At 64.2% G+C, this 48,117-nt stretch carries 44 protein-coding genes; 23 read left to right on the forward strand and 21 right to left on the reverse strand.

What is annotated here, in order from left to right:
• The first annotated feature begins 107 nt into the window (after positions 1–107).
• Together SAS01S_RS10685 and SAS01S_RS10690 are read left to right on the forward strand one after the other, a co-directional pair.
• Positions 108–1,043, forward strand: coding sequence for an alpha-E domain-containing protein (locus tag SAS01S_RS10685; RefSeq protein WP_066807686.1), 936 nt, complete (start codon positions 108–110; stop codon positions 1,041–1,043).
• Positions 1,043–1,741, forward strand: a complete 699-nt coding sequence (locus tag SAS01S_RS10690; protein ID WP_066807688.1) for a transglutaminase domain-containing protein — start codon at positions 1,043–1,045, stop codon at positions 1,739–1,741. Before SAS01S_RS10685 ends, SAS01S_RS10690 begins: the two co-directional genes overlap by 1 nt.
• Positions 1,742–1,763: 22 nt before the next feature.
• Here the strand turns inward: SAS01S_RS10690 and SAS01S_RS10695 are convergent, their stop codons facing one another.
• Positions 1,764–2,567 (reverse strand): arginyltransferase, encoded by an 804-nt coding sequence (locus SAS01S_RS10695; protein ID WP_066807690.1) that lies wholly within the window; start codon positions 2,565–2,567, stop codon positions 1,764–1,766.
• A 385-nt stretch (positions 2,568–2,952) separates the two neighbouring features.
• On the opposite strand from SAS01S_RS10695, the gene SAS01S_RS10700 reads away from it, so the two are divergent.
• From SAS01S_RS10700 to SAS01S_RS10725, 6 genes are all read left to right on the forward strand, one after another.
• On the forward strand, positions 2,953–3,438 hold the full coding sequence (locus SAS01S_RS10700; protein ID WP_066807694.1) for a hypothetical protein: 486 nt from the start codon (positions 2,953–2,955) through the stop codon (positions 3,436–3,438).
• A 90-nt stretch (positions 3,439–3,528) separates the two neighbouring features.
• Complete coding sequence (locus SAS01S_RS10705) at positions 3,529–4,257, forward strand: hypothetical protein (protein WP_066807695.1); 729 nt, start codon at positions 3,529–3,531, stop codon at positions 4,255–4,257.
• A 249-nt stretch (positions 4,258–4,506) separates the two neighbouring features.
• On the forward strand, positions 4,507–4,647 hold the full coding sequence (locus tag SAS01S_RS23145) for a hypothetical protein (protein WP_245656836.1): 141 nt from the start codon (positions 4,507–4,509) through the stop codon (positions 4,645–4,647).
• Positions 4,648–4,698: 51 nt separating this feature from the next.
• Positions 4,699–5,310, forward strand: coding sequence for a DNA repair protein RecO (gene recO, locus SAS01S_RS10715; protein WP_066807697.1), 612 nt, complete (start codon positions 4,699–4,701; stop codon positions 5,308–5,310).
• A 48-nt stretch (positions 5,311–5,358) separates the two neighbouring features.
• Entirely contained in the window at positions 5,359–6,408 is a 1,050-nt protein-coding gene (gene leuB / locus SAS01S_RS10720; protein ID WP_245656838.1) for a 3-isopropylmalate dehydrogenase, read from the forward strand.
• Complete coding sequence (locus tag SAS01S_RS10725) at positions 6,405–7,505, forward strand: glycosyltransferase family 2 protein (RefSeq protein WP_066807701.1); 1,101 nt, start codon at positions 6,405–6,407, stop codon at positions 7,503–7,505. The genes leuB and SAS01S_RS10725 overlap by 4 nt, the downstream gene beginning before the upstream one ends.
• 110 nt (positions 7,506–7,615) lie before the next feature.
• Here the strand turns inward: SAS01S_RS10725 and SAS01S_RS10730 are convergent, their stop codons facing one another.
• From SAS01S_RS10730 to SAS01S_RS10740, 3 genes are read right to left on the reverse strand one after another with little or no spacing between them, the layout of a single operon-like run.
• Positions 7,616–9,019, reverse strand: a complete 1,404-nt coding sequence (locus SAS01S_RS10730; protein WP_066807704.1) for an efflux transporter outer membrane subunit — start codon at positions 9,017–9,019, stop codon at positions 7,616–7,618.
• Positions 9,009–10,148 carry an efflux RND transporter periplasmic adaptor subunit gene (locus SAS01S_RS10735; protein ID WP_066807706.1) on the reverse strand — a complete coding sequence of 380 codons (1,140 nt, stop codon included), beginning with the start codon at positions 10,146–10,148 and terminating at the stop codon, positions 9,009–9,011. Before SAS01S_RS10735 ends, SAS01S_RS10730 begins: the two co-directional genes overlap by 11 nt.
• Positions 10,141–13,326 carry an efflux RND transporter permease subunit gene (locus SAS01S_RS10740; RefSeq protein ID WP_066807708.1) on the reverse strand — a complete coding sequence of 1,062 codons (3,186 nt, stop codon included), beginning with the start codon at positions 13,324–13,326 and terminating at the stop codon, positions 10,141–10,143. Before SAS01S_RS10740 ends, SAS01S_RS10735 begins: the two co-directional genes overlap by 8 nt.
• Before the next feature lie 164 nt (positions 13,327–13,490).
• Here SAS01S_RS10740 and SAS01S_RS10745 point away from each other — a divergent pair, with 164 nt between their 5' ends.
• Both SAS01S_RS10745 and SAS01S_RS10750 read left to right on the forward strand, forming a co-directional pair.
• Positions 13,491–14,387 (forward strand): LysR substrate-binding domain-containing protein, encoded by an 897-nt coding sequence (locus tag SAS01S_RS10745; protein WP_066807771.1) that lies wholly within the window; start codon positions 13,491–13,493, stop codon positions 14,385–14,387.
• A gap of 88 nt (positions 14,388–14,475) precedes the next feature.
• A complete protein-coding gene (locus SAS01S_RS10750; RefSeq protein ID WP_066807710.1) occupies positions 14,476–14,928 on the forward strand; it encodes a nuclear transport factor 2 family protein in 453 nt (150 codons plus the stop codon).
• 99 nt (positions 14,929–15,027) lie between these two features.
• On the opposite strand, the gene SAS01S_RS10755 is transcribed toward SAS01S_RS10750, so the two are convergent.
• The 10 genes from SAS01S_RS10755 to SAS01S_RS10805 all read right to left on the reverse strand — a co-directional run bounded on the left by SAS01S_RS10755 (position 15,028) and on the right by SAS01S_RS10805 (position 21,499).
• Entirely contained in the window at positions 15,028–16,311 is a 1,284-nt protein-coding gene (locus tag SAS01S_RS10755) for a phospholipid carrier-dependent glycosyltransferase (protein WP_066807711.1), read from the reverse strand.
• Positions 16,312–16,368: 57 nt separating this feature from the next.
• Entirely contained in the window at positions 16,369–16,650 is a 282-nt protein-coding gene (locus SAS01S_RS10760) for a DUF1905 domain-containing protein (protein WP_066807712.1), read from the reverse strand.
• A complete protein-coding gene (locus SAS01S_RS10765) occupies positions 16,650–17,312 on the reverse strand; it encodes a dihydrofolate reductase family protein (RefSeq protein WP_066807713.1) in 663 nt (220 codons plus the stop codon). Before SAS01S_RS10765 ends, SAS01S_RS10760 begins: the two co-directional genes overlap by 1 nt.
• Positions 17,305–17,775, reverse strand: a complete 471-nt coding sequence (locus SAS01S_RS10770) for an SRPBCC family protein (RefSeq protein ID WP_066807714.1) — start codon at positions 17,773–17,775, stop codon at positions 17,305–17,307. Before SAS01S_RS10770 ends, SAS01S_RS10765 begins: the two co-directional genes overlap by 8 nt.
• On the reverse strand, positions 17,772–18,263 hold the full coding sequence (locus SAS01S_RS10775) for a VOC family protein (RefSeq protein WP_066807720.1): 492 nt from the start codon (positions 18,261–18,263) through the stop codon (positions 17,772–17,774). The genes SAS01S_RS10770 and SAS01S_RS10775 overlap by 4 nt, the downstream gene beginning before the upstream one ends.
• Positions 18,260–19,042 carry a VOC family protein gene (locus tag SAS01S_RS10780; protein ID WP_084238819.1) on the reverse strand — a complete coding sequence of 261 codons (783 nt, stop codon included), beginning with the start codon at positions 19,040–19,042 and terminating at the stop codon, positions 18,260–18,262. Before SAS01S_RS10780 ends, SAS01S_RS10775 begins: the two co-directional genes overlap by 4 nt.
• Positions 19,043–19,065: 23 nt before the next feature.
• On the reverse strand, positions 19,066–19,782 hold the full coding sequence (locus tag SAS01S_RS23400) for a DUF1428 domain-containing protein (RefSeq protein ID WP_084238821.1): 717 nt from the start codon (positions 19,780–19,782) through the stop codon (positions 19,066–19,068).
• 26 nt (positions 19,783–19,808) lie between these two features.
• Positions 19,809–20,234: a DoxX family protein gene (locus SAS01S_RS10795; RefSeq protein ID WP_066807724.1), complete on the reverse strand. Its 426-nt coding sequence runs from the start codon at positions 20,232–20,234 to the stop codon at positions 19,809–19,811.
• Between the two features lie 25 nt (positions 20,235–20,259).
• A complete protein-coding gene (locus tag SAS01S_RS10800; RefSeq protein WP_066807726.1) occupies positions 20,260–20,910 on the reverse strand; it encodes a glutathione S-transferase family protein in 651 nt (216 codons plus the stop codon).
• Between the two features lie 151 nt (positions 20,911–21,061).
• Positions 21,062–21,499, reverse strand: coding sequence for a VOC family protein (locus SAS01S_RS10805; RefSeq protein WP_066807728.1), 438 nt, complete (start codon positions 21,497–21,499; stop codon positions 21,062–21,064).
• Positions 21,500–21,602: 103 nt separating this feature from the next.
• Here SAS01S_RS10805 and SAS01S_RS10810 point away from each other — a divergent pair, with 103 nt between their 5' ends.
• The 9 genes from SAS01S_RS10810 (at position 21,603) to SAS01S_RS10845 (ending at position 31,198) form a co-directional block, all read left to right on the forward strand.
• Positions 21,603–22,286, forward strand: coding sequence for a winged helix-turn-helix transcriptional regulator (locus tag SAS01S_RS10810; RefSeq protein ID WP_245656840.1), 684 nt, complete (start codon positions 21,603–21,605; stop codon positions 22,284–22,286).
• Between the two features lie 2 nt (positions 22,287–22,288).
• The gene (locus tag SAS01S_RS10815) at positions 22,289–22,750 is read left to right on the forward strand and encodes an SRPBCC family protein (RefSeq protein WP_245656842.1); all 462 of its coding nucleotides are present in this window, start codon (positions 22,289–22,291) and stop codon (positions 22,748–22,750) included.
• Positions 22,751–22,861: 111 nt separating this feature from the next.
• Positions 22,862–23,866: a cobaltochelatase subunit CobS gene (gene cobS, locus SAS01S_RS10820; RefSeq protein ID WP_066807734.1), complete on the forward strand. Its 1,005-nt coding sequence runs from the start codon at positions 22,862–22,864 to the stop codon at positions 23,864–23,866.
• A 10-nt stretch (positions 23,867–23,876) separates the two neighbouring features.
• A complete protein-coding gene (cobT, locus tag SAS01S_RS10825; RefSeq protein ID WP_066807736.1) occupies positions 23,877–25,703 on the forward strand; it encodes a cobaltochelatase subunit CobT in 1,827 nt (608 codons plus the stop codon).
• A gap of 109 nt (positions 25,704–25,812) precedes the next feature.
• Entirely contained in the window at positions 25,813–26,079 is a 267-nt protein-coding gene (locus tag SAS01S_RS22190; RefSeq protein WP_084238823.1) for a ribbon-helix-helix domain-containing protein, read from the forward strand.
• 70 nt (positions 26,080–26,149) lie between these two features.
• A complete protein-coding gene (locus tag SAS01S_RS10830; protein ID WP_245656844.1) occupies positions 26,150–28,672 on the forward strand; it encodes a TonB-dependent receptor in 2,523 nt (840 codons plus the stop codon).
• Entirely contained in the window at positions 28,669–29,403 is a 735-nt protein-coding gene (locus SAS01S_RS10835) for a tetratricopeptide repeat protein (RefSeq protein ID WP_066807774.1), read from the forward strand. The genes SAS01S_RS10830 and SAS01S_RS10835 overlap by 4 nt, the downstream gene beginning before the upstream one ends.
• Complete coding sequence (locus SAS01S_RS10840; RefSeq protein ID WP_066807740.1) at positions 29,397–30,080, forward strand: Fe2+-dependent dioxygenase; 684 nt, start codon at positions 29,397–29,399, stop codon at positions 30,078–30,080. Before SAS01S_RS10835 ends, SAS01S_RS10840 begins: the two co-directional genes overlap by 7 nt.
• 8 nt (positions 30,081–30,088) lie before the next feature.
• A complete protein-coding gene (locus SAS01S_RS10845; RefSeq protein WP_066807742.1) occupies positions 30,089–31,198 on the forward strand; it encodes a PepSY-associated TM helix domain-containing protein in 1,110 nt (369 codons plus the stop codon).
• A gap of 175 nt (positions 31,199–31,373) precedes the next feature.
• Here SAS01S_RS10845 and SAS01S_RS10850 read toward each other — a convergent pair whose 3' ends face one another.
• Together SAS01S_RS10850 and SAS01S_RS10855 are read right to left on the reverse strand one after the other, a co-directional pair.
• Positions 31,374–35,981 (reverse strand): NAD-glutamate dehydrogenase, encoded by a 4,608-nt coding sequence (locus SAS01S_RS10850; RefSeq protein ID WP_066807745.1) that lies wholly within the window; start codon positions 35,979–35,981, stop codon positions 31,374–31,376.
• A 430-nt stretch (positions 35,982–36,411) separates the two neighbouring features.
• The gene (locus SAS01S_RS10855) at positions 36,412–37,653 is read right to left on the reverse strand and encodes a PAS domain-containing protein (RefSeq protein WP_066807747.1); all 1,242 of its coding nucleotides are present in this window, start codon (positions 37,651–37,653) and stop codon (positions 36,412–36,414) included.
• Between the two features lie 179 nt (positions 37,654–37,832).
• On the opposite strand from SAS01S_RS10855, the gene SAS01S_RS10860 reads away from it, so the two are divergent.
• Both SAS01S_RS10860 and SAS01S_RS10865 read left to right on the forward strand, forming a co-directional pair.
• The gene (locus tag SAS01S_RS10860; RefSeq protein ID WP_066807749.1) at positions 37,833–38,201 is read left to right on the forward strand and encodes a type II toxin-antitoxin system RelE/ParE family toxin; all 369 of its coding nucleotides are present in this window, start codon (positions 37,833–37,835) and stop codon (positions 38,199–38,201) included.
• Entirely contained in the window at positions 38,198–38,542 is a 345-nt protein-coding gene (locus SAS01S_RS10865) for a helix-turn-helix domain-containing protein (protein WP_066807751.1), read from the forward strand. The genes SAS01S_RS10860 and SAS01S_RS10865 overlap by 4 nt, the downstream gene beginning before the upstream one ends.
• Positions 38,543–38,803: 261 nt before the next feature.
• Here SAS01S_RS10865 and SAS01S_RS10870 read toward each other — a convergent pair whose 3' ends face one another.
• Genes SAS01S_RS10870 through SAS01S_RS10885 form a run of 4 tightly spaced genes read right to left on the reverse strand, consistent with a single transcriptional unit; the run spans position 38,804 to position 45,918 of the window.
• The gene (locus SAS01S_RS10870; RefSeq protein WP_066807753.1) at positions 38,804–41,947 is read right to left on the reverse strand and encodes a type I restriction endonuclease subunit R; all 3,144 of its coding nucleotides are present in this window, start codon (positions 41,945–41,947) and stop codon (positions 38,804–38,806) included.
• Positions 41,947–42,966 carry an SIR2 family protein gene (locus tag SAS01S_RS10875; protein ID WP_066807755.1) on the reverse strand — a complete coding sequence of 340 codons (1,020 nt, stop codon included), beginning with the start codon at positions 42,964–42,966 and terminating at the stop codon, positions 41,947–41,949. Before SAS01S_RS10875 ends, SAS01S_RS10870 begins: the two co-directional genes overlap by 1 nt.
• Positions 42,966–44,306, reverse strand: coding sequence for a restriction endonuclease subunit S (locus tag SAS01S_RS10880; protein WP_066807757.1), 1,341 nt, complete (start codon positions 44,304–44,306; stop codon positions 42,966–42,968). Before SAS01S_RS10880 ends, SAS01S_RS10875 begins: the two co-directional genes overlap by 1 nt.
• Positions 44,299–45,918 (reverse strand): type I restriction-modification system subunit M, encoded by a 1,620-nt coding sequence (locus SAS01S_RS10885; RefSeq protein WP_066807759.1) that lies wholly within the window; start codon positions 45,916–45,918, stop codon positions 44,299–44,301. The genes SAS01S_RS10880 and SAS01S_RS10885 overlap by 8 nt, the downstream gene beginning before the upstream one ends.
• A gap of 289 nt (positions 45,919–46,207) precedes the next feature.
• On the opposite strand from SAS01S_RS10885, the gene SAS01S_RS10890 reads away from it, so the two are divergent.
• Positions 46,208–46,399, forward strand: a complete 192-nt coding sequence (locus SAS01S_RS10890; RefSeq protein WP_066807760.1) for a hypothetical protein — start codon at positions 46,208–46,210, stop codon at positions 46,397–46,399.
• A gap of 179 nt (positions 46,400–46,578) precedes the next feature.
• Here the strand turns inward: SAS01S_RS10890 and SAS01S_RS10895 are convergent, their stop codons facing one another.
• Positions 46,579–47,220 (reverse strand): YkgJ family cysteine cluster protein, encoded by a 642-nt coding sequence (locus SAS01S_RS10895; RefSeq protein WP_066807762.1) that lies wholly within the window; start codon positions 47,218–47,220, stop codon positions 46,579–46,581.
• A 91-nt stretch (positions 47,221–47,311) separates the two neighbouring features.
• Here SAS01S_RS10895 and SAS01S_RS10900 point away from each other — a divergent pair, with 91 nt between their 5' ends.
• Positions 47,312–48,091 (forward strand): transglutaminase-like domain-containing protein, encoded by a 780-nt coding sequence (locus SAS01S_RS10900; RefSeq protein ID WP_066807765.1) that lies wholly within the window; start codon positions 47,312–47,314, stop codon positions 48,089–48,091.
• Positions 48,092–48,117 lie beyond the last annotated feature (26 nt).

Consider the following 48,117-nt stretch of genomic DNA (forward strand, 5'->3'; position numbering starts at 1 on the left):
CCCATCCTTCGGCCGCCTCCTGGCTTGTTGCTTGTTGGTCGCGGGCCCCCTCCACCACGCGGCTGCGCCGCGCGGTCCCCCTCCCCGTGCCGGGGAGGAATTTTTAAGTGCTCTCCCGCACTGCATCCTCGCTCTACTGGCTCGGCCGCTACGTCGAGCGCGCCGATTTCATCGCCCGCCTGGTCGAAGCCACAGTCCGTCTCGACGTCCTCTCCCCGCGTCCCGCGGGCGAAGTCGCCTGGGCCAGCGCGCTGGCGGTGATTGACGCGCAGGAAGCGTTCGAATCCTCGGGCGCGACAATCGGGCAGCAGGCGGTGGCGCGCTTCCTGACGCTCGATGCCAGCCATCCCGGATCGATCGTGCGCTGCCTCGACAAGGCGCGGACTAATGCCCGCGCGGTGCGCACCGCGCTGACCCGCGACGCCTGGACCGGGATCAATCGCGCCTGGTTGTTGTTCGACAGCCGCTCGTCGCCCGGCGGCGCCACCGCGACCTTGAACCTGGCCGAGGCAGTCAAGGCGGAGACGCGCGGGTTCGAAGGCGCGATCCATCGCATGCTGCGCAATCAGACGACCTGGTTCATCCGGCTCGGCCAGGCGATCGAGCGCGCCGACAACACCGCGCGCCTGCTCGACGTCAAATACCATATCTTGCTGCCCGAGGACGAAACGGTCGGCGGCGTGGTCGATCGCGACCAATGGACCACCATCCTGCAAACGGTGTCGGCGGTGACTGCCTATCGCTGGCTCTATTCGGACGGGCTATCGCCGGCCAATGTCATCGACTTGCTCATCGCACGTCACGAATTGCCGCGCAGCCTGGCCGCCTCGGTCGAGGAATCGGTCGAATTGCTGTCGCTGCTTGCCAAGCGCACCGGTCACCATGGCGAGGCCGACCGTATGGCGCGCGGCCGCCATGCCAGGATGATGAAGACGCGGTCGGCCGATGTGATCGTCGGAGGGCTGCACCAGTATCTAGAGACCTTCCTCGCCGAGAATGCCGATCTGCATTTCGCGATCGGCCGGCAGTTCAAGTTCGCCTGATGCGGATCGCGGTCGATCACACGATCGTCGTCGACTTCCCCGTTTCGTTACCTCGCGTGACCCTGGCGCTGCGCGTCACGCCGGAGGACAATCACGACCAGACGGTCGCCGGCTGGCGGATCGGTCCAGATCGCGACGCCCGACTCAATATCGGGCGCGACGGTTACGGCAATGTGCTGACGATGCTCTACGCCGACGGTCCGCTCGACCGGATCGAGATCCATGTCGGCGGGGAAGTGTTCACGGGTCCGTCGAGCGGTATCCTCAGCGCGGCGCACCCCGAACCCTTGCCACCGTCGCTGTTTCTGCGCCAATCGTCCGGCAATGCGGAGGCGCCTGATCTTGCCGCGCTCGTGATCGACGCGGTCGAGGAAGCGGAGGGCGATATCGATCGCCTGCATCTCCTCAACGTGGCGCTCCACCAGCGCGCGGAGGATTCCAATGCCGACATGCTGGCCGCGATGTTCGTCTCGGCCGCGCGGCGCTTGAACTATCCGGCGCGATGCGTGTCGGGCTATTTCGCCCGCGATGGCGGCGCGACACCGCATTTCTGGGCCGAGGCCTATGTCGCCGATGTCGGTTGGGTGGGCTTCGACCCCGCCATCGGCCTGTCCGCAGGCGAGGATCATGCGCGGGTCGCCAGCGCGATCGATTTGAGCGGCGTGGCAACGGTGATTGGGGGCCGGATTAGGCTTTAGCACTTCCCGCAGGGCAGGGCTTTCAGACGAACTCGCCGCTAATCGCCAGCGCCTGTTCGGCCGGATGCGTCGGCGGAGCGTAATTCGCGTCTTCGTCCTCGAGCAGCGACCAACCCGACGGGCCGAGTACTTCGATCGGCCGATAGCGCGTCTTATACGCCATGCGCGCGGATCCCTTCACCCAATAACCGAGATAGACATAGGGCAGGCCCGCAGCGCGCGCGCGCAGGATATGGTCCATGATGATGAAATTGCCCAAGCCCGGCCGGCTTTCCTCGTCGGCCAGGAAGAAGCTGTAGATCATCGACAGGCCGTCGGCCTGCTGGTCGGTCAGACACGCACCGACTAGCCGGCCGCGCTCGCCGTGCAAGCTCGGTTCGCGATATTCGACGACCACCGAATTGACCGGCGATTGCTCGACCATGTCGGCATAATCGCTGTCGTCCATCATCGTCATTCCGCCGCCGGGATGGCGCGCGCCCAGATAACGGCGGAGCAACTGGAACTGCTCGTCGGTTGCCCAGGGATTGCAGGCGGTGATCTCGACATCGGCATGGCGGCGCAGCAATTTGCGCTGGCTCGCATTGGGTTTGAATTCGGGCGCGACGACGCGGACCGAGACGCAGGCTGAACATCCCGCGCAGCTCGGGCGATAGGCCACCGACTGGCTGCGGCGGAAACCGATCCGGCCAAGCGCGTCATTGAGTTCGCTGGCGTGCGGGCCGTTGAGTTCGGTGAAGACCTTCCGCTCTTGCCGGCCCGGTAAATAGGGACACGGCGACGGCGACGTCACGAAAAAGCGCGGAAAACGAAATGGCGCGGTCACCGACGAATATGTCCCCTCGGACGCCGGTCCATCCGGCCTCTGGGAACGCACTATGAATCGAGCGGGGCGTGATGAAAAGCGGCTTTACCAAGAAAGGTGGTTAATGATTCACCAGAATGCGACGAACCGCCTTGCAACGACAGAATACGACCTCGCGACTCGCGGTTGCAAGGCGGCTCGTCGCTGCTCCGATTCGTTTTGTCGCAAGCTTCGGTTCAGGGAGTCGCGGTTAATCGCGGCGACTCTGTTTCAGCAGAGCTGAAACGGTTGCGGCACCGGCCCGCTCCCCCACCCGGCCACCCAACAGGGTATTCTATGGGTGGCGGGTGGGGGAGCGGGCCGGCACCGCCTCAGCGTAGCTGCAAGGGACTCGAAGGAGATAGTGATGCGTCGCTTGTTGATTGCCGCCCTGATCGTCCCATTTGCCATCCCCGCGACGGCGCAGCGCGTGCAACCCGTTCTTCCGTTCGCACCGCGCGGGATCGATTATGTCGAAAGCGTCTGCACCGGCGGGTTCGATGGGCGCTATGAACAGACGCGGATCCTAGCCAATGGTCAGGTGATGAAAGTGACCCGTCGGTCGGATGGCGTGTTGCGTGCGCGGGCGACCAAGGCGGAGGTCACCAAGATCTGGCGCGAACTCGATTTCGCGCGCTTCGAGCAACGCACGGTGCCGCCGGAAAAGCCTTATGTGATGGACGGCATCGACTGCGCGCTGGCCCGCCGCGTCAACGGCCGCGTCCATACCGTGACCTTGATGCAGCAGAGCCGCGACAAGCCGCGCTATCGCGACCTTGTCCAGGCGCTCGACGATGTGAACGAGATCGGCCGGCGGGCGACGGGACCGGTGCTGCGGCCGGCGGTGGAATAACGGGCGACCGAACGGGCCGCAGGCAGAACGCGCTTCGCGCTTTCCCGGCGGTGCCGCTATGGCGGCATCCCAACGCTTGGAAGGCTTGCCATGATCGGCGCGATGATCGCCATTCTGCTCGGCGCGGCGGCAACGACCGCTGCCTATGCGGGGTTCGAACCGCTGAAGGGGGCTGGAAAGGCTGGCACGCTGTGTACGGCCGATGCCGCTATCTGCATCCATGTCTCCGACCCAGGGGTTCTGACCGTCACGCGCGACGGCAAGGATATCGCTAGCTGGTCTCCCGATACCGACAGCGGTGACCTGTCGCTCGCGCCGATGCCCGCCGTGTTCCGCCTGCGCGACGCTCGCTTGCTGGTCGGGGTGCTGGCGACGCGCCAATCCTCCTATTCGGGCGGTGGCGGCAGCGCGACCGAGCACATGCTGGCGCTGGTCGACCCCGGCAAGGAGCCGAAGCTCGTGCTGAGGGTACCCGAGGGCGGCAGCCTGATGATCCGCGCCTGTTTCGATGAAAAGGACGTCAAGCACCGCGCCGGCGCCTGTCACGACGAATATCGCTTCGTCGGCGCGCTCGCCGTCGCGACATCGGCCATGGATGGGCTGCCGACGCTCCGCTTCAGCATGGCCGCCTCGCATTACCCGCGCGGCGTGTCGCGCGAGGGGGATTCGACGACATTGCCGCCGCTGCGCAAGGCCGACTTGATCTGGCAGGACGATCCGCGCTGCACCTACAAGCGCGTCTTTCGCTTCGACGCGGCGAGTGCCCAATATGTGCCGGACGCTGCGCTGCCCGACTGCAGCGATTATACCGTGCCTTGATCGCCGTGGGGAACGTCGTCGCCAGCCTGAACATTGGCTTTCCGACTATTCAGCGGATCGGTAAGTCCGGTTGCCACGCTCCTGCCGACGGGAAGATTGATGCCGCACGCTAGCAATACTGTCGCTTGCCTGGGACCGGACAGCCCGCACGCGTTCGACAACGTTCCGCTCCTGCCACGCAACGGTAGCCTCGACGCGATATGCCCGGTTTGCCAGGGCCATGGGCAGTGGAATGCGGAGATCGATCTTGTGAGCTTTCGTTGCATCCGGACGATCTGCGAGCGATGTCTGGGCGCCGGGTGGATCGAGACCGGCAGCGACCCGATCGAGGTGAACGACATCGAGATGACGCCCGATGGCCATCCGCAATGGACGACACGGCGGCTTTAGCGAGTGCTCACCGGGCTGGCGTGATCCGCTGGCTCGCTCTACCCCGCCGTCATGCATCTCCGCGCGCAAGCCTTGGTCCTGTCGGTCCGCCAGCATGGCGAGCATAATGCAGTGGTGCGCTGCCTGACGCGCGAGGCGGGGATGATCGCGGGCTATGTGCGCGGCGGGCGGTCGCGGGCGCTGCGGCCGGTGTTGCAGCCGGCCAATCTCGTTGTGGGGGAGTGGCGGGCGCGGACCGAAGATCAGCTTGCCGGGCTGACGGTCGAATTGATCCACAGCCGCGCCCCGCTTTATTCCGAACCGCTGGCGAGCGCCGCGCTCGAATGGGTGACCGCGTTGACCGCAATCGCGCTGCCTGAAAGCCAGCCTTATCCGCGGCTCTACGGCGCGCTCGATGGCATGATCGGCGCGATCGAGGCAGCGCCCGCCGCGCGCGGCTGGGCGGTGGCATTGGTGCGGTATGAGGATCTGCTGCTGGCAGAGCTTGGCTATGGCGTCGGCCAGTCGCCGGCGGTGAGCGGCGAATCCGGCTGGCCCGAGATCATCGCCGCGCTGGCGCTGACGGGCCGCGAGATCGAGACGCATCTGTTGACCGATCGCCGCGCCGAGGCATTGGCCGCGCGTGCGCGCTTGATCGAAAGGCTCAAGCGCGCGGTTGCGTGACGGCGCTCGTCCCGGCAAAGGCGGGCGCGTCGAATGAAAGGAAGTCGCGTGCCGTTGATCGCCTTGTTGCCTGGGGATGGAATCGGACCCGAAGTCATCGCAGAAGCGCGCCGCGTACTCGACGCGCTGGCGCTCGACCTGACGTTCGAGGAGGCGCCGGTCGGCGGCCAGGCCTATCTGCAGGCGGGCAATCCGCTGCCCGCGACGACGCTCGACCTCGCCAAACGCGCCGACGCGATCCTGTTCGGCGCGGTCGGCGATCCGCAATTCGACGCGCTCGAACGCCGGTTGCGACCCGAAGCCGCGATCCTCGGCCTGCGCCGCGAACTCGGCCTGTTCGCCAATCTGCGTCCGGCCAAGCTGACCCCGGGGTTGGAGGACGCCTCGCCGCTCAAGCCTGAGATCGCCGGCGCGATCGACATGGTGATCGTGCGCGAACTGACCGGCGACGTCTATTTCGGCGAGAAGGGCCGGCGCGTCGGGCTCGGTGGCGTGCGCGAAGGACACGACATGATGCGCTATGACGAGACCGAGGTCGAACGCATCGCCCGCGTCGGGTTCGAGACCGCGCGCCGCCGCCGCGGCAAATTGTGCTCGGTCGACAAAGCCAATGTCCTCGAAACGTCGCAGCTGTGGCGCGACATCGTCAACGAAGTCTCCGAGGACTATGACGATATCGAGTTGACTCACATGTATGTCGACAATGCCGCGATGCAGTTGGTGCGCAATCCTGGGCAGTTCGACGTCATCGTCACCGGCAATCTGTTCGGCGACATCCTGTCGGACCAGGCGAGCATGTGCGCAGGATCGATCGGCATGCTGCCTTCGGCTTCGCTGTCGAGCTGGCGGTCGAGCCTGGGGATGTACGAGCCGATCCACGGCTCGGCTCCCGACATTGCCGGGCAGGGCAAGGCCAATCCGTGCGCGACGATCCTGTCGGCGGCAATGATGCTGCGGCATTCGCTTGACATGGCGGCAGCGGCGGACCGGATCGAGGCCGCGGTGGGCAAGGCGATTGCGGGCGGCGCGCGCACCGCGGATTTGGGCGGCACGCTGTCGACGACGGCGATGGGCGACGCGATCCTCGTCCGCCTGTGAGCGATCTGCTCGACCTCGCGGTCGTCATTCCGACCTTCAACGAACGCCGCAACGTGCCGCGGCTGATCGCGAAGCTCCATCAGGCGTTGAAGGACATCGCCTGGGAAGCGATCTTCGTCGACGACGATAGTCCCGACGGCACCGCGGACGCGGCGCGCGAATTGGGCCGGGTCGATCGCCGCGTACGAGTGATCCAGCGGATCGGGCGGCGAGGGCTGTCCTCGGCCTGTATCGAAGGGATGCTGGCGACAGCCGCGCCCTTGGTCGCGGTGATCGATGGCGATCTGCAGCATGACGAGACGATCCTGCCGGCGATGGCCAAGGCGCTGCACGAGGATCCAACGCTGGACGTGGTGATCGGCTCGCGTTTCATCGATGGCGGCGGGACGGGCGAGTGGGACAAGGACCGCGTCGCCAAATCGGCATTGGCGACCAGGCTCGCGCGGCATGTGCTCGAGGCCGATCTCAGCGACCCGATGAGCGGCTTCTTCATGATCCGCACCGAGATCGTACGCAATCTCGCGCCGCGCCTCGCTGCGATCGGCTTCAAGATCCTGCTCGACATCATGACCGGGTCGCCGCGCCCGCTCCATTTCCGCGAGCTGCCTTATACGTTCCGCGTCCGCACCGAGGGCGAGAGCAAGCTCGATCACGTCGTCGCGATGGAATATCTGATCGCGCTCTACGACCGCATGTTCGGGCGCGTCATCCCGGTGCGTTTTGCGATGTTCTCGGCGATCGGCGCGATCGGCGTCGGCGTGCACATGGCGGTGCTGACTTTCGCGATGTTCGTGCTGAACGTGCATTTCCTGACCAGCCAGATCATCGCCGCCATCGCTGCGATGACGGGCAATTTCTTCCTCAACAACGCGCTGACCTATCGCGATCGCCGGCTGAAGGGCGTGCGCCAGCTGATCGACGGCTGGATTTCGTTCTGCGCGGTGTGCGCGGTGGGGTTGGTCGCCAATATCGGCGTGGCCGGGTTCCTGCACGATTTCCGCGACAGCGGCTGGGCGGCGTCGGCGATGGTCGGCGTGCTGATCGGCGCGGTGTGGAACTACGCGCTGTCGAGCAAGTTTGTGTGGGGGAGGTATTAGGCTCGGCGCATTGGAATAGCCCCGCTATTTCGCGCCCGGCGCCGAGCCCGGCCGGCGGCGCAAAGCGCCGACCGACGGCGCGAATTCACTTCGCGCCGCGCGCCCGAGGATCAACGCGACGCGCTAGCCCCCAATCCCCCACCCAACGCCCGGAACGTATCGCTCGCCACCTGCAATTGCCGCGCGCGCAACTGCAACAGGCCACGCTCGGCATCCAAAGCCGCCGTTTGTGCGAGCACGACCTCGAGATAGTCCGACGCCCCGTCGTGATACCGGGTCAAGGCGAGATCGCGCGTCCGCTCCGCCGCGCGCGTCGCCTCCGCCTGGTCCGCTTCTCCCGCGATGAGCAAGCGCTGCGCCGCCAGATCGTCTTCGACTTCGCGGAATGCGGTGAGCACGGTCTGGCGGTAATTGGCGGCCGCCTCGTCATATTGCGCGCGCGCAATCTTGACCCCGGCGCGGCGCTTGCCGCCGTCGAAGATCGACAGGACCGCCTGCAATGGCCCGAGTGCCCAGAACGTGCTCGGCGCGCTCAGCCAGCTGCCGCCGGCTGCTTCATAGCCCACCGCGCCACCCAAGCTGATATTGGGGAACAAGGCGGCCTTCGCGACGCCGATATCGGCATTGGCGGCGGCGACTCGGCGCTCGGCGGCGGCGATGTCGGGACGCCGCTCGAGCAGGGTCGAGGGCAGGCCGGCGGCGATCACCGGCGGCCGTGGTTGCTGATCGGCAACGGCGATGCTGAAAGTTTCCGGCGCTTCGCCGATCAGCACGGCGATGGCGTGCTCGTCCTGCGCGCGGTCGATCTCGACGGTCGATAGCTCCGATTTGGCGCTCGACAATTGCGTCTGTGCGCGGCTGACGTCGATCCCCGAGGCGATCCCGCCCGAATGACGCGTATCGGTCAGGTCGAAGGCGCGCTGGTAGGAATCGACCGTCTGCTTGAGCAGCGTGATCCGCGCATCGAGCCCGCGCAAATCGAAATAGGTCGAGGCGAGCTGGGTTTGCAGCCCGAGCCGGATGCCGTCGACATCGAACGCTGCCGCTTTCGCCGACGCGTCGCCCGCGGCGACGCGGTTGCGCACCTGACCGAACAGGTCGAGCTCGTAGGAGAGCGAGGCGCCGATCGCCTTGTCGGTGAAAGTACTGGCCCGGCCCGGACTGTTGGGACGATTGGCCGACTGACGCTGGCGCTCGATGCTGGTCGAAGCGCCGACTTGCGGGAACAGGTCGCCGCGCGCCTGCCGCGCTGCGCCCAATGCCTGCTGATAGCGGGCGGAAGCGGCGGCGAGGTCGAAATTGCCTTTGTCGATCCGTTCCTCGAGCGCCGTCAGCGCGGGATCGCCGAACGCTTCCCACCATTTGCCGGATGGCGCGATATCGCTCCCGGCGGGCTGCCAAGGCCCTTCCTTGAAGGTGGCGGGCGTACTGATCGCCGGGCGCTGATAGGTCGGCGCCAGCGAACATCCGCCAAGCAACGCCAGCGAGAGGGCGAGGAGAGGCCTATTTACCACTGCGCGCGACCTGCACCTTGTCGCCCGACTGGATCGAATCGGGCGGGTTGTCGATCACCTGGTCGGCGGGCGTCAGGCCGGCGCTGATCTGGACGCGGTCGCCGAGGTCGCGGCCAATCGTCACGGTCTTGAGTTGAACCTTGCCACCCGCACCGAGCACCGCGACCTGGGTGCCGTTCTTGCCGATGATCATCGCGCTAGCGGGAAGCTCGACGGCATTGCCTGCGCCGCTGATCGGGAAGGTCGCCTGCGAATAGGCGCCGGGCTTCAATGCGCGGTCGCCATTGTCGGCGAGCAGTTCGACCAGGACGGTGCCCGAACCGGTGTCGACCGCGCCGGCTGACCGCGTCATCACCGCCTTGAACGTGCGGCCGGCATATTCGGGCAGGCTCAGCTCGATTTCCATGCCGGGATGGACCTGCGCCGAATAGGCCTGGGGCACTTTCACGAAGGCGCGGATCTTGCTGACGTCCGACACGGTGAACAGCGGCGCGCTGGCGGCGCTGCCCGCGGTGACGAGCGCGCCGATATCGGTCGACCGCGTCGTCACCACGCCGGCGAACGGCGCGGTCAGCCGGGTGAAACCCTGCTGATATTGCAGTCGGCCGACATTGGCGCGCGCCGCGTTGGCGACCGCCGACTTGGCCGCCAGGTCGCCGACCTTCTCGTCGGTTTCCTGCTTCGACACCGCGTCCTTGCCGAGCATCGTCTGCCAGCGCGTTGCGGTGGTCGCGGCCAGTTGCTGATTGGCGCGCGCGGTCTGAAGGTCGGCGCGCGCGGCGGCGAGCTGCTGGTCCACCTCGGGCGCGTCGATCACCGCGAGCAACTGACCCGGGCGCACCGGATCGCCGATATCGACGAACCATTTGCGGACATAGCCGCTGGTCCGCGCGTAGATCGGTGCGCTCTGCAGCGCCTGGAGCGTCGCGGGGAGCGTCAAGGCGGTCGTCGCGGCGCTCGGCTTGGCATGGATCACGCTGACCGTCGGGGTCGACTGGTCGTGCGTCCAGGTCGCGAGTTGGGCTTGCGAATGCACGCGGGTGCCGATGCCGATGCCGACCACCGCAATGGCGGCGACCGCGGCGATGATGCCGGTGCGTTTCAGATTGGGGCCATCGCCGTCAGGCATAGGCTTCCTCCAGCTTGGGGGCCGCGTCCGCCTTTTCGGCGTGACGCCGATGGACGAGGCTGAAGATTACGGGAACGAACATCAGGGTGGCGAAAGTCGCGACCATCAGGCCGCCGATCACCGCGCGACCGAGCGGGGCATTCTGCTCGCCACCTTCGCCGAGCCCGAGCGCCATCGGCAACATGCCGATGATCATCGCCAGCGCGGTCATCAGCACCGGGCGGAAGCGGACCATGCCGGCATCGAGCGCCGCCGCGGTGGCGTCGCCCAGCTCCGCCAGCCGCTCGCGCGCGAAACTGACCACCAGGATCGAGTTGGCGGTGGCGACGCCCATGCACATGATCGCGCCGGTCAGTGCCGGGACCGACAAGGTCGTGCCAGTCGCAAACAGCATCCAAACGATCCCGGCAAGCGCGCCGGGCAGAGCGGTGACGATCACGAACGGATCGAGCCACGACTGGAAGTTCACCACGATCAGCAAATAGATCAGCACGATCGCGCCGAGCAGGCCGAAGGCCAAGCCGGAGAAGGCGGCATTCATCGTCGCATATTGGCCGCGCAAGGTGACGGTCGTGCCTTTCGGCGTCTTCGCCTTCATATCCTTGAGCACGCTGTTGATGTCGCCGGCGACCGCGCCGAGATCGCGCCCGTTGGTCGTGGCGAATACATTGACCACCGGTGCGATATTATAGTGCGAGACGACCGTCGGTGCGTAGGAGCGGCCGATCGTGGCGATGCCGCCGATGATCTGGCTGCTTGCGCCCGCGGCCGATACCGGCACGTTGGCGAGGTCGCTGATCGACCCGACCTGATATTCCGGCGTCTGCGCCACCACCGGATAGGACACGCCGCTTGCCGGATCGAGGAAATAGACCGGGGCGGTCTGCGAGGTGCCGGCGAGCGAACTACCCAGGCTGTTGGTCACGTCGCGCTCGGTCAAGCCATACTGCCCGATCCGGCTGCGGTCGACATCGACATCGAGCTGCGGATAGCGCGCCGATTGTTGGATGCGCGCGTCGGCGACGCCGGGGATCGCGGTGATCCGGCGCAGCACCTCGCGCGCGAACGCGGCATTGCCGTCCCCATCCTTGCCGGAAATCGCGACGTCGATCGGGGCGGGGGCGCCGAAGTTCAGGATCTGGCTGGTGATGTCGGCAGGCAAGAACGAGAAGGTCGAGCCGGGAAAATCATGCGGCAATTGCTCGCGCAGCATGCGGACATAATCGTCGGTCGGCCGGTGATCCTTGGTCAGCTGGATCAGGATGTCGCCGTCCTGCGGGCCCACCGTGCCCGAATTGTTATAGGTCGTGTTGATCGAGCTGACCGGCAGGCCGATATTGTCGACCACCGACACCAATTCGTTCGCCGGGATGATCTGACGGATGCGCTGTTCGATCCGGTCGAATTGCGCCGACGTATCCTCGATCCGCGATCCGACCGGGGCACGGACATGGAGTGCCATCTGTCCGGCATCGACCGATGGGAAGAAATTCTCGCCCAGGAACGGCACCAGCAGGAATGACAGCGCGACACACGCCAGAAAGCCGATGATGAACGGTCGCGGTGTGGCAAGCGCGCGTTCGAGTAGCGCACCGTAATTCTTACGCAGGCGCTCAAACCGGCTCTCGAAGCCGCGCTGGAAGCGGACCAGCGGATTGCGCGAGTCGGGCTTTCCGGCGGCGTGGACATCGCTGGCGTGCGGCTTCAGCAAATAATTCGCCATGGTCGGCACTAAGGTGCGCGACAGGATGAACGACATGATCATCGCGAACACCACCGCCAACGCCATTGGCACGAACAGGAAGCCGGCGACGCCGGGCAGGAAGAACATCGGCACGAACACGATGCAAATGCACAGCAACGAGACGAAGGCCGGGGTCACGATCTGCGCCGCGCCGTCCATGATCGAGGCGAACACCGATTTGCCCTGTTCGAGGTGCCAATTGATGTTCTCGATCGTCACCGTGGCGTCGTCGACCAGGATGCCGACCGCCAGGCTCAGGCCACCCAGGGTCATGATGTTGAGCGTATTGCCGGTCGCAGCCAGCGCAATGATCGCGCCCAGGATCGCCAGCGGAATCGAGATCGCGATGATCACCGTCGATCGCCATGATCCGAGGAACAGCAGGATCATCACCGAGGTGAGGGCGGCGGCGATCGCGCCTTCCTTGATGACGCCTTCGACCGCCGCTTTGACGAACAGCGACTGGTCCCCGACCGGCACGATCTTGAGCGCGCCCGGCAATGTCGCTTGGATGTTGGGCAGCGCGTCCTTGATCCCCTGGACGATCGCCAAGGTCGAGGTGGCACCGTTCTTGAGCACGGTGATCAGCACCGATCGCGACCCGTCGACATGGACGACATTGGTCTGCGGGGCCGATCCGTCGCGGACGTGCGCGACGTCGCGCATATAGATGGTGGCGCCGTTCACCACCTTGACCGGCAGGTTGTTGAGTTCCTCGACCGACCCCGGCGCGTTGTTGAGCGCGACGCTGTATTGGAAGCTGCCGATCTTGGCGAAACCGACCGGATTGATCTGGTTCTGCGCGGCGATGGCGTTGCCGACGTCCTGCGCCGACAGCCCCTTGGATTGCAGCGCGGCGGGATCGAGATCGACCTGGATCTGGCGCTGGCGCCCGCCCGAGGGATAGGGGATCGCCGCGCCCGGCACCGTGACCAGGCCGGGGCGGACCTGGTTCTGCGCCAGGTCGAACATCTTGCCTTCCGACAGACCCTTGCCCGACAAAGCGAGCTGCAGGATCGGCACGGTCGAGGCGTTGTAGTTCAGGATCAGCGGCGGGGTGACGCCCGGCGGCAGCTGCTTCAGCACGGTTTGCGATACGCTGGTCACCTGCGCGGTGGCGGTGCGGATATCGGCGCCCGGCTGGAAATAGATCTTGGTCACGCCGATGCCGGGCATCGACTGGCTCTCGATATGATCGATATCGTTGACCGTGGTCGTCAGCACGCGTTCGAAGGGCGTGATGATGCGCCCCGACATCTGATCGGGCGGCAGGCCGCTATATTGCCAGGCGACCGCGATCACCGGCACGCGGATATTGGGGAAGATATCGACCGGGGTCCGCACCGCGGTTAGTACGCCGATGAGTGCGATCAGAATGGCCATGACCACGAAGGTCAGCGGTCGCGTCAGCGCTATGCGGACGATTCCGATCATCGGCGATTCCCATGCTCGACTGCCGGTGGGGGGCGGGGGGCACCGTCGGCGATCTGGTGATGGCACCGGTGGCAAGCCGGTGCTGCGTTGCGGCGAAGTGGGCGCGGCAGTCGCGACTGTCCAATATTGTTTACGGCATGATTGATATTTATTACGTGTCAATCATGGAGTTACGTCACCTGCGCTATTTCGTCCGCGTCGCGGAGGACCTGCACTTCGCACGCGCGGCGAAGCATCTCGGCATTTCGCAGCCGCCGCTCAGTCAGCAAATCCGGGCATTGGAAGACGAGCTGCAGGTACGCTTGCTCGATCGCACCAGTCGCAGCGTCGCGTTGACTCCTGCCGGCAAGCTGTTCCTCGACGCCGCGCGCGCGACGTTGCGCCAGGCCGAGCACGCCATGGCGGTCGCGCGCGGCGCAGCGCGCGGCGAGCTTGGCGAGCTGGCGATCGGGTTCAACGCCTCGGCCCCGTTCATTCCCGAGATCGCGCGCGCGATCGCCGAATTCCGCAGTCTCTATCCCGACGTGAAGCTCGTCCTGCGAGAGGCGTCGGGCAGCGCCCAGGTCGAGGATATCGACGACCGGCTGCTCGACATCGGCTTCATGCGCAGCCGCGAGAAACCCGTTTTGCCGCGCGGTCTGATCGCGCAGCCTTTCCTCCGCGAGCGTCTATTCGTCGGGGTGCCGCCCGATCATCGGCTGGCGGCGCAGGAAACGGTCGACCTCGTCGACCTTGCCGGCGAACCGATGGTCTTCTATTCCACCGAACGCAGCCTGTTTACCGGCGAGTTGATGGCGCTGATGCGCGAACGCGGCGTCGAGCCCAATGTCGCCCAGGTGGTGAGCGACGTGTCGACCTTGTTCGGGCTGACCGCAGCCGGGATCGGCGTGATGGTGCTGGCGGAATCCTTGTGCAACCTGCAATCGGCGGCATTGGCGTATCGCCCGCTGACCGGCGTAACGATGATGCTATGGCTGGTCCATCACGCCGCCGACCTGACGTTGCCGTGTACTCATTTCCTCCAGGTACTCACTCGTCCGGCGGGCAACACGGAGGCTTAGTCGCGCATCGTCGGCCATGACCTCGCGGGTCATTGCCGCGTTGAGCCGTCCCGCTACCCTTGCACCTACATTGCTCGGGAGTGGAATCATGCGGTCGGTAATCTGGCTCATCGGCACGTCCCTGACATTGGCCGCGGCATCGGCGCAGACAGGCCCCCAAGGCGCCGATTATCGCAGGTTGCCGCGCGATCTCGCTGCGGCGGCGACCGCTTACGATCTCGCGCAATTCAAGGCCAACCGTGCCGAGCTCGAACGGCTGCTCGCCGACGATTACATCCTCGCGGGGTCGAACGGAAAGAACCAGACCAAGGCGCAATATATCGCCGAGGCGACCGCGCCAGGCAGCAGGACGACCTATGTCGCCCTCTCGCTGAAGGTCCGCCGGGTGTGGTCGGATAGCGCCGTGCTCGGCGGGATGGTCGATGCCAAGGGGTTCGATCGCGGCAAGCCGATTACGGCGCATGCTCGGTTTGTCGACGTCTGGGCAAAGCGGGACGGACGGTGGCGCGTGGTGTTCACGCAGGCGAATGAGGTGAAGTAGTGGAAGGCCGTGGGACGGCGCGGAGTTAATCCGCGCCGTCGGTCGGCGCTACGCGCCGCCGGCCGACTTGGCCCTAGCGGAATAGCATCCGCTATTCCGCTAGGGCCAAGTGGAAAACCACATCCAGTGCATGAATGCCTGTTCGCCCGACAGCCCTGCAGCGGAGATGATCGGGAAGAAATAAACGGCGATGCCGAACGCCAGGATCGCGAACCCCTCGTCCCAATGCTGTAGCTTGCCCTTGCCGAAATGATCGAACGCGGCGGCCAGCGCGATGCACAGGAAGATCGAGGGCAGGTAATAATAATAGAAGAATCCCAGCGACTTGGGGATGATCGCCCAGATCAGGTAGCTCGCCATCCATAAGCCCGCGGCGAATAGCAGCTTGGGATCGCGCGCGCGCAGCCAACCCCATAAGCAGGCGATCACCGCCAGCAAGCCGCCCCACAAGATCACCGGATTGCCGATCATAAGGATGCCGCGCGTCGCCCCGTCCGACGGCTCGTAGAAATACCAGATCGGGCGGATCATCAGCGGCCAGCTCCACCACGCCGATTGATAGGTGTGGTGGGGGAGGACCTGGGTCTGCTCGCGGTACATCATGTCCTGGAAGGGCAGCAGATCGGCGAGCGTCAGCGGCTGGTCGTGGTAGAAGAAGGCCGGCGCGAAGGTTAGAAAATAGACCGCGATCGAAACCAGTCCGAATACGGCGAGCGCCGGGATCGCGGCGAGCCCCGACCAGTGTAGCTGATCGCGGCCCGACCATAGTGTCGAGAGTGGCCGCTTCGCCTTTGCTGCGTCGCGCCAGCGCAAGGCCAGGAAGCCGATGCCCGCCCAGGCGACATAGGGGATGGCCGCCCATTTTGTGCCGACGGCCAGGCCGAACAGCACGGCCGACAGGATCCAGCGCGGCCACGCCTTACCGGCGGGCGCGCGCATCGCCCACAACATCGACGCGATCCCCCAGAGCGTGAAGGCGGCTAGGAACGGATCGATCATCGCGATCCGCGCCTCGATATAGGTGGTGAAATTGAGCAACGCGAAGATCGCGCCCATCACCGCCGGGCGCATGCGACGATAGAGCAGCCACAGGATGGCAAATACGCCCATCACCGTCGCCGCGCCGGCAACCGTCGAGAAGAAGCGCCAACCGAAACTATTGTCGCCGAATAGCGCGATCCCGGCGGCGATGAACTCCTTGGCGAGCAGGGGATGTTCGGTGTTGACCGGCCCCGACAAAGCGAGCAGGGCACGGGCGGCGGGCACGTAGTGGATTTCGTCGAACACGATTTTCGACGGGATCGTGACACCCCATAGAAACAAGGCTTGCGCGGCCAGCCCGATCAGGATCGCGACAGGAAACGGGCGGGGACGACCATGCATCCCCGCCCGCTTAGCGTGCCGTTCGCGCTGAAGCGACGCGAATTTCGTCCGTTTCGTTCAGCTCAGTCGCGCGTCGAGCCGGATCTCGACCGGGTCGCCTTCGACCAGGTTGCGCCGGCGAACGACGTCTTTCTTGACCGGCAGCTTATGGACGCCGCCGCCCATCGCCATGAATGCGCTTTCGAACGGTTCATCACCGATCCGGCCGCGTATTTTGACCAGCCCGCGCGTGCCGAACGTCGCGACCGATTCGGGCCAAATGAGATAATACCAGCCGCCCTTGGCCCTGCTTTTCTGCAGCGGCGCCGAGAAGGCGATGTCGAGCGGTTTGGCCGGCATCACCACGTCCCTTCCTGCATCCGACGCTGTCGTTCCGCCTCGCGTGCCGTATCGATCGGCGGCACCGACGCGCCGTCGGGGATCGGGCCAACGGGTTCGTAGGTCGCGATGATCGTGCCGGCAGGCGTGACCTGGTGGTCGACCATCTTCAGCGCGCCCGCGGGCGTGCCGTCGCCAAACAGCCTTTTGCCGTCGCCCAGGGTCAGGGGGTAGATCATCACCGTCAGCCGATCGAGCAGTCCGGCCGACAACAGGCCGGGATAGATTTCGCTCGACCCCCAGATCATCAGATCGGGGCCGTCGCCCTGCTTCAAGGTGGCGACGTCGTCCATGCCCTTCAACCGGTGGCTGTTTTCCCATTCGAGCGGCTGATCGCCGCGCGTCAGGACATACTTGCCGGCGTTCGTGAAGGTCTCGCCCAGTTGGGCTTCCTCGCCTTCGACATACGGCCAGTAAGCGGCGAAGATGTCGTACGTCCTTCGCCCGAGCAGCAGGTCATAACCGTCGAACGCGGCGCCCAGCGTAGCATCGGCCGCGGGGTCGGGGAACTTGAACTGCCAACCGCCATGCTTAAAGCCGCCGGTAATATCCTCGTTCACCCCTCCCGGTGCCTGCATCACGCCGTCGAGCGAGACGAAGACGGTGCCGACGATCTTACGCATCGGCCTTCTCCGTCAGCCCCTTGGAGACCTCTTCGAGCTGTTCGGCCATGATCGACCAGCCTTGCTCGAAGCCCATCGCCTGGTGTTGCTCGAACGCTTCCTTGGTCCAGTGGCGCGCGCTGGCACGAAAGCGCGTTTTGTCGCCTTCGGGCGTGTATTCGAAGACGCCGACCATGAACGGTCCCTGCGGAATCCAGCCTTCGCGAAAAGCGTCGGTGAAGACTATCTTCCGCAACGGCTCGACCTCGAGATAGATGCCTTCGTTGGGCATCACTTCGCCGTTCGGGCCGTGCATCGTGGTCGCGGCGCGGCCGCCGGCGCGCAAGTCCATCGCCACCACTTCGGCACGCCATGGCTTGGGGCAGAACCAGTCGGGCAGATGGTCGGTATAGGCCTTCCACACCGCCTCGACCGGCGCGTCGATCAGGCGTTCGATCGACAGTTCGTATTCGCCACCGCTCATTCCACCAACTCCCCAGCGCGGGCGCGCTCGATCGTGGCGATGTCGATCTTCTTCATCGTCATCATCGCGTCCATCACACGCTTGGCCGTGGCGCGGTCGGGATCGCTCATCCCCGCCATCAGCGCGCGCGGCGTGATCTGCCATGAGAAACCCCAGCGGTCCTTGCACCAGCCGCACGCGCTTTCCGCGCCGCCATTGCCGACGATCGCATTCCAGTAGCGGTCGGTTTCCTCCTGATCGTCGGTATAGACCTGGAAGCTGACCGCTTCGTTGGGCTTGAAATTGGGACCGCCGTTCAACCCCAGGAACGCCTGGCCAAGGACGGTGAATTCCACCGTCAGTTCGTCGCCGGCCTTGCCGCCGGGATAGTCGGCCGCCGCTTCATGCGGTGCACCGACATGGCTGTCGGGGAAGGTCGCCGCGTAGAATTCCGCCGCCTTGCGGGCTTCGCCGCGGTCGAACCACAAACAGATTGCCATCTTGCTCATTGCCGTTCTCCTGAAACAAAACCGACCGACGCACCTTGCGGGTCGACTGCGATGATGATGCGCTGGCCTCCGGGGACATCCATCGGCCCCATGATGACATTGCCACCGCCTGCCTTCACCTTGTCGACGGCAGCGTCGACATCGGGAATGGCGAAATAGAAGGTCCATTTGAGCGGTTGATCGGGGCTCGCGCGGTCCATCATCGCGCCCAGCCGGGAGTCGCCGCAATCGATGAAAGTGTAGTCGCCCATCTCGCCCATCGGCATCGCTTCGGTGGAAGTCCAGCCGAGCAGCGACGAGTAAAAGGGTAGTGCCGCCTTCTGATCGCTGGTGACGAGTTCGTTCCAGCTGCAACGACCGGGCAGGCTGGCCGAGAAGCTCGTGCTTTCCCGGTCACCCATCGAGGGGTCGGGCGCCATCAGGTAGAACGCGATGCCCTGCGGATCGGAAACCATCGCAATCCGCCCCACGCCGGGCAGATCGGTCGCCGGCATGTACGTCTGGCCGCCGGCCGCTTTGGTCTCAGCCACCTTGGCATCGACGTCCTCGACGTGGAAATAGGCAAACCAGGCCGGGCCGCTCTGCATTTCGGCGGGCACGGTCATCAGCCCGCCGACGCCGACATCGCCATAATTGAAGATGTTGTAGGGTGTGCCGCCCGCAGGCGACGGAAAAGTGGTCGTCGTCCAGCCGACGATGTCGCCATAGAAGGTCTTGGCGGCGTCGACATCGGTGGTGATCAGTTCATACCAGATCGGCATTCCGGTTCGGGTAGCCATGATCTCTCTCCTGTTGATGATCGTTATTGGTGATCGGTGTCGAGGATCGGCACAAAGCCGCCGAAGATCGCGCGCTGCATGTCGAAAGCGGGCGGCGCGGCCTGGATGTCGGGGTCGTCCATCATCCCGGCGAAGGCGGCGTCGCGGGTCGATTTGTCGGGCCATTCGACCCAGCCGAAGATCACCGTCTCGCCATCCTCGGCCGCGACCGCGCGCTTGAAGTCGGTGACCTTGCCATCAGGCACGTCGACACCCCAGGCATCGACGATGCGCGTCGCGCCCTTCTTGAGGAAGTAGGCGGAGATCTTCCGTGCGTGCTCGACAAAGGCTGCCTTATCCGAAGAGGTCGGCGCGACGATCCCGTCGACGAAGCCGAAACTGCCGCCATCGCCGCCTTCATAGGCCGGCTCATACCCGCCATAGATCATCCGTTGCGGGTTGAACGGCAACTCGCCATCCGGCTGCATGCGCTCGTCGGCCATCAGCTTTTCGGACGCCGCGTCACAGGTCGCCTTGTCCGGCCAGCGGACCCAGGAAAAGACGATCTTTTCGTCCGGTTCGGCCTGGACCGCGCGCTTCATGTCGGTGCGCTTGCCGTCTGGGATGTCGTCGCCCCAGCATTCGACTGTGGTGATCGCACCATATTCGGCGAAGACCGGCGCGGCCTTCTTCGCCATGTCGAGATAGGCCCGTTTGTGGTCCTGCTTCACCGGAATGATGAAGCCTTGCACATAGGTCATGATGCCTCTCCTTTTTGTTGTTTTGGTCAACGATTCAGGGGCAGCAATGCGCGGATGCGGGAGTCGCGCAGCCACAATCCACCCCATAGCATGATCCCGACATACACGCCGAACAGCGTGTAGCCGAACAGCGGGCTTCCGACCCGCAAATGTGTCGCCACGGCGCCGCCCAAATAAGCGGTTAGCAGGATGGCGCCGAGCAATGCCGTGCGCTGCCAGGCGTAAAGCGCCGTCGCGAGGCCCAGGATTGCCCCCAGCAGTCGATAGAAGCCGGATGTGGCGGGAAGGCCAAGCGGCGGACTGTGTGCGATCATCGTCATCGGGGCGATCAGCTTGCCCGCGGCATCGGCACCTAGGAAGAGGATGACCAGGGCAGTCAGGATGCGGCCGGTCCAGAGCTGGAGCGTGCGCGGGGTCGGTGCCGCCGAAGCGGCCCGATAGGTGGTAGCCATAAGATGTCTCCCAATAACGTGCGGCTCAGGCCGCGTTGGCGAACACCGCCATGTGATCGGCAAGCGCCCGGTTGAAGGCGGGTCGCGCTTCGCCGCGGGCGACATAGGCGGCAAGCGCGGGCAATTCGTCGAGGATGCCGGTACCGCGCAGGGCGCGGAGCACGGACACCATCATCAGGTCTCCGGCCGTAAAGCCGACACCGTCGAGCCACTCCTTCCTATCCAGCGCGGCTTCGAGGTCGCCCAAGCGTGCCTTGAGATCGTCGATCACCTTGGGTCGCCGAGCCTTGGACCAGTCGCGATCCGCTTCGAACACGTCGACCACAGCGAGCTGCTGGACGAACGGCTCGATCGAGTTGAGCGCGGCGATCGCCCACTGCACTGCGGCGGCGCTTCGGGCGGCATCGTCGGGCAGAAGCCCGGGTGCCAGGCTTGCGATATGGAGCACGATCGCGCCCGATTCGAAGATCTCGACCTTGCCGTCCGAATAGGTCGGGATCTGACCGAACGGCTGAAAACGGCGATGCGCTTCCGACTTGGCATAGGGCAGGTCGATGACGTCGACGTCATAATCGATCCCGACCTCCTCGAACGCCCAGCGTGCGCGAGTATCCCGAACCAGGCCCTGCGCGAACGGCGGGACCCATTTATAGGCAGTGATGACGGGCTTGGTCATGTGATCCTCCTTCACGCGACGATCGGCATGCCGGCGAGCGCCGGGTAGTCGAGGATGACGATGCCGGTCACGGCGAACCAGAAAAGGCCGGCAATCCAGGGGCGGAAACGTTCGGGCATCGTAAATCTCCTTTGGGGGAGGGGTGCGGCGCTCAGGCCGCGACGCCCTCATGCTGATCGTTCATCGCGGCGGGGAACGCTGCCATGTCCATGTAAATCGGCTCGAAAATATGGCCGTCGAGATCCTCGAACGGGCGAGCGTACATGAAGCCGCCGTCCTCGGTGGCGCGCGTCTGGCGTCCGCCGGCGGCGATAGCGGCGTCGGTGATCGCATCGACTTCGGCGCGGCTGTCGCGCGACACGGCGATCAGCGCGGCGCTGGTCTTGTGCGTGTCGGCGATCTCTTTGGTCGTGAAGGTCCGGTAGAAACCATGGTCGAGCAGCATCACGTGGATCGCGTCCGACCAAACCATGCACGATGCCTGCTCGTTGCTGAACTGCGGATTCTTCTCGAACCCGATCGCTTCGTAAAAGGCAGTTGCCTTGGCGACATCGGCGACGGGCAGGTTCATGAAAATCATCTTGGCCATCTCTTCTCTCCCTAAAGCCGGGACCGCCAAGGGGTTGGCGAATCGGCTGACTTGACTTTTATGCCGACTCCAGTTACAAAAAGCAACCATGAAGTTATAAAAAGTGACTAAACTGGAAAATATGGTGGAAAAACGGTGGTATGACGATGCCTGCGGTACCGCGATGGCGCTCGAATTGGTGGGCGAACGCTGGTCTCTGTTGATCGTTCGCGAGCTGATGTTCGGCGGCCGGCGCTTCGGTGAGCTCAAAGGCGCGCTCAACGGCATCAGCGCCAATGTGCTGACCCAGCGGCTCGAAGGCATGGAAGCCGCCGGCATCCTCCAGAAGCGCAAGCTGCCGCCGCCCGCCTCGGTCCAGATCTACGAGCTGACTCGCTGGGGCTATGAAAGCGAGACGGCGATCCAGGAGCTCGGCCGCTGGGCGACGCGATCGCCCGCGCACGATCCGTCGCTGCCTTTGTCGGCGGCGTCGTTGATGCTGTCGTTCCGCACCATGTTGTCGGCGGAACGCTCGGCGGGGATGGTCGCCAGGATCGGGTTCCGGCTGGGCGATGAGGTGTTCACCACCGAACTCGCCAATAGCAGCTTTCAGGTGACGCGTACCGAGCCGGTGGAGGCGGATATCGTCTTCACCTCGACCCCGCGCGGATTTGCTGCGCTGACCTATGGTGGTGTGCCGATTGCGGAAGGCGAGAAATTGGGCCTGGTCACGGTCGAAGGAGACCGTTCGCTCGCCGAGCGGTTCGTGACCCTATTCCCCTTGCCGCCCAAATGGACCGAGGATTGATCGTGCCGGGACGGATCGATAGCGCCAGCCGGATCATCCACGCCACGCCCGAGGCGATCTATGATGCGTTCATCGATCCCGACGCCCAGGCGCGGTGGTTGCCACCCACCGGGATGACCGGAAAATTCGATCGCTTCGAGCCATGGCCCGGTGGGCGCTATCGCTTGACCCTGACCTTTACCGGCGAGCACGTGACCGCGGGCAAGAGTTCGGCTGATGCCGATACGGTGGAGGGGCAGTTGGTCGAATTGATCCCCGGCGAACGCATCGTCCAGACCGCCGACTTCGAGTCGGACGATCCGGCCTTTGCCGGCACGATGACGATGACCTGGTCGCTCCGTCCGGTCCCGGGCGGAACGGAGGTGACGATCGAGGCGTTCGATGTGCCGCCCGGAATCTCGGCCGAGGATCATGCGCAAGGGATGGCTTCAACCCTGGCGAACCTGGCGGCTTTCCTGGAATAGCAGAACGGGGATGCGTCCTGCGCGGCAGATTTTCGAATATCGGGTCGGCAAATCGCGTCTCGACTTGGCGCCCTAGGCACGTCTAGGGAGGGCGCCGCGAAGGATTAGCCGATGACCGATATCCCCAACATCCAGCCCGACAGCCGCCAGACGACATTGCTCGACGCGCCCGACCAGATGAAGAAGGTGCGCGACCTGTTCGGCATCGACAGCGACATGGAAGTGCCCGCGTTCAGCGAGGCCGACGAGCGCGTGCCGGATCTCGACCCCGCATATGTCTTCGATCCCGACACCACGCTGGCGATCCTGGCGGGCTTCGCGCACAATCGCCGCGTAATGGTCCAGGGCTATCACGGCACTGGCAAGTCGACGCATATCGAACAGGTCGCGGCACGCCTCAACTGGCCGTGCATCCGCATCAACCTCGACGCGCACATCAGCCGTATCGACCTGATCGGCCGCGACGCGATCGTGCTCAAGGACGGTCAGCAGGTCACCGAATTCCGCGAGGGGCTGCTGCCCTGGGCGCTGCAGACGCCGACGGCTCTGGTGTTCGACGAATATGATGCCGGCCGGCCGGACGTGATGTTCGTGATCCAGCGCGTGCTCGAGACCGAGGGCAAGCTGACTCTGCTCGACCAGAACCGCGTGATCCGCCCGAACCCCTATTTCCGCCTGTTCGCGACCGCCAACACGGTCGGCCTGGGCGACACCAGCGGCCTCTATCATGGCACACAGCAGATCAACCAGGGCCAGATGGACCGCTGGAACATCGTCGTCACGCTCAACTATCTGCCTGCCGCGGTCGAGGCGCAGATCGTGCTCGCCAAGTCCGGCGAGTATGACAAGCCCGACGGCAAGCAGGTCGTCGACAACATGGTCCGCGTCGCCGATCTGACTCGCAAGGGTTTCATCAACGGCGACATCTCGACCGTGATGAGCCCGCGTACCGTCATCACCTGGGCGCAGAACGCGCTGATCTTCGGCGATGTCGGCTTCGCTTTCCGCCTGTCGTTCCTCAACAAGTGCGACGAAGCGGAACGCGCCTTGGTGGCGGAATATTACCAGCGCGTGTTCGGGAAAGATTTGCCCGAGAGCGTAGTGGCGAAGGCGTAACAGCGAGCGCGTGGCGCAGGATACTCCCCTCGATCGCTTCAAGGCCGTGCTCGGCGGCGCGTCGCGCGCGCTTGCCGACGAGGCCGAGGTCGAGCTTGCGTTCACTGCCGACGCGCCGGCGCAGTCGGGCAAGCATATCAAGGTGCCGATGCCGGCGCGGACCTTGCCGGCCGACCAAGTCGCCGAGGCGCGCGGGTTCGCCGATTCGTTCGCGTTGCGGCTGAAGCTTCACAACCCGTCGCTCCACCTCAAGAATGCGCCGCACGATGCGGTGGCACGCGCGGTGTTCGATGCGGCGGAGACGGCGCGGGTCGAGGCGCTGGGATCGCGCGGCTATGCCGGCATCTCGGCCAATCTCAACCATGCGCTCGATATGCGGTTGCGCTCGGATCCGATCACGCGGGCGCGCAGTCGCGACGAAGTCCCGTTGTCGACCGCGATCCAATTGCTGGTGCGCGAGCGGCTGACCGGCCAGGCGGTGCCCGACGTCGCGCAGCCAGGGCTCGATCTGGTCCGCGACTGGATCGAGGAGAAAGCCGGCGGCGATCTCGACGCGCTGCGGCTTGCGCTCGACGACCAGCGCGCCTTTGCCAGCCTGGCGACCAAATTGCTCGAGGATCTCGAACTGGTCGAGGGCGATCAGATCCCCGAGGACAGCGACGACGGCGGCTCGGACGACGAAGGGACCGACGAGCAACAGGACCAGGGCGAGGAAGGCGACGACCAGGGCGAGCAGGGCCAAGGCGAAGTCGAAGCGCGCGGCGAACAGTCCGAGGCCGAGAGCGACGACGGCGAGGGCTCGGAGGCCGGCGACGAATCGTTCGAGGATGCCGAGGGCGAGGCAGGCGACGAGGGCGAGGAGGGGATGCTCCCCGTCCGTCCCAATCGCCCATTCGCCGATCCCTCGTCGCAATTCGATTACAAAGCGTGGACCACGCAATATGATGAGGTGATCGCTGCGACCGAGCTGTGCGACGCCGAGGAATTGACGCGGCTGCGCTCGTATCTCGACCAGCAATTGGTCCATCTGCAGGGTGCGGTGACCAAGCTCGCCAACCGGCTGCAGCGCCGGCTGATGGCGCAGCAGAACCGGTCGTGGGATTTCGACCAGGAAGAAGGGTTGCTCGACGCCGCGCGGCTGGCGCGGGTGGTGATCAACCCGATGCAGTCGCTGAGTTACAAGATCGAGCGCGACACCGAGTTCAAGGACACCGTCGTCACCTTGCTGATCGACAATTCGGGCTCGATGCGCGGGCGGCCGATCTCGATCGCCGCGATCAGTGCTGATATCCTGGCGCGCACGCTCGAACGCTGCGGAGTGAAGACCGAGATTCTCGGCTTCACCACGCGCGCGTGGAAAGGCGGACAGGCGCGTGAAAGCTGGCTCGCTGCGGGGCGTCCACCGCAGCCGGGGCGCCTCAACGACATCCGCCACATCGTCTACAAGCAGGCCGACGAACCCTGGCGCCGCGCCAAGCCCAGCCTGGGGCTGATGATGCGTGAAGGCCTGCTCAAGGAGAATATCGATGGCGAGGCTTTGCTCTGGGCGCACGCGCGGCTGATCGGCCGGTCGGAAGAGCGCAAGATCATGATGGTGATCTCCGACGGCGCGCCGGTCGACGATTCGACCTTGTCAGTGAACAGCGGTTCGTATCTCGAGCGCCATCTGCGTCAGGTGATTCACTGGATCGAGAACCGCTCGCCGGTCGAACTGGTCGCGATCGGTATCGGTCATGATGTGACACGCTATTACGAGCGCGCGGTGACGATCATGGATGCCGAGCAATTGGGCGGCGCGATCATCGAGCAGCTCGCGGCTTTGTTCGACAAGCCTTGAGCGCGGGGCTTAAGCTCCAACGATCGTCACCCCAGCCTTGTGCCGGGGTCCACTGCTCCACAACCGAACTGAGGTGTGAGTGCACGGTGGATGCCGGGACAAGCCCGGCATGACGAGTGGGAGCATATTGCCGCCACCCGATGGTTTTCGTGGTCCCGTCAAACGCTCGATCACCATCGCCGGGCACGAAACCTCGATCACGCTCGAACCCATATTCTGGCGAGCACTCGAAGACGCGGCGAGAGTCCGTGCTTTGCCGCTCTCCGCACTAGTCGCCGAAATCGACGCATTACGGATCCTCGCCAACGATCCGCCCAACCTCGCCAGCGCGTTGCGGACATGGGCGTTGGGCGAGGCGCAAGCCATGGGTAGTTGAGAATATTTCTCAATAGCGTTGACACTGCGAACGACTCTCAATAGCGGGTCTCCCAACAAGGGAGATAAGAGTGAATCGCAACAATCCCGCGCGTCGCGTCGCGCAGCCTGCTTTCCTGGCCTTGTCCTGCGTCGGCGCCTTCGCCACGCACCCGGCGCTCGCCGCTGACGGGCCCGATCCGACGCCGGCCAATGACGACAATGATAGCGACGGCCAGGGTCGCCGCGACATCATCATCAATGGCCAGCGGATCAGGAATGCGGCCGATCCTAGCGGGCCCAAGGACGTCGCGCCGATCGTCAACACCCCGAAGGCGATCGTCGTCCTGTCACGTGATGTGATCGATCAGACCGGTTCGGCGAGCCTGCAGGACGCGCTGCGCACTGTCCCGGGAATCACCTTTGGCGCGGCCGAGGGCGGCAACCCGATCGGCGATCGTCCGTTCATCCGCGGCTTCGACAGCCAGGGCTCGATCTATGTCGACGGCGTTCGCGACCTGTCGTCGCAAAGCCGCGAAGTGTTTGCGATCGACTCGGTTCAGATCGTGCGCGGGTCGGACTCGACGCTCGGCGGCCGCGGCTCGGCCGGCGGCACGATCAACATCATCTCGAAATTGCCGCAGCTGGGCAATTTCGGGTCGGCCACCGCCAGCTATGGCAATGGCGACTACAAGCGTATCACCGGCGATCTCAACATCCAGCTATTGCCCAATGTCGCGTTCCGAATCGAAGGGTTGTGGCACGACCAGGACGTAGTCGACCGCAATGCGATCTGGTCCCGGCGCTGGGGCTTCGCGCCCAGCCTGACGATCGGGGTCGGCACCTCCACCCGGCTCACTGCGAGCTATTATTACCTGGAGAGCCACGAACTGCCCGACAGCGGCATTCCGTATCTGTACGTCTGCACCGCAACCAACTGCAACGCGCCGCTCGGTAACAGCGTGACGACGCCGGCGCTGGGCAAGATCACCACGATTACCGGAGCGACTGGCGTCGTCGACCGCTCCGCTTTCTACGGCATCGCCGACCGCGATTTCCGCGATACCTCGACCAATCAGGCGATGCTGCGGTTGGAGCATGATTTCGGCACGCTGACGCTGCGCAACACGGCTCGCTTCACGCGTAACGTCCAGAACTACATCTATACCCAGCCCGACGACACCCAGGGCAATGTGTTCGGGACGCGCTCGGCCAACCCCACGACCAATCCGGCGGGCAGTGTCTATACCGGTGGCTTGGTCTGGCGCCGGGCCAATACGCGCTATGGCTATTCGACCAGCATCGTCGACCAGACCGATCTGGGCGGCACGTTCAAGACCGGCGGGATCGAGCACAGCTTCGCGATCGGCACCGAATTCGCGTGGGAGAAGACGCGGCGCGGCACTTATGTGCTGGCGACCGGGTCGACCGCGACCCCGCGCTGCAACACCAGCACCATCGCGCGGTACAATTGCACCAGCCTGTTCGCGCCCAACCCGTACGACCCGTGGGTCAATTATGTCAGCGATTCGTCGACCGTCACCGCGCCGGTCACGAAGGGTGCGCCCAATACCGAAACGCAGAACGATGCGGAAACGCAGGCGGTCTATGCGTTCGATTCGATCACGCTGATCCCGCAGTTGATCGTCAATCTCGGCGTGCGCTTCGATCGCTTTAAGTCGACCACGACGTTGCCGTTCGCAGCAGGTGCCGCGGCCGCCCGGTTGTCGAAAGTTGACAATCTGTTCAACTGGCAGGCGGGTGTGGTGTTCAAGCCGACTAGCGAGACCAGCGTCTATGCCAGCTATGCGACAGCGGCCACACCGCCGAACAGTTTGCTAGGTGAAGGTCGCGAGGACAATGCGCTGCCGACCACGGTCACCAACCAGAATCTGGCGATTCTCGACGCGCTAAAGGTCCAAAAGACCAAGTCGTACGAGGTCGGCGCCAAGGCCAGCCTGTTCAAGGAGAAGCTCGCGCTGGGCTTCGCCGCCTTCCAGACCGAGATCAATAACGCCCGTGTCCAGATCGATGCCAACACGGTGGGGTTCCTTGGGCGGACCCGCGTCCGTGGTCTCGAATTTACCGCCAGCGGTCAGATCCTGCCTGGCTGGACGGTGTTCGGCGGCTATACTTATCTCGACCCCAAGATCATCGATGCCGGCAACACCGCCCTGGCCGTTGCGGCAAACGGCCCTGCGGTGGCAACTACAGTCTATGTCACGTCGGTCAGCAATGGCCGCCAGGTGCCGCAGACTGCCAAGAACAGCTTTACGATGTCGAGCCAGTTCGCCGTGAACAAGCAATTCACGATCGGTGGCGGCGCGATCTTCATGGACAAGCAGATTAGCGGCTATGCCGATAATCGTGCCGCGACACAGACCAGCGCGGGCGTCGTGACGGTCACCCCGGCAACCAAGGTGCTGACTCGCGAAATACCAAGCTATTGGCGCTTCGATGCCAATGCGGCCTACAGCATCACCCAGAATGTCCGGCTCAGCGTCAACGCGCAAAACCTGACCAACAAGACCTATTTCAGCAACACCTTCACCAATCACTATGCGACCATCGCGCCCGGCCGGACGGTGTTCGGCACGGTGGAGGTCAAGTTCTGACGACGACATCCCCCACCGCCGTCGTCAGTGCCGCGCGCATCCCGGATGATCCCGGGGAGCGCGCGGCGTTCCTTCGTCGACTTGCCGAGAGCGGGGAGGCCGAGGCACAGGCGCTTTACGGTCAATTGCTGCTCGACGGGAATGGCGTCGCCAGGGACGAGGCGACCGGGTTCGTCTGGTTCAACCGCGCCGCGGCGCAAGGGCATCTAATGGCGCTCAACATGGTCGGGCGCTGCTACGATCTCGGCTGGGGCGTTGCCGTGGACAAGGTGCGCGCGGCCGATTGCTATCGCATCGCCGCCGAGCGCGGGCTCGACTGGGCGATGTACAATTACGCGACCTTGCTCGCGCTGGGTCATGGCGTCGCCGAGGACAAAGCGGCAGCGCTCGCCTGGTTCGAAAAGGCCGCCAAGCTCGGTAATGCCAAAGCGATCAACTTCGTCGGCAGTTTCCATGAGGATGGCTGGGTAGTCGCGCGCAACCTGACCAAGGCGGCGCGGTTCTATGAGCGCGCGGCCGAAGGCGGCGACTTCCGCGGTATGTTCAACCACGCCCGCATGCTTGGCGCCAAGGGACGCGGCGAGGAAGCGCTGCGGTGGATCGAACGGGCAGGGGAGCGGGCAACGCCGGCCTTTGTCGCCAAGGCCGCTGCTTTTCTCGACGCCTCGCCTGTGCCCGCCTTTCGCGCGCGCGGCCGCGCCGCGATCGAACGCGGAGCGGGCCGATGCTGATCGCTATCCCCGATGTGCTCGACGCGTCGGGTGTCGCCAGGATGCGCGCGATTATCGATGCGGCCGAGTGGATCGACGGCAACGCGACTTCGGGCCATCAATCGGCGCTCGCCAAGAAGAACGCGCAATTGCCGGAAGAGTCGCCGGCGGCGCGCGAGGCGGGGGCGATGGTGCTCGATGCGCTGTCGGGGGCGGCCTTGTTCGTCGCCGCGGCACTCCCTCTCAAAGTCTATCCGCCGCTGTTCAATCGTTATGCCGGTGGCGACACGTTCGGCGCGCATGTCGACAGCGCGATCCGCATCCGGCGCGGCAGCGACTTTCGCGTGCGCAGCGACTTGTCGGCGACGCTCTTCCTGTCCGATCCCGACAGCTATGACGGCGGCGAATTGGTGATCGAGGATCAGTTCGGCGAACAGCGCGTCAAGCTGCCCGCCGGGCATATGGTGCTCTACCCCGCGTCGAGCGTGCACAGGGTCGAGCCCGTCGCGCGCGGCGAGCGAGTCGCTTCTTTCTTCTGGATCCAGTCGATGGTCCGCGACGACGGCGCGCGCCGCATTTTGTTCGAGCTCGACCAGGCAGTGCAGGACGTCGCGGCACGCCTGGGGCAGGCCGATCCGACTGCGGTCCGCCTCACCGGCACTTATCACAATCTCCTCCGGCGCTGGGCCGAGGCGTAAGGGCAAAGATGACCAAGATTGGGCTGCGCAATTTCTGGTTCCAGGTGCACAAATGGATCGGGCTGATCCTGGCGATCCTGATCATCCCGCTCTGCGTGACCGGTGCCGCCTTGGTGTGGGACGAAGCGCTCGATCACGGCCTCAATCCCCAGCGCTACGCGGTGAGCGGCGAGCAGACGATCGATCCGCAGCTCTATATCGCGGCGGCGAAATCGGTGTTGAAAACTGGCGACCGCATCCAGTCGATCACCTTTCCCAATGGCGAGGGGCCCGTCGTCGTCGCAGCGACACCGGCGGGGATGAAGCCACAAGCGGGGCCGCCGGCGCGGACCAACGTCTGGCTCGACCCGCCGACCGCGCGGGTGCTCGATTGCGCGAGCAGCAATTCGGGGCTGATCCGCGCGATGCACATGATCCATGGCAGCTTGATGATCCCGGTCTGGGGACGCTCGATCGTCGGCTGGCTGGGCGTCGCGATGCTGTTCTCGTGCTTTACCGGCATCTGGCTGTGGTGGCCGACCGTCGGCAAATGGGTGCGCGGGCTCAGGTGGCGGCGGCATCGCCATCTCGACACCAATTTGCACCATCTGTTCGGCTTCTGGATCGCCTTGCCGTTGTTCGTGTTGTCGTTGACGGGGGCGTGGATCAGCTTCCCGCAATTCTTCGGCGCGATGTCGGGGGCGCAGTCGCAAAAGGGGCCGGATCGCGCGGCGATGGCGCGCGCCAAGCCGCTGGAGGCACCGAAGACCGGCCTCGATACCGCGATCGCGAGCGCACAGGCGGCATTGCCCGGCGATGTGGTGATGGTTGCCTGGCCGACCGATCTCAAGCCCGAATGGACGGTGACGATCGGGGCAGGGGCGGGGCGTCAGGTCAAGATCGACGACGCGACCGGCGCGGCCAAGGTCTCGCCGCCGCCCCGGGAAGACACCGCCCGCCTGATGCGCCGCATCCATGACGGCACGCGGATGGGGCTGGTGTGGCAGGTGGTGATTTTTCTGGGCGGGCTGCTGCCGGCGATCCTGGCGATCACCGGGGTGATCATGTGGTGGCGGGCGCGGGGATGGAAGGCTGAGTTGAAGGCGCGGCAGAAGGTGAGGGCGGTCGTCAAGGCCTGAATCTGCCGTCGTCTGCGCTTTAAAGCCCTCTCCCGCTTGCGGGAGAGGGTTGGGTGAGGGTCTTCTTTCTTCTCTTTTTGGGCGAGAGCTGTCTGGAAGAAGAAAGAAGACCCTCACCCTCCCGCTTCGCGGGCCCCTCCCTCTCCCGCACGCGGGAGAGGGTTAGATGAGTCCGTTACCGCCCCAGCAACACTCGCGCTTGCCCCGCTATTTGCGCCAGCATCGCGGCATTCGGTGCCGCTGCCGTCCGGGCGCGGTCGACCACGCCCTTGAATTGGGCGACGCGGCCGGCATTGGTGCCCAGCCACATCTCCACCGCGCCCTCAGGATCCTTGCCGGCATGGCGTTCGAGGAATTCGAGGCGGAGCTGCTGGAAGTCGCGCGCGAGGCCGGCGATCAGCAGGCGTTCCCACGGATCGCTCGACAGGATGCGCGCGGCGGTCGCCTGCGCCCAGTCCAGCCCGAGTGCCTGGCCGAGGTGGGTGAAGGCGCGCGTCAGCACGGTCTCGTCCATGCCGAGCTCGGCACCGAGATCGGCAAGGCCGACCGCGCCGTCGAGCTCGAACAGCCGCACGACCTTCTTCGCCAGCGCCGCCGGCGCGCCCGCCGCTTCCAGGCTGGTCGAAATGCGCACCGATTGCGCGCTCGCTTCCTCGAGCAGCAATTCCTTGGTCTTGCGGTCGAGCGCCGCGACGCCCTTGGCCAGCCGCGCGATCACGACCGACGGCGTGGCGCCGGGCGCGGTCACCCGCAACAGATCGGCGATCTGGCTGCGCACCGCGACCGCCACTTCGTCGAACAGCGCAAGGCGGCCCGCTTCGGGCATCGGTGCGCGCTCGATCTCGGCCCATAATTTGTCGAGATCGTAGAGCCGCTCGACCACCACGAACATCGCCGCGATGTCCGCCATTGCCGCGCCTTCCTCCTCCGCCAACTCGAACGGGTGGAGCACGCCGAGGCGATTGACGACGCGATTGGCGAGCTTGGTCGCGATGATCTCTCCGCGCAGGCGGTGATGGTCGATCGCCTCGCCGAACTTCTTGCGCATCGCCGGCGGGAAAGCGGCGTGGAGATCGGCGAGCAACTCGTCATCGCTGCCGAGGTTGGAATGCTCGATCGCATCCTGCAGCGCGAGCTTGGCGGTGGCAAGCAATACGGCAAGTTCGGGACGCGTCAGGCCGCGGCCTTCGGGCGCTCGACGGAGCAGGGTGCCGTTATCGGCCAGCCCCTCGACCACGCGGTCGAGCCGGCCGGCGCTCTCGAATATCTCGATCAAGCGGACGAAACTCGGCAAGGCCTGGGCGCCGTCCTGTTCCATGATCGACAGCGCCAGCGTCTGCAGCCGGTTGTCCTCGAGCACCAGATGCGCGACGTCGTCGGTCATCTGGACGAGCAACTTGTTGCGCGCCTCGAATTGCAGCCGGCCTTCGATCATCTCGCGGTTGAGCGCGATCTTGATATTGACCTCGTTATCCGAGCAATCGACGCCCGCCGAATTGTCGATGAAGTCGGTGTTGATCCGGCCGCCCTTCGACGCGAAGGCGATGCGTCCGGCCTGGGTCACGCCGAGATTGGCGCCTTCGCCGATCGCGATCGCCCGGATATCCTCGGCATTGACGCGCAGGCGGTCGTTGGCGGGATCGCCGACCTCGATATGGTTCTCGCTCGCGGCCTTCACATAAGTGCCAATGCCGCCGAACCAGATCAAATCGGCGGGCGATTTGAGGATCGCCGAGATCAACGCGGCGGGCTCGAGCTCGTCGGCCGAGATGTCGAGCGCGGCCTTGACCTGTTTCGACAGCGGGATCGTCTTGGCGCTGCGCGGGAACACGCCGCCGCCCTTCGAGATCAGCTTGGGATTATAGTCCGCCCAGCTCGACCGCGGCAGGTTGAACATGCGCTCACGCTCCGCCCAGCTCGCCGCCGGATCGGGATCGGGGTCGAGGAAGATGTGGCGATGGTCGAACGCCGCGACCAGTTTGATCGCCTGGCTCAGCAACATGCCGTTGCCGAACACGTCGCCCGACATGTCGCCGCAGCCGACCACGCGGATCGATTGCGTCTGCACGTCGACCCCGCGCTCGGCGAAGTGGCGCTGGACCGAGACCCAGGCGCCCTTGGCAGTGATCGCCATTGCCTTGTGGTCATAGCCATAGCTGCCGCCCGAGGCGAAAGCGTCGCCCAGCCAGAAGCCGCGCTCGATCGCGATGGCGTTTGCGACGTCGGAGAAGGTGGCCGTGCCCTTGTCGGCGGCGACGACGAAATAGGGGTCCTCGCCGTCCAGGATCGTCACGCCCCTGGGATGGACGATCTTGCCCTCGACGATGTTGTCGGTGATCGACAGCAGAGTGCGGATGAAAATGCGGTAGCTCTCGGTCCCTTCGGCGAACCACGCGTCGCGATCTACCGCGGGGCTGGGCAGCTGCTTGGGATAGAAGCCGCCCTTGGCCCCGGTCGGCACGATCACCGCGTTCTTGACCCGCTGCGCCTTCATCAGCCCGAGGATTTCGGTGCGGAAGTCGTCGCGCCGGTCGGACCAGCGTAGGCCGCCGCGCGCGACCGGGCCGGCGCGCAGATGGATGCCCTCGACCCGCGGCGAATAGACCCAGATCTCGCGCCAGGGCAGCGGCGCGGGGAGGCCCGGCACCTTGTGGCTGTCGAGCTTGAACGCCAGCGCCTCGTCGGCCGCAGGAGTGAAGGCGTTGGTACGCAGGGTCGCGGCGATCACACCGTGGATCGCGCGCAGGATGCGGTCGTCGTCGATCGCCGAGACGTTGTTGAGCCCCGCCTTGATCGCCTCATCGGCAGCGATCACGCCGGCCTCGCTTTTGCCGCCCGGCGCATGCGCGGCGTTGAACCGGTCGATCAGCGCGGCGGTGACCGCCGGCGCGCGGCGCAGCGCATCGACCACCGTGGTCAGGCCATAAGTCAGCCCGCCCTGGCGCAGATAGCGGAACCAGGCGCGGAACAGCACCGCCGAGCTTGGCGCCATGTTGAGGTCGACGATCAGGCGGTTGAACGCGTCGTTCTCCGCATTGCCTTCCAGCACCGCGGCGACCGCATTTTCCAGCACGCTGGTATTGCCGTCGAATACAGCGCCGACGCCGCCCGCCGACTCGATCAGGAATTCGTGGATAAAGCCCTGGCCCTCGTCGGTCAGCGCGGTCGGCACTTCCTCGATCACGCGAAAGCCGAAATTCTCCAGCACCGGCACCGCATCCGACAGCGCGATCGAGCCGCCGAGGCGATAGAGTTTCAGTCGCGCCTCGCCGCGCGCGTCGCGATACAGGCGCACCGCGCGCTGCTCCGGCGTCTCGAGCGTCGCAAGACTGAAGATGTCGCGCGCCGCTTCGTCGGCATTGTTGACCGTGCGATAGCCTTGCGGGAAGCAATTGGCCCAGCGCAGCGCCAGTCGGGTCGATCGCGCCACGTCGCTTTCCGCGAGCGCGGCTTCGACCGCGGGCGCCCAGCCGCGCATCATCCGCGCCAGCCGGGTGTCGAGCGCGGCGACGTCGGGCACGCGGCCCTCGCCACGCAGATCGACCGTATAGCGGATCAGCGCGACCAGATCGTCCATCGCGATCGCCCAGTTGAGCACGGCACCGCCGGCCGCTTCGGCCAGCATATCGCCGATTGCGATGCGGCGCGCGGTGGTGAATTCGTCGCGCGGCAGCCACACGAAACAGAATAGATGCCGGCCCAGGATCGACCGCGCCATCACCAATTTGGGCCGCGGCCGGTCGGCCAGGCTCATTGCGGTCAGCGCGACGTCCTCCAGCGCCTCGGGCGTGAAGGCGATCAGCAGATCGTGGGGCAGGGTCGTCAGCGCATGTTCGAGCGCCTTGCCGGCATGGCCCTTGGGATCGAAGCCGAATTTCTTCTGCAGATCGCCCAGCCGGGTGCGCAGCCCGGGCACGTCGTCGGGTGGCGAGTTGAGCGCGGACGAGGTCCACAAGCCGGCATGGATCGACAGGCCGGAGACCTTCTTGCCGTCGCGGATCGGCACCACGATCAGGTCGAGCGGGATGTGGCGATGCACGCTGGAAATGAAGTTCGACTTGAGCAGCAGCGGCGCCTCATTGCCCTTTTCGAACCATTCGATCGCCAGCGCGCGTGAGGCTTCGGCCAGGATCGGGGTCTCGTGCTTGTTGCGGCAGATGCCGAGCGGATCGCGGGCGCCGCCTTCGCGGCCGAACTTGCCATGACCCAGCAGGGTGAAATGGCGGTCGAGGAACCAGCGGAGCAATTCGGCGCCCGTGCCGGTCAGAGTCGCGGCATCGGCTGCCATCGCTTCCTGCAATGGCACCCAATCGTATACCGCGGCGCGAACGTCCTTCAGATTGTCTTCGAGCGCGGTGACCAACGCGCGGCGCTCGCGCGCATCGGCCCGCTCCATCTCGATATAGATCATCGATTCGGGATTGCCGTCGCCGACGCCCATCAGCCCGCCCGAGGGATCGCGCGTGACCGGGATGACCGGGTGGATGATGCGATCGACCGCAATGCCCTGCGCCGCGATCGTCGCCGCGACCGAATCGACCAGGAACGGCATGTCGTCATTGACGATCGCCACCCGCATGCGGCGGCGCGGATCGTTGGCCGCGATCGGCTCGATCGCCATGGTCGGCCCGCCCGGCGGACGGCTATAGGCAGCGGTGGCGACGAAGTTCGCCGCTTCCGCGCGCTCCGCCTTTCCAAACCCCTGCAGCTCTCCCGGCAAGGCGCCCTTGGTCAGCCGGTCCGCAAGCGCGTCCGACAGCGATTTCAGCGTGGTCTTGGCCATCGCCGTCCTATGCCCCCGTGGGACGATGGGCTCAAGGATAGTTTCGGGTGTAACTTGGTTTGTGCGTTAGCGGGGTGCTCACCTGACACGCGAAACGTCGTCATCCCGGCAATAGCCGTCACCCCAGCGAAAGCTGGGGTCTCAGGCGATTGATATACTGCACGAGACCCCAGCTTTCGTTGGGGTGACGGAGGTCAGGCCTCGCCCCACTCCGTCGTCATCCCGGCCTTGTGCCGTGTTCGAGCTTTGGCTTGCCCCCCGGCAAGCCAAGATCGTGTCCGGGGGACACGATCTCGCTCGAACACCACCGGGAGGCTGGCTGAGAAGCAAGAGGCTCAGGGTTCCGCGCTTGCGGCACCGTGGATCCCGGCACAAGGCCGGGATGACGCAGGAGTGTAAGACGGCGCCGGGGAAGCGGCGAGCTTTGGGCCTACTTCGCCGCCTTCAACGTCCGAGCCGCGAGCGACCGGTCATTCGCCACCGAAGCAACAATATCCACCGTTCCCTCCCCAGTCGCCCGCCCCAGCAACACGACCAGCTCCCCAGGCTCCAGCCCGGTAGCCAATTCCACACTCGCCAACACCAGCCGCTCGGCGATATCCGCAAGCGGATCGCGCGCATCGTCCTTCGCCGGATTGCGCGCCGCCCGCTCAGCCGCGACCACGGCCTTGATCCCGCCATTGACGGTTTCCAGCAACGGCGTCAGCTGGCCAGCCGGAATCGCATGGCGGCGGGCATGCGCCAGCACCGCGGCGAATTCGGTCAGCCGCGCTTTGTCGTAATCGGCACCGAACACCAGTTTCGCCACCGCGGTCATCGGCGCGCGCTCCTGGACGGTCACGCCGGCATCGGCGAGCAAGCGGTCGTAGGTCTCGCTATCCTGCTCGGCGGCGAGCCCGAAATCGTGCGCGCGGCCCAGCGCGCGATAGAGCGCGGCGCGGCTGCGCGTATCGGCATTGGTCGCGGCCTGCGCGGTTTGCCGCGCCTGTTCCAGCTTGCCGGCCAGATCGTCGGGCTCGGCGACCGGCGCCACGTCGGCGGAGGGACCGTCGGCCCAGACCGGGGCAGCGGCCTGCGGCTTGGGCGCGGCGCGCAGCGCGGTATCGACCTCTGCATCGAGCTTCTTTTGCGTCGCGGCGTCGACCAGCTCTTTCCAGTTGATCACGCCATAGATGAAGTCGATCGTGTCGTCGTTCGACGAAAAGGGCATCAGGATGCCGCGATACATGGTGTTATAGCCGCGCGTGCCGACGAACTCGGCCTCGAACCCGATCGGGGCGCGGTTGGCGATGATCTGAAGATAATGGTCGGTCAGCCGCGACAGCAGCGACCGGCTGGGCACTTGCGAGATATGCGTGATCGACTGGTCGAGCGCGGTCTCGTCGCGCAGCGCGCGGCCCAGATAGGCGATCGCCGGATCCTCGATCCCGGCGGTGAAATCGAGCAGCACCGAATGCGGGCCGAAATCGGCGATATTGGCGGGATCGAGATCCTCGATCGACGGATAAGCGCGCCCGCGCAGCAACGACACCCAATGATTGTACGCGCGCACATGCATGCGGCGCTCATCGTTGCCGATCGCCGCCGCCGCCGCCGTATCGTCGATCCCATCATCCGCGACGACGCGATCGGCATCCGACCGGTCCTCTTCGTAGCCGCGCTGCGAATCCATAAACGTCCCCTGGGCGCACACCGCCCTGCACAGAGCGTGTTTTGCCCCGGGCGTGGTAAACGAAGCGTAAAGGGTGTTGAGGTGGGGTGATTTTGGGTGGGGAATGGTTGGTGAGAGCCTGCACCATTGACAATCGATATCAGTATTGATATCAGTCCTTGCAAGGGAGCCACGTCAAGATGGACAACAAGAGAGTCGATTTCTTGGGATCCTCCTACAAGGATCTTCTGGATATGCCGGAGAAGGTTATCGATCAGTTCGGTTACGAACTCGGCCTTGTCCAGAACGATATGACCCCAGAGGGCGCCAAACACCTCACCAAGACATTCGAGAATGGCGTTTGGGAATTGAGGGACAGCCACGACGGCGATGCCTATCGGGCGGTCTATTATTTGAAGCACGAGGACGTCGTGTTCGTCCTCCACTGCTTCAAGAAGAAGTCGAAGAAGGGCGGGGAGATCCCGGCGGCTGACAAGGCGACGATCGACGCTAGGTTGGCAGCAGCCAGGATCAAGATCGAGCAGATGAAGAAGGACCCAGGCACATGACCATCGACATCGGATACACTGTACCCGCCGGCGAAAGCGTTCTCGACCATCTCGGCCGCAGCCCGTCATTTGCCGCCAAGGCGAAGCTCGCAATCATCATCGCCAAGACCATTCAGGAGCTTGGGCTCAGCCAGCGGCAGGTCCAGCAGCGTACTGGCATCCCACAGGCCAGAATCTCGGAGATTTGTCGGGGAAAGCTGAAGGACATCTCGCGCGAGCGTCTTGAGGATTGTCTGCAACAGCTTGGGCATGACGTGGTCATCACTATCGCCACGGGTCGACATGACGGCGTCGGCGAGCTCCGCGTGGAGCAGTCTGATCGGACGCTCGAGACGGCGTGAGCGAAAGCGACATTGCCGCACTCCAATAGGCGAGCAGGTGGCCTTGCTTAGCCGGTAGCGTATATTATTCCCGATGATGGGGTCACAGGTTCGAGTCCCTGCAAACGCCACTACAACCCTTTCAGGCAGGATTAGCGCAAATTGCCTTAACGAAGGTGGGTCCCGCGTGGGTGCGCGAACTCCACCTTCAACAGCGAGATGCCGCAGTCGGTTGCTTACGCCGCGCCCGTCCTCTTCGCGTAAAGGCTTGCGCCTTGACCATTAGGTCGAGACGGTATCACGAAGTAGCAGTTCGGCCTGTTGTAGCACGGTCTGAACCGCTTCGTCGGCGAGGTCAGGCGGGTATCCGTACCGTTTAAGAATGCGCTTCACGAGAACGCGCATTCGTGCTCGTGCGCTTTCACGCTTATGCCAGTCCACGGTCACATTTCCTTGGAGCTGCACCACCAGCTCATGTGCAATCACCTTAAGGCGTTCGTTGCCCATGGCCTCGACTGCGCTGTCGTTGTCGGCGAGCGCGTCATAGAAGGCCAGTTCATCGGCCGACATGCCAAGCTCTTCGCCGCGATCCCGCGACACGCGGATTTCCTTGGCGATCGCAATCAGCTCCTGGATCATCTCGAGCGCGGAAATGGTGTTGGCGTGATACCGGGCCACCGCTTCCTCAAGTCGCCTGGAAAAGGCTCGAGCCTCGACGTGATTGCTTTTCGCACGAACTGAAATCTCCCCGGCGAGCAGCTTCTTGAGCGCCTCAAGCGCAAGATTTTTCTGTTTAAATTGAGCGATCTCGGCCAGAAATTCCTCGGACAGGATCGAGATGTCGGGTGATTGCACGCCGGCGGCTTTTAACACATCGACGATTTCCGCATCGCCTACCGCTCGGTCGATCAATTGGCGGATCGCCAAGGACCGGTCGCCGGAAGATATCTTCGAGAGCCCGTCCGATTTGACGAGTGCCGCCTTTATCGCTTCGAAATACCCCACTTCGTCACGGACGGCGCTTGCGAACGAACTGGCTGCGGCGAGTGCAAACGCCTTGGACAGGTTCAGCACCATGCCATCATACGCCCGATGCGCTCGTTTTGCGTCCTCCGGCGATAGAGCGTTCTGGGACTCGTCTTCCTGCCAGCGCAAGATCAGGTCGAGACCGCCTCCTAGAGCCGCCAGCTTTTCCCGCGGCGATCCGTGCAGCGCGGCGCGGTATTCAAAGCCGTGAAAGAGCCCCGAAACACGTTCATACCATTCCTTGAGCGCGGCGACGGCTTGCTCCTCGTCGATACCGGTCTTGTCCCGATCTTGCGGACTGTAATCGGCGAGCGCCAAACGCATGTTCTGGTAGATGCCGATGTAATCGACGATCAGACCGCCGGGTTTGTCGCGGAAGACGCGATTTACGCGGGCGATAGCCTGCATCAGGCCATGTCCCCGCATGGGTTTGTCGACGTACATCGTATTCATGCACGGCGCGTCGAAACCGGTCAGCCACATGTCGCGCACGATCACCAGCTTTAAGGGGTCATCAACATCGCGCGCCCGTGCGGCGAGCGCGTCCCGCCGTCGCTTGCCGCCGATATGTTGCTGCCATTCTTTCGGGTCGGAAGCAGCGCCCGTCATCACGATCTTGATAGCGCCTTTTTCGTCGTCCTCCGAATGCCATTCCGGCCGAAGCGCGACGATCTCGTCATACAGCGCCACGCAAATCCGCCTGCTCATGCAGACCGCCATCGCCTTGCCTTCCAAGGCGGCTAGCCGCGCTTCGAGATGTGTCACAACGTCGAAAGCAACCTGTTTCAACCGCTTCTCGGAGCCGACCAGCGCTTCGACACTGGACCATTTCGCCTTAAACCTCTCGGCCTCGGTCAGTGTGTCGTCCTCGACGAGCGCTTCAATCTCCGCGTCGATCAGCGGCTTTTCATCCTCGTCCAGTTCGATGCGGGCCAAGCGACTTTCATAATAGATCGGGACGGTCGCCCCGTCCTCGACCGCGCGGGAGATATCGTAGATGTCGATATAGTCGCCGAAGATGGCCGGCGTGTTCCGGTCGCTTCCTTCTACGGGCGTCCCGGTGAAGCCGATGAACGACGCATTAGGCAGGGCCTGGCGGATATAGTGGGCATAGCCGTAACGCTTGCGGCCGGTCGCCGGATCGATGCGAGCGGCCAGGCCATATTGGCTACGATGCGCTTCGTCGGCGATCACGATCACGTTGCGCCGGTCGGTCAGCAGCGGAAAGCTTTCTTCGCTCCCGATCGGCGAGAACTTCTGGACCGTCGCGAAGATCACGCCGCCAGCCGAACGGTCGAGCAGTCGCTTCAGGTCCTCGCGGGTTTCCGCCTGTTGCGGTTTCTGCCGGATCAGATCGCTGCACAGGTTGAACGTGGCGAACAACTGATCGTCCAGGTCATTGCGGTCGGTCAGCACGACGATGGTCGGGTTTTCCAGCTTGGCCGATGCAACCGCCAACCCTGCAAAGAAGGCCATCAGGAAGCTCTTGCCCGAACCTTGCGTGTGCCAGATGACGCCGATCTTTCGATCACCGTCCGGGCGGCTGGCTTCGACCGCCTCGCGCACTGCCTTTTGCGCGCCACGGAACTGGTGGTAGCCCGCGATGATCTTGAACGGCCCGTCGCCTTTGTTGCCGAACACGGTGAAGTCCCGGATCAGGCGCAGGAAGTTGGCGCGATCGAACACGCCCTTCAGCAGCGTATCAAGTTCGGGCGTGCCCGGCGGCGCATAGTCTTCGCCGTCGATGGTGCGCCACGGCATGAACCGCTCCTCGTCGGCAGTCAGCGATCCGACGCGTGCCTTGATCCCGTCCGATGTCACCAGCACGGCATTGGTGCGGAACAGCGAGGGCAGCTGCTGCTTATAGGTTTCGAGCTGCCGAAACGCTGCGGTCAGCGTGGCATTCTCCGATCCCGGATTTTTGAGTTCCAGCACGGCGAGCGGCAAGCCGTTGACGAATAACACCAGATCCGGGCGGCGGTTGTATCGCCCCTCGATCAGCGTGAACTGATTGACCACCAGCCAGTCGTTCGCCTCGACAGTGTCGAAGTCGATCAGCCAGACCTTGCCGCCGGTGACGCGCCCGTCGGGCAAGCGATAATCCACATCGATCCCATCGACCAGATAGCGATGGATGCGCCGGTTTTCCTCGACCAGGTTTGGCGTCTCGCTGGTCAGCAGTAGGCGCAGCGCCGCCTCGATCGCTTCGCCGGGCAGCGAGGGGTTGATCTGCGCAACCCCGCGCTCAAGCCGGGGGACCAGCACGGCATCGGAATAGCTAGGGCGTTGCGGCGCGATGCCGTCCGGGGCGATATCCTGTCCGTGGAGGTACAGCCAGCCGAGATGGCGCAACGTTTCGATGCCCGCCTGCTCGACATGGTCCTCGCGCACGAATACCATTAGAATCCCCCGTCGATCATGGTGATCAGCAAGTCTTCTATCCCTGCGTCATGGTCCTCGGGCGGATAGTAGATGGGGTAGATGGAAGCGCGTGCCAATTGGGCAAGGCGTGCCTCTCGAGCGTTCTCTCCCGGAAAGGGCAGGAAAGCATAATGCCGTGTGGGGGAGTTGCCACCCTGTCGCTTGATCGCGCAAAATGCATCGAAGATCCGGTCGACGCCTAAGCTAGAACCAAGAAAGAGGGTGCTTCTGGCGCCAACGATGCGACCGAGGATCTGCGCGAAAGCTGCCAGATCCCGATAGGCAGCGTCATATTCCGAGCGGGTCAGGACCCGATCGACATAGGTGTCAGCTTCGCCGTGCAGTCGAAGCAAGGAGTGGGGGATATCCCCGAGCCTCTGCCCTGCCTGGTCGAGTTGCGTACCTCTGAATTTCTCCACAAAGTCCAGGGCGGCATCCTGATAGACGTGGTCGAGGACATAGTCGAAGTTCGTCGTTAGTACTTCCGCGGGGAAGAGTTGAGGCAGGCAGCGCACGGGCCCATCGACGCGACGGATATAACGGCCCATTCGATTGTGGATCTGTTCGGCGAAGGGTTCGGCGCCGAGCGCATCGAAAACGCGCTGCGCGGCATCTTCATAAAGGCTGAGCGCGAGGTCTGCTTCGACTTCCGCACGGATGCGTGGCGCGTCGTCGAGTAGGCTTAGTAGAAACGGACCCCACAGTGGGTATCCACTCGCATAGGACATCCCCGCGCCAATGAAGGGAATGAGACTTCCTCTGGCGTGTCGATCAAGCATCGCGTTGAACCGAGGCAAAGACCCGTAGAGGCGTAAGAACTCAAAGGCCCGCTCTTTGGCTTCGACGGTGCGCTCGCTCACCCACTCGACGAAGTGCGCCTCATAGTCATGCTCCGCCATTGTCTTGAAGACGTCGGTGGTTAGGAAAGTCTGGCCGGCAATGACCACGGGGTAGTCCGCCTCCAGATATGCCTCGAACCGCTTGCGGAAATATTCCATCAGGCGATGACCGTCTTGGCATCCGCCACGCACACCTCGCCGGACATCAGGCGGGGCAGCAGATAGTCGCGGGCCTCCGCCAGAGTTCGATTCTCCTGCACCGCAGCCGCGACCCTCTCGAACAGCGGAGCCATCATTCGCTCTAGCAGATCGAAGACCGACGCATCGGGCCTGACAAACATTGCGTTGTCGAAGGTTTTTCGGGTGATCGTCGCAAATACCGAACCGTGGGCCATGCCCTTAAGCGATGACACGAGGGAGGCCGCCAGCAGATAGGTTAAGTAAGGATACTCGCCCGTACTCGGAGTGAGGCCATAGCATGACTGGTTAAAAGTCATCCTACGACCCACTAGGGCGAGGTTGCCCACCGTGCCACGTGCGGAAATGATCGTGGTCCCCTCCGAGACTAGGCGCGCAGCGCTTGTTTCGAGCCCCGTCTGGGTGATTGTCTTCTCCGTTTGAAAGACGAAAATGTCACTGCCGGCGGGCGTGTCTGCGACCGAGAACCAAGGGATATCGCCGCCCCAGTAGGCTTCGATCGACGTTTTCGGTGTTCCACCGCCCACGATCGAAACGAAGCTGGATAAGGGCGCTTTCTGCCAACCCGCCGGCAGACCATCGTCATCAAGTCTATCGGGAAACATCCTGACGATTTGAGCGGCACTGGCGTGGTCCAGTATCAACCCGCCTAACAGGGCCTGTGGGTCAGTAATTCCCGCCATCTTGCGGCGGACGGGACCAAAATCGACGAGCCAGTCCCGGAAAATAGTTTGCGCCATCCCTTCCAGCGTTTCGTTCACCGCCCGATTGAGTGCGATCTTATCGTCGAAAGCGGAAAGAGTGTCGGCAATGACTATTTGCGTGTTAAGCGGTGGCAATTTAAAGCGATAGGCCAAAATCCGCCCAGGCGACGTGTGCTTAACCGTGGAACCCGTCGCGCTGCCCACTATCGCGTTTCTGTAATCTCTGGTCCTCATCAACCACGCGATGAATGGCAAGTGTGTGCCCTTATCTTTGAGTGCTACCTTGCCAACACGCTGGTTATGAAGGAACCTGACCTGGGATGCCGGCACGAAGGCGGAGTAGCCAAGCGTATCAGCCTGCTTGCTAAGATCGGTCATCGTGACAATGACATCGCCCGGCTGCAGAACATAGCCTTCCGGCACCGGCCCATCATAATACTTCGGCTTGGTAAGCTGGAAACCACCGCCGATCGAAAAATTACCGGGCGTAACAAGAACATCATTGGTTTTTCGGTCGGTGAAGTACTCGCCCTTGAAGGCATACCCGTGCTGAATGTCGATGAGATCTGCAAGCCGGGTGGTCTCCCACTCAGTCATCTGTCTGAACCCGAGCAAGCGCCTCGGCGATCCGAGCCTCAAGCGAATGCGCATGATTGAACTGCGCTTCCAATCTTAGCCGAAGGTCCGCGAGCCGATCCACGAATGAAACACCGTCATCTGCTGCCGCTGCGCTGCCCACGTATTGTCCTGGTGAGAGGAGGTAACCTTCCCTGGCAATCGCCGCCTTATCCACCGACCGGCAAAACCCGGGGACATCCGCATATGGATCTAGCTCAAGCGCCTCCCAGTTCTCCGGCTTAGCGCGCCAACTATGATAAGCGCGGGTAATCATCGCCACATCTGCATCGCTAAAATCGCGCCGGGTGCGGTCGACCATGAAGCCCATGTTCCGCGCATCAATGAACAGCACCTCGCCCTTGCGATTGCGATGACCGTTGGCGCTCTTGTCGCGGGCGAGGAACCACAGGCACGCCGGAATTTGGGTTGAGTAGAACAGTTGCCCGGGCAGCGCGATCATGCAGTCGACCGCGTCCTTTTCCACCATCTGCCGCCGGATATCGCCTTCGCCGCCCGATTGGCTGCTCATCGATCCGTTCGCCAGCACCACGCCGGCCGTGCCGCGCGGGGCGAGGTGGTGATAAATGTGCGAGAGCCAGGCGAAATTGGCGTTTCCCTGCGGCGGGGTGCCGAAATGCTGCCACCGTGCATCTTCGGCCAAGCTTTCGCGCCACCAGTCCGACACATTGAACGGCGGATTGGCCATGATGAAATCGAACTTCTGCGTGGGAAAGGCATCGCGCAGGAAGCTGCCTTCGTTGTTCCACTGGATGTCCGCGTCGATGCCGCGAACGGCCAGGTTCATCTTGGCCAGCTTCCACGTCGTATTGTTGCGTTCCTGGCCATAGATGGAGATCTGGCGCCTGGCCTTGTCGATATCCTTCTGGTCGGCGTGATCCTCGATGAACTGTTCGGATTGAACGAACATGCCGCCCGACCCGCAACAGGGATCGTAGACGCGGCCCTTATAGGGCTCCAGCATCTCGACGATCACGCGGACAACCGATCGGGGCGTGAAGAACTCGCCGCCTCGCCGCCCCTCGGCGCCAGCAAAGCCCGACAGGAAATATTCATAGGCGCGCCCCAGCAGATCGGTTGGCTGGCCTTCTACGCCGCGCATGTCGATGTCCGAAAACAGCATGACCAGATCGCCCACCATCACCTTGTCGAGGGTCGGGCTGCCGTAATTTTTCGGTAGAACTCCCTTTAGCGTCGCCGCATTCGCCTTTTCGATCGCCTCCATCGCCGCATCGATCAGGCCGCCGATATCCACCTTGCGCTCGGCGCCGGATACCGGATCGATGATCGGGATTTCTCGCGCGCGGGCATTGGCCTTCAGGTGCGTCCAGCGAGCGATCGGCGGCACCCAAAATACGCGTTCGGCAAGATATTCTTCCGGGTCTTCAGGATCGGCGAACTCTTCTTTCTCCAGCTTCGCATGCTGGATGTCGAAAGCGTCCGAAACATATTTCAGGAATATCAGGCCCAGCGCGATATGCTTGTATTCCGAAGGCTCAAGATTGCCTCGTAACTTGTCGGCTGCTTTGAAAAGCTCGGACTCGAACCCCAAGTCCGTGCCGGACGTCGCCATTCTTGATCCCCCTAATCGCGTAATTGCAACTAGCTAGCAGTGGAGAAGGGCAAGCGGCAAGCGTTGGCGCGATCTATCGCAACCGGTTCCGAAAGCGCTAAACTAAAACCCACGAGCTCCAGAACAGGTCAATCAGGCGAGACATTACTCCCCTTGCGACGAACGGTGCATTTTCCCCTACCAATTCGATGGGAATTGCGTCATAGGCACCGCCGGACTTACCCCAGGACCAATTCGCGAGGCGCTGTGCCGAGCGGGGGCGCGGCCTGGATTTTACGGAGATTTGTCCATGAAGAAGCTCGTAGTTCTCTCGGTGATTGCTCCTGTCGTGCTCGGCCTCGCGGCTTGCGGCGGCAACAAGGCGGCCGACAACGCCGTCGTCGTCACCAACACCGACGACGTGAACCTGACCGACACCACCAACATCACCGACGAGAACGTCAGCGACGTCGCGGGCAACGCCAGCAACGTCTCCGAGTAATCGGTGCGGCGGCGGGGCGACCCGCTACCGGAACAACAGGCCGCGCGGTCCGATGGGGTCGCGCGGCCTTCGTTTTATCTGGGCATCGGCGCGCGGCCGCCGTCATCACGGCTCCGCGCACTATTTGTTGTCGCATCGCTTTTTGCGGAAAACCGGTCCCCACTTTTCCGCGCGATGCTTTAGCGATCGAGCATCGCGTCGAGCAGGCTGATGTGCAGCCACATCCGGTCGAGCAGATCCTCGGGCTCGTCGATCCCGCTCGCGGCGCACGCGGCGGCGAGTTCGCTGTCGATGTCGAGCAGGTCGCGGTCGGGATCGGCGATGACCGCCGTGCCCGCGCCCATCCGCGCATTGGCGCGGCAGAAAAAGGCGAAATAGGCGTCGGCCGCGGCAATGAACGCGGTTGCGCCCTGCGACTCCAGATAGTCGGCGACCACGCCCGCTTTTCCGAACTCGCCGTGCGCGGCCAGTGGATCGGGATAGGGCACGAAATGCACCTTGCCCGCGGCGTCGATCACGCGGCCGAGCGGAAACAACCGGCAGACCAGCGGCCGGTCGGCATGGACGGTGCAACCCTGATCGCCCAGGAAGATGCAGCGCCCGTCCTCCTGCTGGCGCAGGGCGCCGTCGATGGTGAAATCGTCGCGCGCCTGGGCGGTAGAAACGCCGCGGTTGCGCGCCAGCCGCCCGATTTCATACGGATTGACCTGGATGCGCTTGTCGATACAGCAGCTGTTGCAGCGCGTGCAGCGGTAACTGAACCGCGTATCGGCCATCATCTGGGCCGACATCGGGGCCGTTATCGGGTCGTCGGACGGCATGCTCGCCTCCTCTCCTTCGCCTGATCCTGAGCATAGCCGGGCAGGGTGGTTATCGGATAGGAACGATACGACTCCGTTCCAGAAAGATTCCATGCGCCTCTCCATCGACGCCCGGCTCGACTATTGGCTCGCCGCGCCGGCCGACCTGCTGTTCGCGCTCGAGGTCGCGCAGACGCCCGATCAGCATCTGGTCACCGACCTGTTGCGGATCGGCGGGGTGGAGGCGTTGCGCCCGATCGCGGCGGATAACGGGCTGGGGCGGCGCACCTGGACGCGGGGGGAGGGGCGAGTGACCGCGCATTACACCGCGACGGTGGAGGTCGATCGCGCGGAGGCGGCTCTCCACGGCCTCGCCGCCGACGATATCAAGCTGTTGCCGGCGGATGTGGTGCGGTACCTGTTCCCCAGCCGCTATTGCGAATCCGACCGGTTCGATGCGCTCGTCCGGCGCGAGTTCGACGCACTGTCGGGCGGCGACCGGGTGGAGGCGATGGCGGAATGGATCCGCGGCCATCTCGATTATGTTGTCGGGTCGAGCGATGTGAAGACGACCGCCGCCGACACCTATGTCGCGCACCGCGGCGTGTGCCGCGATTTCGCGCATCTGCTGATCGCGTTCGTGCGCGCCGCCGACATCCCCGCGCGGATGGTCGCGGCCTATGCCTGGCGGCTCGATCCGCCCGATTTCCATGCGGTGGTGGAAGTATGGCTGGACGGCGCGTGGCGGTTGATCGATCCCACCGGGCTGGCGCCGGTCGAAGGGCTGGTGCGGATCGGGGTGGGGCGCGATGCCACGGATATCAGCTTCATGACCATCTTTGGTGAGGCGGAATGCCTGTCGCAGAGTGTTACGGTCGAGCGGGTGGGGTGAGGGGGTTTGGGGCGGAGTATTTTACC

The organism is Sphingomonas asaccharolytica NBRC 15499 (genome assembly GCF_001598355.1).
Lineage (GTDB): Bacteria > Pseudomonadota > Alphaproteobacteria > Sphingomonadales > Sphingomonadaceae > Sphingomonas > Sphingomonas asaccharolytica.

Bases quoted from the DNA above. Each gene is read 5' to 3' on its own strand.
- SAS01S_RS10840 (WP_066807740.1), top strand. From the start codon at position 29,397: ATGCTGATCGCTATCCCCGATGTGCTCGACGCGTCGGGTGTCGCCAGG.
- SAS01S_RS10740 (WP_066807708.1), bottom strand. From the start codon at position 13,326: ATGATCGGAATCGTCCGCATAGCGCTGACGCGACCGCTGACCTTCGTG.
- SAS01S_RS10895 (WP_066807762.1), bottom strand. From the start codon at position 47,220: ATGCCGTCCGACGACCCGATAACGGCCCCGATGTCGGCCCAGATGATG.
- SAS01S_RS10865 (WP_066807751.1), top strand. From the start codon at position 38,198: ATGACCATCGACATCGGATACACTGTACCCGCCGGCGAAAGCGTTCTC.
- recO (WP_066807697.1), top strand. From the start codon at position 4,699: ATGCATCTCCGCGCGCAAGCCTTGGTCCTGTCGGTCCGCCAGCATGGC.
- SAS01S_RS10780 (WP_084238819.1), bottom strand. From the start codon at position 19,042: ATGGCTACCCGAACCGGAATGCCGATCTGGTATGAACTGATCACCACC.
- SAS01S_RS10860 (WP_066807749.1), top strand. From the start codon at position 37,833: ATGGACAACAAGAGAGTCGATTTCTTGGGATCCTCCTACAAGGATCTT.
- SAS01S_RS10745 (WP_066807771.1), top strand. From the start codon at position 13,491: ATGGAGTTACGTCACCTGCGCTATTTCGTCCGCGTCGCGGAGGACCTG.
- SAS01S_RS22190 (WP_084238823.1), top strand. From the start codon at position 25,813: ATGACGAGTGGGAGCATATTGCCGCCACCCGATGGTTTTCGTGGTCCC.
- SAS01S_RS10775 (WP_066807720.1), bottom strand. From the start codon at position 18,263: ATGAGCAAGATGGCAATCTGTTTGTGGTTCGACCGCGGCGAAGCCCGC.
- SAS01S_RS10885 (WP_066807759.1), bottom strand. From the start codon at position 45,918: ATGGCGACGTCCGGCACGGACTTGGGGTTCGAGTCCGAGCTTTTCAAA.
- SAS01S_RS10800 (WP_066807726.1), bottom strand. From the start codon at position 20,910: ATGACCAAGCCCGTCATCACTGCCTATAAATGGGTCCCGCCGTTCGCG.
- SAS01S_RS10690 (WP_066807688.1), top strand. From the start codon at position 1,043: ATGCGGATCGCGGTCGATCACACGATCGTCGTCGACTTCCCCGTTTCG.
- SAS01S_RS10735 (WP_066807706.1), bottom strand. From the start codon at position 10,148: ATGCCTGACGGCGATGGCCCCAATCTGAAACGCACCGGCATCATCGCC.
- SAS01S_RS10705 (WP_066807695.1), top strand. From the start codon at position 3,529: ATGATCGGCGCGATGATCGCCATTCTGCTCGGCGCGGCGGCAACGACC.
- SAS01S_RS10805 (WP_066807728.1), bottom strand. From the start codon at position 21,499: ATGGCCAAGATGATTTTCATGAACCTGCCCGTCGCCGATGTCGCCAAG.
- SAS01S_RS10765 (WP_066807713.1), bottom strand. From the start codon at position 17,312: ATGCGTAAGATCGTCGGCACCGTCTTCGTCTCGCTCGACGGCGTGATG.
- SAS01S_RS10875 (WP_066807755.1), bottom strand. From the start codon at position 42,966: ATGGAATATTTCCGCAAGCGGTTCGAGGCATATCTGGAGGCGGACTAC.
- SAS01S_RS10850 (WP_066807745.1), bottom strand. From the start codon at position 35,981: ATGGCCAAGACCACGCTGAAATCGCTGTCGGACGCGCTTGCGGACCGG.
- SAS01S_RS10750 (WP_066807710.1), top strand. From the start codon at position 14,476: ATGCGGTCGGTAATCTGGCTCATCGGCACGTCCCTGACATTGGCCGCG.
- cobS (WP_066807734.1), top strand. From the start codon at position 22,862: ATGACCGATATCCCCAACATCCAGCCCGACAGCCGCCAGACGACATTG.
- SAS01S_RS10755 (WP_066807711.1), bottom strand. From the start codon at position 16,311: ATGCATGGTCGTCCCCGCCCGTTTCCTGTCGCGATCCTGATCGGGCTG.
- SAS01S_RS10890 (WP_066807760.1), top strand. From the start codon at position 46,208: ATGAAGAAGCTCGTAGTTCTCTCGGTGATTGCTCCTGTCGTGCTCGGC.
- SAS01S_RS10770 (WP_066807714.1), bottom strand. From the start codon at position 17,775: ATGAGCGGTGGCGAATACGAACTGTCGATCGAACGCCTGATCGACGCG.
- SAS01S_RS10880 (WP_066807757.1), bottom strand. From the start codon at position 44,306: ATGACTGAGTGGGAGACCACCCGGCTTGCAGATCTCATCGACATTCAG.
- SAS01S_RS10900 (WP_066807765.1), top strand. From the start codon at position 47,312: ATGCGCCTCTCCATCGACGCCCGGCTCGACTATTGGCTCGCCGCGCCG.
- SAS01S_RS10870 (WP_066807753.1), bottom strand. From the start codon at position 41,947: ATGGTATTCGTGCGCGAGGACCATGTCGAGCAGGCGGGCATCGAAACG.
- SAS01S_RS10760 (WP_066807712.1), bottom strand. From the start codon at position 16,650: ATGCCGGCCAAACCGCTCGACATCGCCTTCTCGGCGCCGCTGCAGAAA.
- SAS01S_RS10855 (WP_066807747.1), bottom strand. From the start codon at position 37,653: ATGGATTCGCAGCGCGGCTACGAAGAGGACCGGTCGGATGCCGATCGC.
- SAS01S_RS10845 (WP_066807742.1), top strand. From the start codon at position 30,089: ATGACCAAGATTGGGCTGCGCAATTTCTGGTTCCAGGTGCACAAATGG.
- SAS01S_RS23400 (WP_084238821.1), bottom strand. From the start codon at position 19,782: ATGACCTATGTGCAAGGCTTCATCATTCCGGTGAAGCAGGACCACAAA.
- SAS01S_RS10795 (WP_066807724.1), bottom strand. From the start codon at position 20,234: ATGGCTACCACCTATCGGGCCGCTTCGGCGGCACCGACCCCGCGCACG.
- SAS01S_RS10700 (WP_066807694.1), top strand. From the start codon at position 2,953: ATGCGTCGCTTGTTGATTGCCGCCCTGATCGTCCCATTTGCCATCCCC.